The organism is Allobosea sp. OK403, assembly GCF_900113835.1.
In the GTDB taxonomy this organism is placed as follows: Bacteria; Pseudomonadota; Alphaproteobacteria; order Rhizobiales; family Beijerinckiaceae; genus Allobosea.
This window is the reverse complement of the sequence record NZ_FOQV01000003.1, coordinates 1-56,733: the sequence shown is the minus strand read 5'-3', so window position 1 is coordinate 56,733 and position 56,733 is coordinate 1. Positions and strand designations below refer to the sequence as shown.

The window sequence follows — 56,733 nt, the reverse complement described above, 5'->3', positions numbered from 1 at the left end:
CGCAGCGAGGCGTGGAACTGCTCGCGGCCGACATCGACGGCGGTGACATGGGCGGCGCCGCGCTTCAGCAGGACGTCGGTGAAGCCGCCGGTCGAGGCGCCGACATCGAGGCAGATGCGGCCTTCGGGATCGAAGCCGAAGGCGTCGAGCGCGGCTGCGAGCTTGAGGCCGCCACGCGAGACGTAAGGGTGGGGTGCCTCCGCCGTAACCTGCGCATCGGCGGCCAGCATCACTGATGCCTTGCGGACGACCGCGCCATCCGCCGTGACGAGCCCTGCCGTGATGGCGGCCTGCGCCCGCGCCCGGCTCTCGAAGATGCCGCGCTCGACGAGGAACTGGTCGGCCCGGGTCTTCATGACGGCGCGCGAAACGCGCTCAGGCCCGCTTGATCGCGCTCGGGACGCCGAGCGCGCCTTCGACGGTGCGCACGATGCCCGCCGCGTCGAGCCCGGCCTGGGCGTACATCGCCTCGGGCTTGTTCTGATCCTGGAAGATGTCGGGCAGGGTCAGGGTCCGGACCTTGAGTCCGCCATCGAGCATGCCGCTGCGCGCCAAGAGATGCAGCACATGGCTGCCGAAACCACCGACCGAGCCTTCCTCGACCGTGACCAGGATCTCGTGCTCGCGGGCGAGCCGCAGGATCAGCGCCTCGTCGAGCGGTTTTGCGAAGCGCGCATCGACGACGCTGGTCGAAAGACCGCGCTGGCCGAGCTGCTCGGCCGCGATCAGACATTCCGCCAGCCTTGTGCCGAGCGAGAGCAGCGCGACGCGCGTACCCTCGCGGACCACGCGGCTCCGGCCGATCTCCAGGGGTACGCCGATCTGCGGAATCTCGACGCCGACGCCTTCGCCGCGCGGATAGCGCAGGGCGATCGGCCCCTCATCGAAGGCGGCCGCTGTCGCGACCATATGGGTCAGTTCGGCCTCGTCTGCGGCGGCCATCACCACCATGTCGGGCAGGCAGGCGAGATAGGCGATGTCGAAAGCGCCTGCATGGGTCGCGCCGTCCGCGCCGACGAGGCCGGCACGGTCGAGCGCGAAGCGAACCGGCAGCTTCTGGATCGCGACGTCATGCACGACCTGGTCATAGGCGCGCTGCAGGAAGGTCGAATAGATCGCGCAGAACGGCTTGAAGCCTTCCGTGGCGAGCCCGGCCGCGAAGGTGACCGCATGCTGCTCGGCGATGCCGACATCGAAGGTCCGGCCCGGGAATTCCTTGCCGAAGGCGTCGAGCCCGGTGCCCGAAGGCATGGCGGCGGTCACGGCGACGATCTTGTCGTCCTCGCGCGCGGCCTTGATCAGCGCGTTGCCGAAGACGGAGGTGTAGCTCGGCGCATTGGCCGGGGCCTTAGCCTGCAGGCCGGTGACCGGATCGAACTTGACCACTGCATGATACTTGTCAGGCGTGGCCTCGGCCGGAGCGTAGCCCTTGCCCTTCTGGGTCACGACATGGACGAGGATCGGGCCGTTGCCGGCATCGCGCACATTGCGCAGCACGGGCAGGAGATGGTCGAGATTATGCCCGTCGATCGGCCCGACATAGTAGAAGCCGAGTTCCTCGAACAGCGTGCCGCCGGTCCAGAACCCGCGCGCATATTCTTCCGTGCGCTTGGCCTTGTCGTGGAAGAAGCGCGGCAGCCGCTCGGCCAGATGCTTGGCGACCTCGCGCAGCGAGCGATAGGTCCGGCCCGAGACGAGCCTGGCGAGATAGGCCGACATCGCCCCCACTGGCGGGGCGATCGACATGTCGTTGTCGTTCAGGATGACGACGAGGCGCGAGCCGAGCGCGCCGGCATTGTTCATCGCCTCATAGGCCATGCCGGCCGACATCGCGCCGTCGCCGATCACGGCGATGACATTGTTGGGCTTGCCCGCGAGATCGCGCGCGACCGCCATGCCGAGCCCGGCGGAGATCGAGGTCGAGGAATGCGCCGCGCCGAAGGGATCGTATTTACTCTCGGAGCGCTTGGTGAAGCCGGACAGGCCGCCAGGCTGGCGCAGCGTGCGAATGCGCTCGCGCCGGCCGGTCAGGATCTTGTGCGGATAGGCCTGATGGCCGACATCCCAGATCAGCCGGTCGTCCGGCGTATTGAAGACGTGATGCAGCGCGACCGTGAGCTCGACCACGCCGAGCCCCGCGCCGAGATGGCCGCCGGTGACGGAGACCGCGTCGATCGTCTCCAGCCGCAATTCGTCGGCGAGCTGGCGCAATTCGCTCTCGGGGAGCTTGCGCAGATCCTGAGGCGTCTGAACGCGGTCGAGCAGCGGGGTGAAGGGGCGCTTGGTCACGGGTCCCGGTCTATCGCATCGGCATGGACCGACACAAGGGCGTCAAGGCGCGACGGATATGCACTTGCAGAGGCAGGCCACCCGGGTCTTGTCCGAATGGCGCTGGCCTGCAAATTGCGATCAGTGCGTTCGAGCTTCGGGTTCGAGCTTCCCTTGCGAGAGCCGCCACTCAAGGAGACGACATGCCGGAAAGCCGTTTTCGTTGGTCATTGATCGCAGCCTTTGCCCGTTTGAAACCGGCCTTGCTCGGCGCGCTCGCCGGCATCGGCTGCGCTTTGCTCGTTCCGCAAGCGGCTACGGCCCAGACTTTGCGCATCGCGATGACCGCCTCGGACATCCCGACCACGACCGGCATGCCCAATAACGGCTTCGAGGGCATGCGCTTTCTCGGCTACCCCGTCTTCGAGAGTCTGGTGCTCTGGGACCTGACGACGACAGATCGGCTGGCGCCGCTGCGTCCGGGCCTGGCCGAGCGCTGGGAGCAGTCGCCCGACGACCCCAAGACATGGATCTTCCATCTGCGCCGTGGCGTGACCTTCCATGACGGCACCGCCTTCGACGCCGATGCGGTGATCTGGAACCTGGAGCGCTATTTCAACAAGGACGCCCCGCAATTCGAGCCGCCGGCGGCCGGCATTGTGCGGGCGCGCGCGCCGATCACGACCGGCTATCGCAAGCTCGACGCCATGACGGTGGCGATCACCACCGCCAGCCCAGCCTCCTATTATCCTTATATGGCGGCCCTGATCCTGTTCTCCTCGCCGGCCTCCTTCGAAAAGGCAGGGCGCGACTGGGCCAAGGTCGGGCTCGTCGGGTCGGCTGGAACCGGGCCTTTCCGGATCGGCAGTGTCGCCCCGCGCGAGCGGGTCGAGCTGATCCGCAATGACGGCTATTGGGACGCAGCCAAGAAGGCCAAGCTCGAGAAGGTCGTGCTGCAGCCGATCCCGGAGGCGAATGCCCGGCTCGCCGCCCTGCGCACCGGCCAGGTCGACTGGATCGAGGTGCCGCCCGCCGACGGCATCCCCTCGCTGAAGCAGGCCGGCTTCTCGATCGTCACCGGCTCCTACCCGCATGTCTGGCCGTGGTTCTACAGCATCGGGGCGACCAACAGCCCCTTCAAGGACGTCAAGGTCCGCCAGGCGCTGAACTATTGCATCGACCGCGCCGGCATCGTCGAGCTGCTCAACGGCACGGCCGAGCCTGCGGTCGGCTGGCTCAAGGCGAGCGATCCCGATTTCGGCAAGCCAGTGAACCGTTACGGATTCGACCCCGCCAAGGGCAAGGCCCTGCTGGCGGAGGCCGGCTACTCCGCGCAGAAGCCGCTCGCCTTCAAGGTGATGATCTCGACCTCGGGCTCCGGCCAGATGTCGCCGCTGCCGATGAACGAGTTCCTGCAGGCCAATCTCAAGGAGGCCTGCGGCGTCAATGTCGAGTTCGTCGTCTCGGAATGGCAGGTGCTATTGAACAATATGCGCGCCCTGCCGGACGCGCCGGCCCTGAACGGTTCGCTGAGCCTGAACATCAGCTCGCCCTCCTCGGATGTCGCGGTGATGGCGCGCTATTTTGCGGCTGCCGGCGCGCCGCCCAACGGCTTCAACTTCGCGCAGTGGAAGGACGACGCTTTTGAGGCGGCCTTCGCGAAGCTGGCGGCCACGACCGATCCGAAGGTGGTGGCCGAGCAGACCGCCATCGCCCATGAGCGGCTCGTCGATAATCCGCCCTGGCTCTATATCGTCCACGACCTCAACCCGCGTGCGATGTCGGGCAAGGTCAAGGGCTTCGTCTCCCCGCAATCCTGGTTCGTCGACCTGACCCTCGTGAGCATGCAGTGATCCCATGAACGACGTCTCGCGCCACGTCACCGACCTCGCCTTCCTGCCGGCCCATGTGCTGGCCCGCGAGATCGCCGCCAAAAGAGTGTCGCCCGTCGATGTCGTCGATGCGTTCCTGAAGCGCATCGACAGATTCGAACCGAAACTCCAATCCTTCGTCACCGTCTACGGCATGGACGCCAGGCTTGCGGCCGAGGGCGCCGACAAGGCGATCCGCTCCGGCCATGCCGTCGGCCCGCTCCATGGCGTGCCGGTGGCGCTGAAGGATCTGATCGAGCTGGAGGGCCGCATCACCACCGGCGGCTCGGCGCACTGGCGCACGCGCCGCTCGACCGTGACCGCGACGATTGCCAGGCGCATGATCGCGCAGGGCATGATCGTGCTCGGCAAGACCCATACCGTCGAGTTCGCCTTCGGCGGCTGGGGCACCAACCAGCATATGGGCACGCCCTGGAACCCCTGGGACCCCGAGCATGCGCGCACGCCCGGCGGCTCCAGCAACGGCTCGGGCGTGGCGGTGGCGGCCCGCCTCGCGCCCTGGGCGATCGGCACCGATACCGGCGGCTCGGTCCGCCTGCCGGCCTCCTTCTGCGGCCTGACCGGCCTCAAGCTCACCATCGGCCGGGCCTCGACCCATGGCATCCTGCCGCTCTCGACCTCGCTCGACACGCCGGGCCCGATGGCGCGCGACGTCGAGGATGCGGCCCTGCTCTACAATGTGCTGCAGGGGCCCGATCCGCTCGATCCCAACACGCGCGGCATCGCGCCCGTTGATCCGCTGCCGACCCTGAAGCGCGGCGTGCGGGGCCTGCGGCTCGGGCGCATGCCGGCCTCCGAGCGCGAGGGCTGCGCGCAGGAGGTGCTGGCGGCCTATGACCGCTCGCTCGAGACCCTGGCCGGGCTCGGCGCCGAGATCGTCGATGTCGTGCTGCCCTTCGCCTTCAGCGATTTCACCAGGGCGCAGGCGATCCTGGAGGCGGAGGCCTATTTCAACGACGGCGCGATGGCCGAGGACGCCGCCGTGACGATGGACGATGCCGTCAGGGCGCGCGTGCTCGTCGGGGCCAGGGTCTCGGCCCAGGACTATCTCGCCACCAAGCGCCAGCAGGTCGAGTGCAGGGCGCTGATGGCGGCGGCGATGGCGGGCGTCGATGCGCTGCTGACGCCGAGCACAGCGATGGCGGCGATCAGGCTCGACGAGGTCGACCAGGCCCTGATGCCTTCGCGCTTCACCCGCTTCGGCAATTTCATGGAGATGTGCGCGCTTTCGCTGCCCAACGGCTTCACGACTGGAGGTCTGCCGCTTTCCCTGCAGATCTGCTGCCCGGGCTATGAGGAAGCGATGGCGCTGCGCATCGGCTACGCGCTGCAGCAGGCGACGGACTACCACGAGCGCGTGCCGGCGATGGTGGCGTAGGGTTTACCGACCTAGCTCTGAAACGCGCCGTCATCCTGGGTTTCGCGCAGCGAAATCCCGGGATCCATCGGAGGGCTCGGCGCTCTCCGATGGATCCCGGATCTGCGCCGCTGCGCGGCTTGTCCAGGATGACGCGGTGGTCCCGAGGGCGTTCTGCTCCCTAGCATGAGCAACCCTCCCCAAAGACAGGAAACGGGTGGGTTCGGCTCCGGCGATGGGCGAGTTTGCGGTCTCCCGCAAGCAGGAAACGCCCCGATGTCGTCGCCCGTCCCGATTGCTCTTCTCCTCGCCGGCGTCTCCTCGCAATTTGCCGACAAGCTGGCGCTCGACACGATCTCGCTGGCCGCCACGCAAGGCGGGGCGAGCCCGCGCCTTGTCGGCCTGCTGGTCGCGGCGCAATCGGCGGCCTGGCTCCTGGTCTCGCTGCCGGCCGGCGTCTTCGCCGATCGGATCGCACCGCGCAGCCTTGTCATGCTCGGCGGCGGGCTGATGCTGGCGGGCTCGCTGATGGGAGCGGGGCTGCTGGCGCTGGGCCTGGTCGGATGGCCCCTGGGCCTCTCGACCTTCATCGCCGCTTCGGGGCCGGTGGTGATCGCGCTGTCGATCTTCGTGTTGCTGCCGCGCATGGTCGCGGTGTCGACATTGCCGCGCGCCAATGGCCGGCTCGAACTCGGCCGCGCCTGCTTCAGTTTGGCCGCCCCGCTGCTCGCCGGCTGGGCGGTGGCGCATGGCATGGGCGCGCTCGGCCTCATCATATGCGCGCTGGCAGGTCTCGTCGTGCTCGCCGCCGCCACGCGCCTGCCGGGAGACCGCCCGCCCGCCCAGCCGCGCCTCCCGCTGCATCGCGCCATCACTGAGGGCGCCGCCTTCGTCGCGCGCCACCCTTACCTCAGGCCGATCGCGCTCTGCGCCATCGGCTGGAACATGGCCTTCTTCGCCTTCCTCGCGATCGTCACGCCTTATGCAGCCCGCGTCCTGCTGCTGGCGCCTGAGACGATCGGCCTTGCCTCCTCCGTCTATGGCGCGGGCCTGATCGTGGGGGCTCTCAGCGGCCCCGTTCTGATCGCAAGACTGCCGACCGGCCTCCTGCTCGTCTTCGGTCCGGCTTCGTCGTTGCTCGGAGCGGGGGTGCTCGCGCTCGCCCCGGCCTCGCTCGGCTGGCCGGCGCTGGCGCTTGCCTTCTTCCTGTTCGGCTTCGGGCCGATCCTCTGGTTCATCACCCAGACCAGCCTGCGCCAGGCGGTGACGCCGCAGGCCCTGCTCGGCCGCGTCAGCGCCACGCTCACCACGGCGATGTACGGCATGCGGCCGGTGGGCGCGCTGGCGGGAGGCCTCGCTGGCGAGGCGTTCGGCCTGCAGACGGCGATGCTGCTGCCGGTCGGGCTTTTCGCGCTCTCGACGCTGGCGATCCTGGCGTCGCGGATGCCCGGGCTCAGGACCATGCCGGAGGGCGAAGTCGCCCCCGCCGCAAACAAGGCCTGGCTTGCGGCCCGCTCATGACCGGGCGGGGCGCGCCGCCAGCAGCACGCCCGCGACGATGATCGCGATCGAAACCCCTTCCGCCACCGCTGGAACCTCGCCAAGAAAGACGATGCCGAGGAGCGAGGCGGCGACCGGCACCAGCGCGATCATCGCAGCCGCAGCTGAGGAGCCTAGCAAGGCCACGCCGCGATTGAAGCTGATCAGCGCGATGCTGCTCATCAGCACGCCCTGATAGAAGCCCTGGACCGCGATTTCTGCGGTCGGGGCCTGTCCGAGACGGCTGATGCCGAGGGCAAGATAGACCGGCACGAAGATCACGGCCGACCAGAAGCAGATCAGCGCCGCCGACTGGATCGCGCTCAGGCCGCTGCGGCGCAGGAGCAGCGTGTAGCTCGCCCACATCGCCGCCGCGAGTGCGAGCAGGCCGAGCCCGAGCAGGCTCGGCGCGGCCTGCCCGCCATTCGCGGTCAGGACGAGGCCGCCAAGCCCGGCGGCGATGGCGGCATAGCCGGCGAGCCGGACCGCGCCTGGGCGCTGGCGCAGCAGCGCCCAGCCCAGCAAGCCGGCAAAGACCGGCATCAATGTCGGCGTCACCGAGGCTGCGCGCGCGGCCGAGGTCATCTGCACGCCGAGCGCGACCAGGATCGCGAAGGGCGCCCCCCAGAGCAGCGCGAAGACGAAGCCATTGCGCCAGGCCCGGGGCGGCAAGCCGCGCAGCAGCACCGGCGCGAGCAGGATTCCGCCGATGCCGTAGCGCAGCGCGGTCAGGTCCCAGACGCTGAGGATGCGGGTGACGCTGAAGCGCGTGACGACGAACCAGCCGGAAAAGATCAAGACGCTGAGCCCGGCCCAGAGAAAGCCGCGCAGCCTCAATGAGCCCGGATCGGGCGTGAGCAAATCCCGTTGCATGGGCATGCTGGCTTTCGAGGGGCGGGGGTGGTGGCAGCCTGAGTTTCTCTCAGCTCTCAGGCAGCGGAATGAACTCGGTCTCGTCTCCGGGCACGGTGTCGAAGCGGCCGGCCTTCCACTCCGCCTTGGCCTGGTCGATGCGCTCCTTCGAGGAGGAGACGAAGTTCCACCAGATATGGCGCGGCCCATCCATCGGCTCGCCACCGACGATCATCAGGCGGGTCTGGTCGACGGCGAGGATCGAGATGCGGTCGCCGGGCTTGAAGATCAGCAACTGGCCGGCGCCGAACTCGTCGCCGGCGATGTCGACCTTGCCCGTCACGATATAGATCGCGCGCTCGTCATAATCGGGGTCGAGCGGCAGGATCGCGCCGGGCGAGAGCACGGCCTCGGCATAGAGCGCCTCCCAGGGGAATTTCACCGGCGAGCTCTGGCCATAGGCGGAGCCCATGATCAGGCTGATGCGCTTTCCGCCCTCGACGATGCGCGGCAATTCGGGCGCGGCGTGATGGATGAACTCCGGCGCGTTCTCCTCATGCGTCCTCGGCAAGGCGAGCCAGGCCTGGATGCCGTAGAGGCGCGGGCCGCTGGCGCGCGCCTCGAGGCCGGTGCGCTCGGAATGGACGATGCCGCGCCCGGCGGTCATCAGGTTGACGGCGCCGGGCTTGATGGCGAGCGCGGTGCCGAGCGAGTCGCGATGCATGATCTCGCCGTCGAAGAGATAAGTCACCGTGGACAGCCCGATATGCGGGTGCGGGCGCACGTCGAGCCCCTCGCCGAGATGGAACTCGGCCGGCCCCATCTGGTCGAAGAAAATGAAAGGGCCGACCATCTTGCGCCCGATCGAGGGCAGGGCCCGCCTGACCGAGAAGCCGCCGAGATCGCGTGCGCGCGGCACGATCACCTGCTCGATCGCCTGGCAGGAGCGGGCATCGCCGAGGACGGGGTCTTCGTCAGGTAGCTGGGACATGAGCTTGGCTCCTTGCTTTGCCTGAATCTGACGGGATTGATCGGCCCCGGCAAGAGTGCCCAGCGCTGGGCAGCCCGGCATGCTCAGGCGGCCTTGTCCCCTGACTCGGTGGCGGCAAGCCGTCCGAGCCGCACGACATAATGCTCGGCCGCTGCCTGCAGCGCCTCGTCATCGGCCTTGTGAGCGTTGTAGATCAGGAAGGGCTCGGCCCAGGCGAGGCCGCAGCGATGGGCGGTCGCCCGCAGCGGCTTCAGCAGATCGTGCAGCGGGAACAGGTTCGCGCCATCAGGCGCATAGGCGTCGGGCGCGTTGCCGGCCGTGGCTACGACGAGCAGCGGCTTGCCGGCGAGCTTCGCGCCTTCCGCCTCATAGGCGATGTAGAACATCCGCGTCAGCACCGCGTCCTGCCAGGACTTGAGCAGAGGCGGCGTCGAATACCACTGCAAGGGGAACTGGAAGACGATGCGGTCGGCGGCGATGAGCCTGTGGACTTCCGCGTCGGTGTCGATGCGGCCATCGGGATAGAGCGCCTGCATATCGACGATCTCGACATCAGGCAGGCCATGGGCGGCCTCGCACAGCGCTTTGTTGGCGCGCGAGCGCTCTAAATGCGGGTGGAACAGCAGGATCAGGGTCTTGGGCATGGCAACCTCCTTTGCGGTGACAGGAGGATGCTGCGCGCCAGAAAATCATTCCAATGGATGATTCATATATCGTATCATTCATTCCATGAATTTGCGCGCCGTCGATCTCAACCTGCTCGTCGTCCTCGACGCGTTGCTCGACGAGGCTCATGTCTCGCGGGCCGCGGAGCGTCTCGGCCTGTCGCAACCGGCGGCGTCGAGCGCGCTCGAGCGCTGCCGCCAGCTCTTCGGCGACAGGCTGCTGGAGCGCGGCACCGGGGGGATGGTGCTGACGCCGAAGGCCCAGGCGCTGGCGCTGCCGGTCAAGGACGTGCTGGCCGGCATGGCGGCGCTGTTGCGGCAGCAGGAGCCCGACCTGTCGGCGATCCGGCAGACGGTGCGGATCGTCATGGCCGATCATCCCGCCGTCGCGATCGCTCCCGCGCTACAGGCGCATCTGGTGAAGGCGGCGCCTGGCATCACGCTCGCCATCATGCCCTGGCATGGCGCAAGCGCCGCGCTCGAAGGGCTGGCGCGGGGATCGATCGATCTCGCGGTCTCGGTCTTTCCGACAGTCGAGGCCGATTTCACGCGCCAGGAGCTGCTGCGCGAGACCTATCTCGTCGCGATGCGCAAGGGTCACCCGGCGGCCGTCGATTTCGCTCTCGATCGCTGGCTGGCCTATCCGCATGTCCTGGTCTCGGGGCGCGGAGAGACCCATGGCGCGTTGGACGAAGCCCTGGCGCGGCTCGGCCGCACGCGCCATGTCGGCATGGTCGTGCCGAGCTTCCTGATGGTGCCGCCGTTGCTTGCGGGCTCGGACATGATCGCGTTGCTGCCGAGCCGGTGCCTGCCACTCTCCGGCCAGGAGAGCCTCATCGCATTGCCGCCGCCGATCGCGGTCGAGGGCTTCCCGCTGCACATCGCCTGGCACAGGCGGCGCGGCAGGGACGCCGGCGTTCAGCATGTCGCGCGATTGGTGGAGGAGCTGGTCGTTGGTCTGCCGACAGGGGCCGGCGCCGGCTAGATCATTGTCGAGTGCAGTAAAAGCGCTCCGGCGGGAGATTATTGCTCGACGTCGAGTGGCGCGGTCCCCGTGGGCTTGCCGTCGGCGCCCAGCGTGATCTTCTCGATGCGCGCCTCGGCCTGCTTCAGCAGCGCGTCGCAGCGCGCCTTCAGGGCTTCGCCGCGCGTGTAGATGTCGATCGATTCTTCAAGCGGCACGTCGCCGCGTTCGAGCTTGGCGACGATCGCCTCGAGTTCCTTGAGCGCCGCCTCGAAGGGCAGGGCGGCGATGTCTGAGTTCTGCTTGGCTTCAGTCACTGGCGCGATTCCCGTTTGACCAGAGCTTATCGGTCTCCGGGGCGCGTGCCGCAACCCCGCGCGTCACACCGGCAGCGCCGAACTCTTCTTGATGGTGCGCAGCGTCAGCGTCGATTGCACGCGGGTGACGCCCGGCAATTGCGTGATGATGTCGGTGTGGATGCGCTCGAAATCGGCGCTGTCGCGGTAGATCACGCGCATCAGATAATCATGCGCGCCGGCGAGCAGGTGGCATTCCAGGATCTCGGGCAGGTTCTGCACCGCCTGCTCGAAGCCTTCGAGCGAGGCGCGGCCCTGCTGGTCGAGCGTGACGAAGACGAAGGCGGTGCCCGGAAAGCCCGCGATCTTGTCATCGAGCAGCATCGCATAGCCACGGATCAGCCCGCTCTCCTCGAGCTGGCGGACCCGGCGGAGGCAGGCCGAGGGCGACAGATGCACCTTCTCGGCAAGGTCGGAATTGGTGATCCGCCCGTCCATCTGCAGGATGCGCAGGATGGAACGGTCGCGGGAATCGAGTTCGATCGTCATGGCGCTGGCAAAATCCCTCTTGCCGGATGCATTGTCGCAAAATCCGGCGGGCGCAAGCAATATTCTGCGTCGGAACGGAAAAATCGCGCCGTCTTCGACGCGAGCTGCGCCCATGCCCGCACGATGCTGCCGGGCTAGAGCCGGATGATTTCAGATGGGATCACAGAGTGATCTCATCTGAAATCTGAATCCGTCTCTCATCTAAAAGTGAGAGCAGGATCGATTGCGAAAAACCGGTGCCCACTTTTTCGCATCCTGCTCTCGAGGGCCGGATTCCACCCGCCTTTTAGGCCAGGGCGAGCTGAAACGGCGTGCCCTCGAAGGCATCCTCGCCCCGGCCGATCCGCTCGATCGCGGCGCTCATCCGGCCCTGCCTGCCGAGCATCCCATCGGCGATGGCGACGAGCCGCGCATTCGGTGTCGCTGAGGGCGAGGCGGCGCGCAAGGCGGTGGCGATGTCCGCCTCATTGCGTCCCGGCCCGAGCGCGCAGGCGGCGATGAAGGCTGCCGCCGTCGAGCGGCTGATGCCGGCCCAGCAATGGATCACCAGCGGCGCGGTGCGGTCCCATTCGCTGACGAAATGCAGGAAGCGTTCGACATGCGCCTCGGCCGGCACGACGTGCCCGTCCATGGGGGCGACGATGTCCGACATGCCGAGGAAGAGGTGGCGCTCCGGTGCGACGCCGGCGGGCCGCTCGACCACCGTGTTGACGTTGATCAGCGTCACCACATGGCTGGCGCGCACGGCCGCCACGGTCTCGTGGAGCCGCGACAGGGATGAGACGTGCAAGGTCGGCATGCCGAAGGTCCTGTCGGTCGCAAGAGCCGGATGATTTCAGATGAGATCATTGAGTGATCCCATCTGACATCTGAATCCGTCTCTCATCCAAGAGTTAGAGCAGGATCAATTGCGAAAAACCGGTTCCCACTTTTTCGCAATTGATCCTGCTCTAGGGGCGGGCCGAGCGCCCGCGAATGCGCAAGCATCCTGTCGGCTCGCAGCATGAGCCGATGTCGATGGTGTAGCCAAGCGGGATCTGGTCACATATGTGCAAATGTTTACAGGTAAACCATCGTTAATCGGGAAGCCGCGATGAATCTCTGGCTGCGCCTGCTCTGGCTGCTCCTGACCAGCCCGTTCCGTCCAAGGCTCAAGCCTCTGGAGGCGCCCTCGCTGCTGGCCTTCCGCGTCTGGCCGCATGATCTCGACACCAGCCTGCACATGAATAATGGCCGGTACTGGACGCTGATGGATCTCGGCCGCACCGACCTGATGCTCCGCACCGGGCTGTGGCGCGCCGTGCTGCGCCATCGCTGGGTGCCGGTGGTGAATGCGGGCACCATCCGGTTCCGCCGGGAATTGCGATCGTTCAGGCCCTTCCGGCTCGAGACGGCGATCCTGTGCTGGAGCGATAGCTGGCTGGTGATGCAGCATCGCGTGCTGAGCCGGGCGCGCGACGGCAGCGAGATCGTCGCGGCCGTCGCGCTCGTCCGCGCCGCGCTCTACGACCGTTCCGGCAAGAGCTATGTGCCCGTCGCGACATTGATGGCGGAGATCGGCGTCGGGGCGACGAGCCCGGAGCCGAGCCCTGAGGTCGCGGCCTTCCTGGTGTCGGAAGAGGCGATGCGGCAGGCGGGTTCGTCCGGGCGCTGAGTTCCGGGCCAGCCGGGGCTTCAACTACTCCGCAGCCAGCCGCGTCGCCCGCCACTGCGCCAGGAGCGCGCGCAAGGCGGCGGGCTTCAGCGGCTTGTTCAGCAGGTGGACGTCGAGCGCGGCGGCGGCCTCGCGCACCTGCGGCGTGCGGTCAGCCGTCAGCAGGATCGCCGGCAAGGCCGTACTGGTACGCTGGCGCAGCGTGCTGATCGCGGTCAGGCCGTTGCCATGGTCGAGATGGTAATCGGCGATCAGCACGTCGGGGTCGCCATGCGTACGCAGCGACAGCTGAGCCTCCTCGACGCTGGCCGCGATCGTGACCACGCAGCCCCAGCCGCCGAGCAACTGCTTCATGCCGTCGAGGATCGCCGGCTCATTGTCGAGCACCAGCAGCTTCAGCCCGGCGAGCTGGCCCGCCGGCGCATGGCGCGGCGCGGCGCTGGTCGACATCGCCGGCAGTGGCGAGGCGCGCGGCACCAGAACCGAGAAGCGCGTGCCGCGTCCCGGCGTCGAGACCAGGGTCAGCTTGTGGTCGAGCGTGCGCGCGATCCGCTGGACGATGGAGAGGCCGAGCCCCAGGCCGCGCGCCACCTTCGCCCCCTGGTCGAGCCGCTGGAACTCGCGGAACACCGTCTTCTGCTTGCTTTGCGGGATACCGAGCCCGGTATCGAGCACCTCGACCGAAACCTGCGCGCCGCGTCGGCGGCAGCCCACCACGATCTTGCCGCTGGGGGTGTATTTGATCGCGTTCGAGACGAGGTTCTGTAGCAGGCGGCGCAGCAGGCGCCGGTCCGAGCGCAGCGCCATCGCCGTTGGCATGAAGACGAGCTTCAAGCCCTTCTCCTGCGCGCTCGGCTCGAATTCGCGCTGGAGCTGGCGCATCAATTCATCGACGCGGAAGGCGGTGATCTCGGGCTTCAGCGCGCCGCCGTCGAGGCGCGAGATCTCGAGCAGCGCGGTCAGGATCTCCTCGACCGCGTCGAGCGAGGCGTCGATGTTCTCGGCGAGGTCGGGGCTGCCGGCGGCGCGGTCGCGCTCGACCAGCGAGGTGGCGTAGAGTCTCGCCGCATTCAGCGGCTGCAGGATGTCATGGCTGGCGGCGGCGAGGAAGCGGGTTTTCGAGGCGTTGGCCTCGTCGGCCTCGGCCTTGGCGCGCTGCAATTCGGTGTTGACCCGCAGGATCTCCTCGGTGCGCTCGGCGACGCGGCGCTCCAGGGTCTCGTTGGTGCGCTCGAGCTCCTCATGCGCCTGCACCTCCTGGGTGATGTCGGTATAGGTCGTGACCAGGCCGCCATCGGGCAGCGGGTTGGAGCGGATCTCGATGACCTTCTTGGACGGGTAGAGCTTGAGCCGCACCGGCTCACGATCCCTGACGAAGCTCTCCAGCCGCGCCGCCATCAATTCGTCCTGCTGGCCGTCGCCATAGGCGCCGCGCGCCGCATTGTAGCGCACGACCTCGTCGAGGCCGGTGCCGAAACGCACCAGCGAGGGCGGCAGGTCGTAGAGCTGGATGAAGGCCTGGTTCCAGGCGAGCAGGCGCAGGTTCCGGTCGAGCACGGTGATGCCCTGGCCGGCATGGTCGAGCCCGTGCTGGAGAATGTCGCGATTGTATTGCAGCGCGGCCGAAGCGTCGTCGAGCAGCTTGAAGGCGGCTTCGGTCGAGAGGTTGCGCCGCCGCAGCAGCAGCGACAGCACGAGGCGCGATGACGCTGCGCCGATCGCCGAGGAGAGCAGGTGCTCGCCGAAGCGCAGCATATGGATATCGGCCTCGCGATTGGCGTTGGGTTCCTCGCCGCGCCCGCTGGCGAAGCCCTCGAAGGCACGCTGCGTCCGCTCCTGACCGAGATAGCGGCCGATGGTCGATTGCAATTCGGCTTCAGTGACGCTGGAGCGCCAGAGCGAGAAGGATTGCGCCATCGTCGCCTTGTCGGATTCGACGAAGGCATTGGCCTGGAGCCGCTCCATCGCATTGGCGGGCCGCAGCAGGGAGAAGCCGATATAGGCGAGGATGTTGAGGCCCAGGCTCCAGACCACGCCATGTGGCAGAGCCGGCAGATCGAGCCCCAACAGCGCTTCCGGCCGCAGCGCCGCGATGCCGTATGGCCCTTCGTTGACCAGCGCCTCCCAGAGGCTGCCGGGACGGGCGAGGCTCGGCAGCAGGAGCGTATAGGTCCAGACCAGGATGCCGATGGTCAGGCCCGCCGCGGCGCCAAGCGCCGTGCCGCGCCGCCAGACCAGCCCGCAGAAGAAGGCCGGCGCGATCTGCGCCGTCGCGGCGAAGGAGAGCAGGCCGATCGAGACCAGGGCGGCCTCGCCGGCGACGCGGTAATAGGCATAGCCGAGCAGGATCACGAGCAGGATCGCGGCGCGGCGAATGATCACGACCTGCGAGCCGAGATCGCCGCCCGTCGTGCCGTTGCTGTTGCTGCTGCCGCCGCGCTGCGCGGTCAGCATCGCCATGGATCTCGCGGGGTCGCTCAGGCCGCCGCGCCCGCGCAGCAGCAGCGGCATGACGAGGTGGTTCGAGATCATGATGGCGAGCGCGACGGACGCGACGATCACCATCGCGGTCGCGGCCGAAAGCCCGCCGACGAAGACGACGAGCGCGAGCAGCCCGGCCTCGCTCTGCAGCGGCAGCAGCAGCACGGTCATGTCGCGGTCGATCTCGGCGCCCGGCATCAGCAATTCGCCGGCCATCGCCAAGGGCAGCACGAAGAGATTGATCAGGATGAGGTAGAGCGGAAACATCCAGGCCGCGCGGCGGACGTCGCGGGCGTCGCGATTTTCGACGATCGTCATGTGGAACTGCCGCGCCAGCAGCAGCGCGGCGCAGGAGGAAAGCAGGGTCAGGGTCAGGAAGGTCGGCCAGCTCGAGGTCCGCTCCCACAGCGGCGGCGCGCCGTTGGGCAATCGCGCCGCCTTGGCGAGGAGATCGCCGGCGCCGTCGAACAGGCCGTAGACGATGAAGACGCCGAGCACGAGGAAGGCGACGAGCTTGATCAGCGACTCGACCGCGATTGCGATGACGAGGCCGTCCTGGTGCTCGGTGGCATCGATATGGCGTGTGCCGAAGGCGCAGGCGAAGCCCGCCAGCACCATCGCCACCAGGAAGGCGAGGTCGTTCAGGACGGGAACCTCAGGCGTCAGGGCATGGCCGCCGGTGGCGATCAGGAAGACCGAGAGCGAGTTCGCCACCGCCTTGAGCTGGAGCGCGATATAGGGCAGCGCGCCGATGACCGCGACGATGCAGACCAGCGCCGCCACGCGCTCGCTCTTGCCGTAGCGCGCGCCGACGAAATCGGCGATCGAGGTGATGTTCTGCGATTTGGCGATCTCGACGATGCGGCCGACGAAGCGGTGGCCGAAGCCGATCACCAGGATCGGCCCGACATAGATGCCCAGGAAGTCGAAGCCGGCGCGGTTGGCGAAGCCGACAGAGCCGTAGAAGGTCCAGGAGGTGCAGTAGACGCCGAGCGCCAGCGCGTAGATCGTCGCGCGCGCCCGGCCGGTGATCAGCCTGTGCCCGGACGTGTCGGCGATATGGGCGACCGCGAACAGGCCGCACAGATAGGCCAGCGCCACCAGGACCACGGACCAAGCGGGGATCATTGCGCCTCCAGCGCCGCAATTCGGCGTTGCGCAACCTAGCTGCGTCGCGAGCCCCTCGCCATAGCGCTTTCGGCGCGACTGCCGGGCCGGAATAGCCAGGGGCGGATGATGTTAGCCTCCCACGCGACACGCATGAATAGGATGGTGTTCGTCATGGTCGAGCTTGTCCCACGGCTGTCCGGTTGAGGTTTTGGTCTCTGAGCGGATCATGCACGGCTCTCCCCTCGCGGGCGGAGGTGACGCGAAGCGCCGGATGAAGAGCGCGGGGAACCCTTCTCCCGCATCGAAGTCGGGTTTACCCGACTTCGACACTCTGAGTGCTGAACTCGGGCAAGCCCGAGTTCAGTGAGAAGGGCAGGGATGAGGGCCTGCCGCTGATTATTGAGGCGCGACCGCGCCGCAGCGCCGGCTCATCCTGAAAGCGCAGGAGACGATGCGGAGCGGCTTGCGCGATCTGGTTGTCTGGCCTGCCCTCATCCCTGCCCTTCTCCCACACGGGAGAAGGGTTCCCCGCGCCTGTCTCATTCGTCCCCGCCCGCTGGAAAAGCCTTCAATGAACGAAGCTTTTCGATCGGGCGCTCACGGCGAACCGGACAGCCGTGGACTTGTCCCGGCCACCCACGTCTTCGTCGGGCGAGGGCGATGTTCAAGACGTGGATGCTCGCCACAAGGGCGGGAGTTCACCACGACCGACACTCGATCTCAGCGATAATTGAGGTCCGTTCTTCAGGCGGGCGACATCGCCTGCTTTCGACCCATAGCGGGCAGTGAGGTGATCTTCAGACTCTCTGCGCAATTATATGTGTCACGCGGAAGGAAGGAGGTCGATGTCGGTTATTTGGTTGAATTACTTATATCTTTGGGGCGGTACAGCGTTATTTATTGGCGTGATTGTGGCGATATTGCCAAATAAATATCATGTATGGGCAGTTTTGATCTCGGCATTTATTCTAATTCAATTTGGCTCTAATTGGGTGGACGGCGACAATCATTCTCTGAAGCTCATGCTATGGTTCGCTGGTCCGCCAGTTGCATTTGCAATCTTCCTCCCTGTGGGGATCGTCCGCTTCATACGAAGGTGGAAAGAATCCTATTTTTTTTGTCAGCTTCCGACCCCGAGCTGACACCTGGAACGGCAGCTTTCCGGCTTTGCGTCGGTTACGGTGGAGATCTCGCCACGAGGGCGAGCCTGACGAGGTGGAGCGGCCTCCTGATCATGGGGCGGGCTCTAGCTATCTGTGCAGGCTGCAGCTTTGCGGCGAACAGGCTCTTCTAACGCCCGCGCGACTCCGTTAGCGTTTCAGCTTCGGCGCTGGGCTAACGCGTGCCGCGAGCAAGACAGCCGCAAGAAGGGGGCAGACCATGCTTGAGGAATTCAAGAAATTCGCACTGAAGGGCAATGTCGTCGATCTCGCCATCGGTGTGATCATCGGCGCAGCCTTCGGCAAGATCGTCGATTCGCTGGTCAGCGACGTGATCATGCCTTTCATCGGAGCGCTCGGCGGCGTCGATTTCTCGAACTACTTCATCGGCCTCAACAAGGCGGTGACCTCTCCCATCCTCGTCGAGGCCAAGAAGCAGGGCGCGGTCTTCGCTTATGGTTCATTCGTGACCGTGGCGATCAACTTCCTGATCATCGCCTTCGTGCTGTTCCTGGTCGTGCGCGGCATCAACAGGCTGCAGCGCACCAAGGCCGAGGCCCCGCCGCCGCCCGCTCCCCCGGCCGAGGACATCGTCCTGCTCGCCGAAATCCGCGACCTTCTGAAGAAGCAGTCGGCCTGAAGACCTTCGACCGGTCGCGGCGATTCATCACCGCGACCGATCGACCCGATCTCGCGATTTCATGCTTGCCCGCGCCGCTATCGGCTAAAGGAAGGCGGGTCACTTTCGCGAGGTTCAGTTCATGACCACCACGACGTTGCCGGGCGCCAGCCTGATCGCCGATCTGAGGCCCGAAGCCCGCAACGCGCCCGAGAGCGGTATCGTCGAGGTGGTCAATCACGGCCGCCTCAAGCAGGGCTTGATCCCGCTCTGGGTCGGCGAGGGCGACCTTCCGACGCCCGATTTCATCGCGCGCGCCGCCAACAAGTCGCTGGCCGATGGCGAGACATTCTACACCTGGCAGCGTGGCATCCCCGAATTGCGCGAGGCTCTCGCCCGCTACCACACCACGCTTTACGGCCAGCCCTTCTCCTCCGACCGCTTCTTCGTCACCGGCTCGGGCATGCAGTCGGTCCAGATCGCGGTCCGCATGATCGCCGGCCCCGGCGACGAACTGGTGATCCCGACCCCGGCCTGGCCGAACTTCGCCGCCGCGATCGGCATCGCCGGCGCCAAGGCCGTCTGCGTGCCGATGGATCTGGAGCATGGCCGCTTCAATCTCGATCTCGGCAAGCTCGCCGCCGCGATCACGCCCAGGACCCGCGCTTTGGTGATCAACTCGCCGGCCAACCCCACCGGCTGGACCGCGACGAAGGCGGAGATGGGCGCGCTGCTTGCTCTCGCCCGCAAGCACGGCATCTGGATCATCGCCGACGAGATCTATGCCCGCTTCGTCTATGACGGCTCCCCGCGCGCCGCTTCGTTCCATGACGTGATGGAGCCGGAGGACCGCGTCCTCTTCGTCCAGACCTTCTCGAAGAACTGGGCCATGACCGGCTGGCGCATCGGCTGGATCGAGGCGCCCGCTGCGCTCGGCCAGGTCATCGAGAACCTGATCCAGTATTCGACCTCGGGCTCGCCCGTTTTCGTCCAGCGCGCCGCCATCGCCGCGCTCGAGGAGGGCGAACCCTTCGTCGCGCAGCAGATCGCGCGTGCCGCCGAAGGCCGCAAGATCATCTCCGAGGGTCTGCTGGCGACCAACCGGGTCTCGCTCGCGGCACCTGATGGCGCCTTCTATCAGTTCTTCAGCGTCGACGGCCGCAGCGACTCGCGGGCGCTGGCGATCGAGCTGGTCGACAAGGCCAATGTCGGCCTCGCCCCGGGAACGGCCTTCGGCCCGGGTGGCGAGACCGGCTTGCGGCTCTGCTTCGCGCGCAAGGCGTCCGACCTCGTCGAGGTCGTGGCGCGTCTCCAGACGGCGCTCGCCGCGCGCTAGAGCCGGATGATTTCAGACGGGGTCGCTTCGTGATCCCGCCTGAAATCTGAATCCGTCTCTCATCAAGGAGTGCGAGCCGGCGCGCTTTCGCTGCAGGGTATCGTTGCGCTGCCGGCGCGGCGGCGAAATTGACCTCGCCGCGCCCCGCGTTCATGAGTGCGCCGGAGCCGCCCGCTTCTGGCGCGGTCGTGGATGCGATGGCGCTTTTCGGTTATCCCTCGACACGGCTGGCTGTTCTGGGTCGCGAGGCCGTGACCATCGGCATCGCCTGGCTTGGCGGCGCCGCCTTCGCCCTGCTGGGCGCGCCCGCGGCCTGGCTGTCAGGCTCGATGATACTGAGCGCGACGGTCGCCTTCCTGCGCCCGCTGCCTGCTCTGCGCCGGTCGTGGTTCGATTCGACGGTGCTCCTGTCCGGCACGATCATCGGCTCGGCGGCGACGCCCGAGGCGCTCGCAGCCGCTGCCCGCTACCCGGCCTCGCTCGTCGTGCTTCTGCTCGGCATGGCGGCGATCATGATCCTGACAGGGGCGTATCTGCGTTATGTCGCGCGCTGGTCCTGGATCGATGCCCTGCTCGCCTCGGCACCGGGCGCGCTCGCGACGGTGCTGGCCGTGGCGCAGGCGAAGGGCGCCAATATTGGCCGGATCTCGGTCGTTCAGCTCTTCCGCCTGCTCGTCCTGGTGGCGCTGCTCCCGGGCGCGATGCAGCTGAGCGGGGCCCATTCGGCGGTGCCGGTACCACAGGCCGATATCGTCGGGGCCGACACGATGCTGTTCGTGCTGCTCTGCGGCCTGGCGGTCGGGCTCGTCTTCGATCGGCTGCGCATGGCGGCGCCGATGATGTTCGGCGCAACCTTCGCCAGCGCCGTCCTGCATGGCACGGGCCTCGTCCACGGCACATTGCCACCCGAGATCCAGACCGCCGTGCTGGTGTTGCTGGGTTCCACCATGGGCGGGCGTATCGCGCATATCCCCCGGCCGGAGCTTCTGGGACTGTTCCCGCTTGCGGTCGGCGGCTTCTTCGTCTCGATCGCCGTTGCCTTCGCCTTCGCCTGGCCGGCGGCCCGGCTGGCTGGCGTGCCCTATGCCAGCGCGATGACCGCTTTTGCGCCGGGCGGGCTCGAGGCCATGGCGATGCTCGCCTTCGCCATGGGGCTCGACACGCTCTATGTCGGCTCCCACCACCTCACGCGCTTCCTGCTGATCGGCCTGGCGATGCCGTTCATCGTCGCCCGGATCAAGGACGCGCCGCCGGAGCGCTGAACCCAGCGGCGCGGCTTTTCCTCAATCCACCCCGATCGTGGTCAGGTCCTGGAACCAGTGCTGGGCCAGCACGAACTTCTTGATCTTCGGGGACAGCACATGCGGGTTGGTGTCGTGCACCACCCAGACCAGCACGGCGTCGTCGACGATCTGGGCATGGGCCTTGGCCAGCAATTCATCCTGCTTGGCGACGTCGAAGGTCTTGGTGGCCTCGTCCAGCAAGGCGTCGACCGCCGGGCTCGACCAGGTTCCCCAGTTCACGCCGACCGGCGCAACCTGGTTGGAGTGGAAGAAGCGGATGATCGCGTAGAGCGGGTCGGAGGTGACATAGGCGATGTTGTTCGCGGTCACATCGGCGTTCATCTCGTCCTTCGCGCCCTTGCGCCAGCGCGTATAGAGCACCTCGAGCTCGACGACTTTGAACTCGAGCTCGATGCCGACATCCCTGAGGTTCTGCTGGATGAACTCGTTCATCGGCAGCGACTGCATCTGTCCGGTGCCGCCCTGGGCGATGACGAAGGTCGCCTTCAGCGGCTTCTCCTTGGAATAGCCGGCCTCGGCCAGCAGCTTCCTGGCGGCATCGGGATCATATTTGATCTGGAAATTCGGCTTGCCGAACCAGGGGCTTGCCGGATCGACCTGGCCGACCGCCGGCTTGGCGAGGCCGTTGAGCAATTCGACGATGCCGTTGCGGTCGATGGCGAGGTTCATCGCCTTGCGCAGGCGCAGATCCGTCCAGGGCGAGCCCGGCGCCACGCTGAGATGGTAGTTCCAGACATGGGGCGTGACGTTCTCGACGATCCTCATGCCGGCCTGCTTGAGGCGCGGCACGGTGTCGGGAGCCGGCGTCTCGATCAGGTCGACTTGCCCGGTGATCAGCGCATTGGTGCGCGCCAGCACCTCTGGGATCGGCAGCAGGATCAGGCGGTCGACCTTGGCGAGGCGGTTCTTGTTCCAGTAATCCGGGTTCCTGACGAGCTCGGCGCGCTCGCGCGGTACGAATTTGTCGAGCTTGAACGGGCCGGTGCCCGAGGGCGTCAGCGCGAACTTGTCCCAGTCCTTGCCGAGCTTCTCATATTGCGCCGGGCTCGAAACCAGGAACCAGAGCATCTGATAGGGGAAGAACGAGTCGACCGCCTTGGTGGTGATCTCGACGGTCTTCGCATCGACCGCCCGGTAGCTCGCGACCGACGGCAGGCGCGGCTTCACCTGTGCGGCCTGGCGGCGGTCGTAATGCGGGGCTTTCTCGTCCAGGACCTTGTCGAGGTTCCAGACCACGGCGTTGGCGTCGAAGGCGCTGCCATCATGGAACGTCACGCCCTCGCGCAGGGTGAAGAGCCATTTCTTCTGGTCGGCGGCGTCGACCTTCCACTCGGTCGCGAGCCCGGGCACGAGCTTGCCCGGCCTGTCGGCGATGTCCATCTCCCAGGCGACCAGCGGGTCGTAGAGCGTATAGCCGGTGAACTTGTAGGCTCCGGCGCCGCGGTCGGGCTGGCCCGAGGTCAGCGGGATGTCGGCGAGCGAGATGCCGTAGCGGACGACCGATTCCGCCTGCGCCGCGCTGGCCATGGAAAGGGCGAGGGCGACCGAGACCACCAAGCGTTTAAATATTGGCAAGCGTTTGAACATGCATGCACCTCTATGGGGGAAGCTGCATGCCGTTCAGCAAGGCCTATGCCACGGGCGGGGTGGCTGTCCGGGCGCCATGTCGCGGGGGCCGGCAAGTGCGACGACTTGATCTGGAAACACCGCCGTCATTCCGGGGCGATCCGAAGGATCGAGCCCGGAACCCAGAACCGATGCGGATTCTCCATAACGCGCTCGCATGGCGAGCCTCAAACGTCGCGGGCATCGGTTCTGGGTTCCGGGCTCAGGCCTGCCGCCTGCCCCGGAATGACGGCGTGGTTCGGGCTGGAATCGTCGGCCCTGCGGCATCAGACCGAATGCGACGTGACCTGCCCCCCTCGCTCAGCGCGCGCCGTTGGTGTGCGTCATCACGGCGTAGAGCGAGGTCGTGCCGCAGATGAACAGGCGGTTGAGCTTGGGGCCGCCCCAGGCGACGTTGGCGACGGTCTCGGGGATCGCGACCTTGCCGATCAGCGTGCCGTCGGGGTGGTAGATGTGCACGCCATCGGCCGCACTGGTCCAGATCCGGCCGGTCACATCCAGCCGGAAGCCGTCGAACAGGCCAGCCGTGCAGGTCGCGAAGATCTCGGAGCGCCCGAGCGTCGCGCCGTCCGCGCCGAGCCGGCAGGCGCGGATATGGCGCGGGCCGTTGGCGGGGTCATGGCTCGCGCCGGTATCGGCAATGTAGAGGATGCTTTCGTCGAGGGAGAAGGCGAGGCCGTTGGGCTTGACGAAATCATCGGTGACGATGGTCACGGCGCCCGACTGCGGGTCTATTCTATAGACGTTGCAACGCCCGATCTCGCTGTCGGATGTGTTGCCCTCATAATCGGTGAGGATGCCGTAATCGGGGTCGGTGAACCAGATCGAGCCGTCCGACTTGACCACGACGTCATTGGGCGAGTTCAGCCGCTTGCCGTTGAAGTGGCTCGCCAGCACGGTGACGGAGCCGTCATGCTCGGTTCGTGTCACCTGACGCCCGCCATGTTCGCAGGTGACGAGTCTGCCCTGGCGATCGACCGTGTTGCCGTTGGAGTTCCGGGCCGGCTGGCGGAAGACGCCGACCTGGCCGCTCAGCGCGTCGTAGCGCAGCATCCGGTCATTGGGGATGTCCGACCAGACCAGCATGTGGTGGGCGGGAAACCAGGCAGGCCCTTCCGACCAGCGCGCGCCGGTCCAGAGGCGCTCGACGCGGGCGGAGCCGGGCACGATGCGATGGAAGCGCTGGTCGAGAACCTCGACGCCGGTGCCTTCGAGAACGCCGAACATGATTTCCAATCCCTGGGCCGTTTTGGTGTCGGGTTATCGGGAGCACAGATCGGCGGCTTCGCCAACTATGCGCCTCACAACCCCAGCCCCTCATCCCAGTATGGTGTCGCGCCATAGAGCTCGCCGAGATAGTCGACGAAGGCGCGCACCTTCTGCTCCATATGCCGGCGGCTGGGATAGACCGCGTAGACCGCGACGCGCTTGCCGACGGAATACTCCGGCAGGACGCGTTGCAAGGCGCCCGATTTCAGCTCCGGCCCGACATCCCAGGTCGAGCGCAGCGCGATGCCGAGGCCGGCCAGCAGCGCCTCGCGCACCACCTCGCTCGAATTGGTCCGTAAGGGTCCGTTGACGCGCACGCTGACTGGCCCGCCCGGCCCGTCCAATCGCCAATGGTCGGCGTTGTGCGCGATCAGCGTATGGCGCGCCAGATCCTCGATGCTGCCGGGCGTGCCGTTCGCGGCGAGATAGCCCGGCGTGGCGCAAAGCACGCGGTGATTCGGCGCGAGCCGCTTGGCGACGAGGCTCGAATCCTGGAGGTCGGCGATGCGCACCGCCAGGTCGAAGCCTTCGCCGACGATGTCGACGAAGGCGTCGCCCAGGATCAGGTCGACCGTCACCTGCGGATGCGCATCGAGGAAGGGCTTGAGATGCGGCGCGATATGCAGCCGCCCGAAGGAGGTCGGCGCCGAGACGCGCAGCGTGCCGCGCGCCTGGCCTGCGCCGCTGGCGACCCAGGACTCGGCATCCTCGATCGAGGACAGCACCGAGACCACGCGCTCATAAAAGCCCTGGCCGGCCTCGGTCAGCGAGAGTTGCCGTGTCGTGCGCTGCAGCAGGCGCACGCCGAGCCGCTCCTCCAGACGCCGGATGCGCTTGGAAATGACGGCCGGCGAGAGGTTGAGCTGGCGGCCCGCCGCCGACATGCTCTTGGCCGTGACGACATGGGCGAAGACGTCGAGATCGCCGAACCGGTCCATAGCGCCCTCATCTTTTCCGAATTGGAAATAATCATGGACGTTGGTTGCACTGCAAGCCAGTTGGAATTGGTCTAGGATTGCTGCGGCCATGCTCCACCTTGAGCGTGACTCGCCGCCATCGTCATTGCGAGGAGCGCAGCGACGAAGCAATCCAGGGCCACTGCGCTCTACGAGACTGGATTGCTTCGCTGCGCTCGCAATGACGGGGGGCCGGATGTCTGCAACGATAGAGGCTGTTCATGTCCGCCATCGCCTTTCCCGTGCCCGATGAGAGCATCCTCGCTCGCCGCGACGAGATCATCGCCGGCCTGAGCCGCCTGGTCGCGCCCGAGGCGCTGATCACCTCGGCCGATGAGCGCAGGCCTTACGAGACCGATGCGCTGACCGCCTATCGCCGCCTGCCGCTGGCCGTCGTGTTGCCCTCGACCACGCAGGAGGTCGCGGCGGTGCTGAAATTCTGCAGCGCCCAGGGCGTGCCGGTCGTGCCGCGTGGGGCGGGCACGTCGCTCGCCGGTGGCGCGATCCCGCAGGAGGACGCTGTCGTCATCGGCGTCTCCAAAATGAACCGTATCCTCGAGATCGATTACGCCAACCGCGTCGCCAAGGTGCAGGCCGGCGTCACCAATCTCGCCGTCACCGGCGAAGTCATGGCGGAAGGCTTCTTCTACGCGCCCGACCCGTCCTCGCAGCTCGCCTGCTCGATCGGCGGCAATATCGGCATGAACTCGGGCGGTGCGCATTGCCTGAAATACGGCGTCACCACCAACAACGTGCTCGGCGTCACGCTGGTGATGCTCGACGGCAGCGTCGTTGAAATCGGCGGTGCCCATCTCGATTCCGGCGGCCTCGACATCCTCGGCCTGATCGTCGGTTCGGAAGGCCAGCTCGGCATCGTCACGGAAGCGACCGTGCGCATCCTGCGCTCGGCCGAAGGCGCGCGCCCGGTGCTGTTCGGCTTCCCCACCAGCGAGCAGGCGGGCGAGGCGGTCGCCGCCATCATCGGCGCCGGCATCATTCCCGTCGCGATGGAGTTCATGGACAAGCCGGCGATCGAGATCTGCGAGGCCTTCGCCCATGCCGGCTATCCGATGGATGTCGAGGCGCTCCTGATCATCGAGGTCGAGGGCTCGGATGCCGAGATGGACGCCCAGCTTGCCCGCATCGTCACTATTGCCCGCGAGCATGGCGTCAAGACCGTCAAGGAGAGCAAGTCGGCGATGGAGACGGCGGCGATCTGGAAGGGCCGCAAATCCGCCTTCGGCGCGACCGGTCGCATCGCCGACTATATCTGCATGGACGGCACGATCCCGACCGGGCAATTGCCGCATGTGCTGCGGCGCATGGACGAGATCGTGAAGGGCTATGGGCTTCGCGTCGCCAATGTCTTCCATGCCGGGGACGGCAATCTCCACCCGCTGATCCTCTACAACTGCAACGACCCGATCGAGGCGCAGAAGGCCGAGGATGCCGGCATGGACATCCTCAAGCTCTGCGTCGAGGTCGGCGGCTGCCTGACCGGCGAGCACGGCGTCGGCATCGAGAAGCGCGACCTGATGACGGTGCAGTTCAATCCCGAGGATCTGCAGCAGCAGATGCGGGTGAGGGCGGTGTTCGATGGGCAGTGGCTGCTCAATCCCGCGAAGGTGTTTCCGCTGGAAGGGCGAGTTGCGGCATAAAACCTGTCATTCCGGAGCTCGCGAAGCGAGAACCCGGAACCCACGGCTGGGTGAGCGCGATGACCTGTTTCGTCTATCTCATGGCCAGCAAGCGGAGCGGTACACTTTATCTCGGCGTCACCAACAATGTTGCGAGGCGTACCTATGAACACAAGTCGAAGCAGAATGCAGGGTTCACGAGTCGCTATGGGGTTGATCGGCTGGTTTGGTACGAGCAGTTCGAGGACATCCGGGATGCCATTGACCGGGAAAAGATTCAGAAGAAGTGGCGCAGGGCTTGGAAGATCACACTGATCGAGGACATGAATCCCGAATGGAAAGACCTCTATGAAGGGCTCGCTTGACGTGTGTCGCCCCGTCGTGGGTTCCGGGTTCTTCGCTGCGCGAAGCCCCGGAAAGACAGGAGGTGGTGCGTGATCATCCACACACCCACCACCGAGGCGCAGGCCTGCGCCGTCGTCAAATCCGTGTTCGCCAGCGGCATACCGCTCGCCATTCGCGGTGGCGGCACGCGCAGCGGCCTCGGGCGGCCCTCGCAGGCGGCGAGCACGCTCTCCAGCGCCGGCCTCACCGGCATCACGCTCTATGAGCCCGCCGAGATGGTGATCGGCGCGCGCGCCGGCACGCCGCTTTCGCTTGTGCAGGAGACGCTGGCCGAACGCGGCCAGATGCTGCCCTTCGAGCCGATGGACCATCGCGCGCTGCTGGGCACAGAAGGAGCGCCGACGATCGGGGCGGTTGCGGCGGGCAATATTTCCGGCCCGCGCCGCATCAATGCTGGCGCGGCGCGCGATTCGCTCATCGGCATCAGGCTGATCAATGGCCGAGGCGAGGCGATCAAGTCCGGTGGGCGGGTGATGAAGAACGTCACCGGGCTTGATCTTGTGAAGCTCGTCGCCGGCAGCTTCGGGACGCTGGGCTTCCTCACCGAGGTCGTCTTCCGCGTGCTGCCGAAGCCGGAGCGCGTCGTCACGCTGGTCTGGCGCGGTTTGCCGGACGAGGCGGCGGTCGGGCTGCTCTCGACTGCGCTCGGCTCGCCCTTCGAGCCTTTCGCGGCGGCGCATCTGCCGGCTGGCATCGGCGCTAGAGCGTTTTCGAGCGAAGTGGACACCGGTTCGCGTGAAGAAAACGCGTCAAAACAAAGAGCTGGAGCTGTTGAACGATCCAATTGGATCGGAAACGGCTCGGGTGAGGCCCGCACGCTGCTGCGGCTGGAGAATTTCTCCGCCTCGATCGACTATCGCGCCGCCGAGCTCGCCACGCTCCTCACCGCCCATGGCACGCCGGAGATGCTGGAGGGAGCGGCCTCCGAGGCGCTGTGGCAGGATGTGCGCGACGCAGGCTTCTTCGCCGGCACGCAAGAGGCGGTCTGGCGCTTGTCGCTGGCGCCGACGAACGGACCCAGGGCGACGGCAGCCATAGCGAATGCGCTGCCACAGGCGCGCTGGTTCTATGATTGGGGCGGCGGGCTGGTCTGGCTCGCGGTGCCCGATGCGGATGATGCCGGCGCAGCCGCGATCCGCGCCGCGATCAAGCCGCTCGGCGGTCACGCCACGCTGGTGCGCGCGCCGGACGCGATCCGCGCCAGCGTGCCGGTGTTCGATCCGATGCCCGAACCGCTGCTGCGGGTCACGGCCGGCATCAAGACGAGTTTCGATCCGGCCGGCATTTTCGAGCCGGGCCGGATGTATGCGGGGATTTGAGAGAGGCGCGGGGAACCCTTCTCCCGGATGGGAGAAGGGCAGGGATGAGGGTGTGCCGCTGATTGTTGTGGTGGGACGGAGCCGCAGCACCTCCTATTGAGAGGGGACACCCTCATCCGGCGCTCCGCGCCACCTTCTCCCATCCGGGAGAAGGGAAGAGCCGTTGCGGGTGACAGGACGATCAGAGCGTAGCCATGCAGACCAACTTCTCCCCCGCCCATCTCGCCTCCGATCCGCGCCTGCCGGCGTCGGAGAAGATCTTGCGCACCTGCGTGCATTGCGGCTTCTGCACCGCGACCTGCCCGACCTATCTCTTGCTCGGCGACGAGCTCGATAGCCCGCGCGGGCGCATCTATCTGATCAAGGACATGCTGGAGAACGGCAAGCCCGCCACCGAAGAGGTGGTGAAGCATGTCGACCGCTGCCTCTCCTGCCTCTCCTGCATGACGACCTGCCCCTCGGGGGTGAACTACATGCACCTCGTCGACCATGCCCGCGCCCATATCGAGGAGACTTATGAGCGCGGCTTCGCCGACAAGGCGCTGCGCCGCCTGCTCTCAGTGATCCTGCCGCATCCCGGTCGCTTCAGGCTCGCCATGCTGGGCGCGATGCTGGCAAAGCCCTTTGCCGGCGTGCTCGGCAGCCTGCCGGGCGTCGGAGCGCGCCTGAAGGCGATGCTGGCGCTCGCGCCCGCCCGGCTGCCGTCGCGCTCGACGATGGAGGGGCCGCAAAGTTTTCCCGTCACCGGCGTGCGCCGCAAGCGCGTCGCGCTCCTGTCGGGTTGTGCCCAGCCGGTGCTCGATCCCGCGATCAACGAGGCGACGATCCGCCTGCTGACGCGCCATGGCGTCGAGGTTGTGCTGCCCAAGGGCGAGGGCTGCTGCGGCGCGCTCGTCCATCATATGGGCCGCGAGCACGACGCGCTCGCCTTCGCCCGCCGCAATATCGACGCCTGGATGACTGAGGTCACCGGCGAGGGGCTGGATGCGATCCTGATCACGGCCTCGGGCTGCGGCACCACGATCAAGGATTACGGCTTCATGTTCCGCAACGAGCCGGCCTACGCCAAGACGGCCGCCACGGTCTCAGGCCTGGCCAAGGATGTGACCGAGTTCCTCGAGACGATCGACCTGCGCCATGCGCGCGATCTCGCGATTCCGATCGCCTATCACTCCGCCTGCTCGATGCAGCATGGCCAGCAGCTCAAGGACGGCCCCAAGCGCCTGCTCTCGGCCGCCGGCTTCAAGGTCAAGGAGGTGCCGGAGGGGCATATCTGCTGCGGCTCGGCCGGCGTCTACAACATCCTCCAGCCGCAGATCGCGGGACAGCTGCGCGAGCGCAAGATCGGCAATATCGAGAAGACCCGGCCGGTGCTGGTCGCGACCGGCAATATCGGCTGCATGACCCAGCTCGCCAAGGGCTTTGCCGACAAGGGCGCGACGACGCCGGTCGTCCACACCGCCGAACTGTTGGACTGGGCGACGGGCGGCCCCTTGCCCGAGAAGCTGGCGGCAGCGGGGATCGCGGACGTGCCGGTCAGGGAGCCGGGGCGGCTGATTGCTGCGGAGTAGCGGGCTTCGTTCCTACTCGCGGAGTGCCTCTGCCTGAAATCGCGCAGGCGGGGGGAACCCTCTCCCGTAGGGAGAGGGTTCCCCCCGCCTTTCTCGTCTTCCGAACCCAAGCAGCCCGCCCTAATTCCCGAAAACCGCCCGGCGCAGCGTCTGCTGCGCCTCGGTCATGCCGCGCTGTTTGGCGTTCATCGCTTCGAGCGCAGCCTGCACTTTCGTTCGCAGCGCGGGATTGGAAATCTCCATCTGCGAGCCGTTGAGCTTGATCGCCTTCCGGTTGCTTTCGATCAGATCGGCAAGCGCGATGATCGCTGCGAAGGCGTCGTCGGCGGTCGGGAAGACCTGGCGGAATGCGGTGGCTGGCGCAGTGACGGCCTTGTCGTAGACAGCCGCGTAGACAGCAGCGAGATCCTCGGGCTGCTTCAGCGCCGCCTTCTCGCTTGCCGCCGTCGCGAGCGCCTGATCAAGCGCGTCGCGCATGCCGGCGAAGCCGCTGCGCACGGTGACGAGATCGGCCTTGCGCGCGACGATATCCTCGATCGAGCGCGGCATGCTCTTGGCCAGCGTCTCCTGCATAGGCTTGGCGACGGAGGCGTTCATGCGCTCATGGAAGCGGGTGATGACGGCATAGTGCTCGGCATAGGCGCCGAAGGATTTCTGCTTCTCGGCGTCGGGCTGCGGCAGGCGCAGACCCGTCTTGGCGAGCACGTCGTCCTTGAGGAAGGCGATGAAGGCCTTGCGCTGGTCGGCCTCGCTGGGGCTGCAGGCGGTCAGCAGGACGGCGGCGAAGAGGCAGGCGAAGACGCCCAGGAGCCGGCGGGTGATCATGTCTTCCCCCATGCTGCGCCGCGCGATGCTGCGGCGCTGTCATTGCCAAACCAGCGCGATGACGGCCGCTGCGCTTGCCCCTGGCGCGCCAGCGGGCTAACCCGACGCGGAAGAACCCAGCGGCGCCGGCCGCTGCCGCGCATGACCGAGAAGTAGATCCCATGTCGAAGCCCGACAAGCTCAAAGCCCGCCAGCCGCGTGGTTTCGTCGATCGCGGCCCCGCCGACGTCGCGGCAACCGAGCGCATGCTCGGGGTCATCCGCGAGAGCTTCTCGCGTTATGGCTTCGATCCGGTCGAGACGCCCTTCGTCGAGTTTTCCGATGCGCTCGGCAAATTCCTGCCCGATCAGGACCGGCCCAATGAGGGCGTCTTCTCCTTCCAGGACGATGACGAGCAGTGGCTCTCGCTGCGCTACGACCTGACCGCGCCGCTCGCCCGCTATGTCGCGGAGAATTACGACGCGCTGCCGAAGCCTTATCGCAGCTATCGCGCCGGCTATGTCTTCCGCAATGAGAAGCCGGGTCCTGGGCGTTTCCGCCAGTTCATGCAGTTCGACGCCGATATCGTCGGCGCGGGTTCGGTCGCGGCCGATGCCGAGATCTGCATGCTCGCCGCCGATACGATGGAGGCGCTGGGCATCAAGCGCGGCGACTATGTCGTCAAGGTCAACAACCGCAAGGTGCTCGACGGCGTGATGGAGGCGATCGGGCTGGGCGGCGAGGAACATGCCGGCCGCCGGCTGACCGTGCTGCGCGCGATCGACAAGCTCGACAAGTTCGGTCCGGAAGGCGTGAAGCTGCTGCTTGGCGACGGGCGCAAGGACGAGAGCGGGGATTTTACGAAGGGCGCGGGGCTGAGTGAGCCGCAGAGCAATGTTGTCTTGGCACTGCTTCGTGCCGATTTTTCAACTTACGCAGGCCGCACTGCCTTCCTCGACGTTTTGACCGGCATTGAAGACTGGGATGTCAGCAAGACAGCCTGGGATTCTCTCAGTAGCGAGAATCCGGTACTGTATGAAGGCGTCAATACGCTCGACGAGATGTCGAAATTGCTGGTTGCGTCGGGTTATGGCAACGACCGCATCCGCATCGACCCCTCAGTCGTCCGCGGCCTCGAATATTACACCGGCCCGGTCTACGAGGTCGAACTGACCTTCCCGGTCACCAATGACGACGGCCAGGTCGTGCGCTTCGGCTCTGTCGCGGGCGGCGGGCGCTATGACGGGCTCGTCGGGCGCTTCCGGCCCGAGCCGGTGCCGGCCACGGGCTTCTCGATCGGCGTGTCCAGGCTCTATTCGGCGTTGAAGGCGGTGAAATCGCCGATCGTCGACGCCAAGGCGGAGCTCCCGCTCGTCGTCGTCACCGCGATGGACAACAAGTCGCCCGAGCACATGCCGGGCTATCAGGCTTTCGTCTCTGAGCTGCGCCAGGCCAGGGATGAGGCCGGCAAGCCCTTGCTGCGGGCCGACCTCTATCTCGGCTCGTCGGGCTTCAACGCCCAGATGAAATATGCCGACAAGCGCGGCGCGGTCTGCGCGGTCATTCAAGGTTCTTCTGAACGGGACGCCGGCACCGTGATCATCAAGGATCTGATCCTGGGGGCCGAGCTCGCCGCCGCCGGGCGCGAGGTCAAGGATTCCGCCGAGCACAAGGAGCGGCAGGCGCAGGCGCAGTTTGCCGTGCCGGTGGCGGAGCTGGTCGAAGGGGTGAAGCGGGTGCTTGCCCGTCATGCTCGGGCTTGACCTGGGGCTCCAGCCGTCATGCTCGCCCTTGTGGCGAGCATCCACGTCTTGGTCGTAGCGCGCGACGGCGGAAGACGTGGATGGTCGGGACAAGCCCGACCATGACGGTGAGGCGCTCCGCCTGGGAATGACGCCTCTCCAAATCCCGTTCACCCAATTCCCTAAAAACCGTCGAAAATACCGCACGCCGCTGCTAGGACAGCGGCCGCAACAGGATCAACCGCCGTGCCCGCCATCCGTGCCAGCATCGAGACCGTGATCGCGCTTTTCGCGCGCGAAGGCTATGGCCGCGCCGAGCCGGCGATCCTGCAGCCTGCCGACGTCTTCCTCGACCTCTCCGGCGAGGATATCCGCCGCCGCATCTTCATGACGCAGGATGCCGAGGGGCGCGACTGGTGCCTGCGGCCCGAATACACCATTCCCGTCGCGCTCGATCACATCGCCGCACGCTCGACCGAGCCTGCGGCCTATGCCTATGCCGGCCCGGTCTTCCGCATGCGCTCGGGCGAACCCGGCGAGTTCTCGCAGGCCGGGCTTGAATCCTTCGGCCGCACCGATTTCGCCGCTGCCGACGCCGAGATCATGGCGCTGACGATCGAGGCCGCCGCCGCGCTCGGCCTCGCCGAGCCGAAGATCGTGATGGGCGATGTCGCCTTGCTCAATGCCTTGCTCGACGGGCTCGCCGTGCCCCAGGGCGCCCGCCGCCGCTTCATGCGCGCGGCCGTGCAGGGCAAGGGCGCAGAGGCCACCGCCGCGCTCGACGCCCCGCAGCCTGAGGGCGATGCCGCTCATGCCGGCCTGCTCAAGGCGCTGGAAGGCCAGGATCCCAAGGCGGCAAAAGCCTTCGTCGAGGATGTCTTGTCGATCGCCGGCATCTCGACGGTGGGTGGCCGGACGGCCGGCGACATCGCCGAGCGCTTCCTGGCGCGGGCGGCCGAGCGTGAGAACCCGGTCAATGCCGACGTCAAGGCGCTGCTCGGCCAGGTGCTCGCCATCTCCGGCGATCCCGACACGGCGTCGGCCTCCCTGCGCGCTCTGGCCGAGCGCGCCTCGCTCGATCTCGGCCGCCAGCTCGACGCGTTCGACGAGCGCACCGGCTTCCTTGCCGTGCGCGGGGTCGATGTGACGCAGATCGCCTTCGCCGCCGGTTTCGCCCGCAATCTCGACTACTACACCGGCTTCATCTTCGAATTGCATGATGCCGCCCGCGCTGACGGCAAGCCGGTCGCCGGCGGCGGGCGCTACGACCATGTGCTGGGGCGGCTCGGGGCGCCCGGTTCCATTCCGGCGGTGGGCGCTTCGCTCTGGCTCGACCGGCTGGCGGGAGACAAGTCATGAGCGATCCGGCCCTCGTCCTCGCCGTTCCCTCCAAGGGCCGGCTGCAGGAGAACGCCACCGCCTTCTTCGGCCGCGCCGGGCTGAAATTCGTGCAGTCGCGCGGCGCGCGCGATTATCGCGGCACCATCGCCGGGCTGGAGGGGGCGGAGGTCGCTTTCCTCTCGGCTTACGAGATCGTCGCCCAGCTGGCTTCGGGCGCGGTCCATCTCGGCGTCACCGGCGAGGATCTGGTGCGCGAGCAGGTTCCCGATGCGGATGCCGCCGTCGCGATGCTGACCCCGCTCGGCTTCGGCCACGCCAATGTCGTCGTCGCAGTGCCCCAGGCCTGGATCGATGTGCGCAGCATGGCCGATCTCGACGATGTCGCTTCGACCATGCGCGTCCGCCAGGGCCGCAAGCTGCGCGTCGCCACGAAATATGTGAACCTGACCCGCCGCTTCTTCGCCCAGCACGGCCTTGCCGATTACCGCATCGTCGAGAGCCTGGGCGCGACCGAGGGAGCGCCCGCCGCCGGCACGGCCGAGATCGTGGTCGACATCACCACGACCGGCAGCACCTTGGCGGCCAACGCCCTGAAGGTGCTCGACGATGGCGTGATGTTGGCGTCGGAAGCCAATCTCGTCGCTTCCGTGCGGGCGCCTTGGGGCGCGCGGGCGCGCGCTGCTGCGACCGCCATCCTGTCGCGAATCGCCGCTGAGGAAGAGGCGCGCACCGTGCGCGAGATCCGCGCCCGCGATATCGGCGTGACGTCGGAAGCGCTCGAGGCGATCACCACCCAGTTCGGCGCGAGGCTGCCTTTCGGCCTGGCCGGGCAGGGCGGCGTGCAGGTGCTGCACTGCCCGGAGAAGTCGGTTTTCGCGCTGGTCGAGCATCTCGCGCGGTCGGGCGCGGACGAAATCACGGTGAGCGCGCCCGATTACGTCTTCCGCAAGGCCAATCCGCTGATCGAGCGGCTGCTGGCGCGCATCTGATCGCTGCGCCGGACAGGGGGCGGCGGAGATTGCTGATGTCGGTGGGCGCAGGCCCCATAAATCCCGCAATTCGGGTCCATGGCTCACCTTCCTGATTGATCCCGGAACAATACGCCGTTACGCGCTTTCAACAGGGAGAGCTCGCGCGCTATCGTCGCGGGCATGACTGCGGGTGATAGAATGACGAACCGACGCTTTGGCTATGCCGCCCTTCTCGCCGCGCTTGTGCCGATGGCTTCGCTCATGGCTGGTTCCGCCGAGGCCCAAAGCCGGCGCGGCCGGCAGGCGCCGCAGGAGCAACAGCAGCAGATTCCGCCAGCCGAGCAGGAGAAGTCCTTCCCGACCGGCGCCTCCTGGGCCGCGAGTTCGCTGAACGGCAAGCCGATCTCCGATCGCCGCGCCACCTTCCTGATCGACGCCAATCTGCGCGGCACCGGCTTTGGCGGCTGCAACACCTTCTCGGCTACCGCCTATCCGCTGCGCCAGCAGGGCCTCGCGGTCGGGCCGATCGCGCTGACCAAGCGGACCTGCGACAAGGGCCTGCTCGATTTCGAGCGCGCCTATCTCACCGCGCTGCGCGCCGCCCGCAATTGGGACATCGTCGACGGCAAGCTGGTCGTCAAGGGCGCGGCCGGCGAGGTGCGCTTCGAGCGCGGTCTCTGAGCGCGGGAACCGCCATCGTCATTTCGGGGCGCGGGGAACCCCTCTCCTGCATCGAAGTCGGGTCTACCCGACTTCGACACTCTGAGTGCTGAACCCGGGTATACCCGGGTTCAGTGAGAGGGGCAGGGGTGAGGTGTCGGCCCCTGGACCAGTGGCGTTGAAACCTTGCCGTCATTGCGAGCGTAGCGAAGCAATCCAGGAGGGCTCGCTCTACGTCCCCTGGATTGCTTCGCTACGCTCGCAATGACGATGGAGCAGCGGTGAGACCACGGCCAAAGCATCAAACGGCCGACACCTCACCTGCCCTCTCCTTATAGGAGAGGGTTCCCCGCGCTCCTCCGGAAGCGGGGGTAACTAACCGACCATCTCCCGGCTTTCCGCCTTGGGGCTGAAGGTGCCGTCGTCGTTCGGCTGCATGATCACGATCGAATCATGCATCGCCCGCAGCGTCGAGCGGTGGCCGATCGAGACGATCTTGGTCTGCGGCAGCGCCTGCTCGATCGCGGCATAGATCTCGCCCTCCAGCTTCTCGTCGAGCGAGGCTGTCGCTTCATCCAGGAAGAGCCAGTCGGGCTTCGTCAGCAGGGCGCGTGCCACGGCCAGGCGCTGCTGCTCGCCGCCGGAAAGACGCTGGCCCCAGAGATCGACCTCGTCGAGCCGCTCGGAAAGATGGTCGAGCTTGGTCAGATGCATTGCTGCCTTGATCTCGGCCTCGCCATAGGCATCCACCGGCGCGGGATAGGCAAGCGCCGCGCGCAGGCTGCCCTGGGGTAGATAGGGGCGCTGTGGCAGCAGCATGATCTCGGCTCCGGTGGGGATGCCGACTTTGCCCTGGCCGAAGGGCCAGATCCCGGCAATGGCGCGAAACAGCGTCGACTTGCCCGAGCCCGACGGGCCGATGACCAGTGTCCGCTGGCCTGTGCCGAGGTCGAGATCGCGGACCCGCACGATCGGCTGGCCGTTGGGCAGGCTGAGCGTGGCCTCGTCGACATGCACCGCGTCGCCCTTGGCGGGCACCTCATGGATGCCTTTGTCGCTGGCGCTTGCCGCCTGCGCGATCGCGGCCTCGAAGGTGGTGAGGCGGTTGATCGAGGCGACATATTGGGCGATCGTCTGGTAACGATCGATGAAGAAGGACATCGCGGTCTGGACCCGGTCGAAGGCCGAGGCGACCTGCGTCATGATGCCGAGTGTAATCGTACCGGCGAAGTAATGCGGAGCTAACAGGATATAGGGGACGACGACGTTAGCCTGGCCGAATGAGTAGATGAAGCTGTTCAGTTTCAGTCGCGCCCAGACCAGTCGGTAGAAATTGGATACGATATCGCCGAAGCGCTGGCTAAGGTGGCGCTGCTCCGAGCCCTCGCCGCGCATCAGCGCGATCTGTTCGGAGTATTCGCGCAGCCGCGCCAGCGAGAAGCGGAAAGTCGCCTCGCGCCGTTCCTGCTCGAACTCCAGCCCGATCATGGGCCGCCCGATCATGTGGGCGAGCCAGGTTGCCGCGACCGAGTAGATCAGCGCCATCCAGAAGATGAAGCCGGGAACGGTGATATCGGTGCCAGGCACCTTGCTCGCCACTGGGATGGACCAGAGGATGATCGAGAACGAGACCAGTGTCGACACCTGCGTCAACAGCGGCAGCGCGAAGCCGTAGGTCTGGTTGACGAAGGAGCGGGTATCTTCGGCGATGCGCTGGTCGGGGTTGTCGGCGCTGCCCGCAAGAGAGACGCGGTAGTGGGTACCGTTGCGCAGCCAGGCGGCGCTGAACTTCTCCGCCATCCAGCGCCGCCAGCGGATCAGCAGCGTGTAGTTGGCGAAGAGCTCAATCAGGTTGGAGATGACCGAGATCGCCGCCCAGACGCTGAACACATAGATGAGCTGGTACCAGAAGCTGGCGGCGTCCTTCTCCTGGATCGCGTTGTAGAAATCGCGGTTGAAGAAGGACAGCCTGAGCGAGATGCCGACCTGCAACTGGTTGAGCACGACCAGGAAGACCAGTAGCAGCACTCCCATCCGGCCCGTGCCGATCCTGAACGGTCCCGCCGGCCACATCTGAGCGGCCGTCGGCTCCTGAGCCTCGAAATAGGGGGAGGCCAGCCGCGCGATGCGCTGGATGCTCGGCACGAACGAGATCGCGTAGACCACCAGGCCGAAGACCGCGATCGTGATCGTCAGGCTGGCCGGCGGCACGAGCGCCTGCCAGGCCTGGGGCCAGGCGCCGGATTGGGCGACCAGGAAGGCGGCGCCGGTGAGCACATACTCGACGCCGAAGATGACCGAGAAGATCCTGAGAAACGTCGCGATCGCGGCGGCCTGCCATGTCGCGGCGGCAAGCAGCAGGCCGATGACGCCCATCCCGATGGCTCCGGCGCTGCCGCTTTGCTGGCCGACGATGAGGGCGATCACGGCAAGCACGGCGACGGCGATGCTCAAAGGGCGCATGGGCAAGGATCCTGCGGAAATGGCTGGGGATGACGAGATGCCATCGCGATTCTGACCATGTCGCAGAGGATGCGGCCATTCAATGGCGGCACCGGAAGATCAGCAAATTGTCATCTGCCGGACATGAAAAAGGCCCGGCTTGCGCCGGGCCTTCCACAGTCTTCGCAAGGAGCGAGGTGGCTTGGATCAGAAATCCATACCGCCCATGCCGCCGCCGCCCATCGGGGGCATCGGGGAGTCCTTCTTCGGCAGCTCGGCGATCATCGCTTCCGTGGTGATCAGCAGGCCAGCGATCGAAGCCGCGTCCTGGATCGCCGTGCGGACGACCTTGGTCGGGTCGATGATGCCGGCCTTGACCAGATCGCCATAGACGCCGGTCTGGGCGTTGTAGCCGAAGGCGTATTCCTTGGACTCGAGCAGCTTGCCGACCACGACAGCGCCGTCATCGCCAGCGTTGTCGACGATCTGCTTGGCCGGGGCCATGATCGCCTTGCGGACGATTTCGACGCCGGTCTTCTGGTCGTCATTGGCGGTCTTGATCGCCTTGACGGTCGAGAGCGCGCGCAGGAGGGCGACGCCGCCGCCCGGCAGGATGCCTTCTTCGACCGCAGCGCGGGTCGCGTTCAGGGCATCGTCGACGCGGTCCTTCTTCTCCTTGACTTCGACTTCGGTCGCGCCGCCGACGCGGATCACCGCGACGCCGCCAGCGAGCTTGGCGAGACGCTCCTGGAGCTTCTCACGGTCGTAGTCCGAGGTGGTCTCCTCGATCTGCGCCTTGATCTGCGCGACGCGGCCCTCGATGTCCTTCTTCTTGCCGGCGCCGTCGATGATCGTGGTGTTCTCCTTCTCGATGCGCACCTTCTTGGCGCGTCCGAGCATGGCGAGCGTCACGGTCTCGAGCTTGATGCCGAGGTCTTCCGAGATCATCTGACCGGCGGTCAGGATCGAGAGATCCTCGAGCATCGCCTTGCGGCGATCGCCGAAGCCCGGAGCCTTGACGGCCGCGACCTTCAGGCCGCCACGGAGCTTGTTGACGACGAGCGTGGCAAGAGCCTCGCCCTCGACGTCCTCGGCGATGATCAGCAGCGGCTTGCCGGTCTGAACGACGGCCTCGAGGATCGGCAGCATCGCCTGGAGCGAAGACAGCTTCTTCTCGAAGATGAGGATGTAGGGATCCTCGAGCTCAGCGACCATCTTCTCGGCGTTGGTGATGAAGTAGGGCGAGAGATAGCCACGGTCGAACTGCATGCCCTCGACGACGTCGAGCTCGGTCTCGGCGGTCTTGGCTTCCTCGACGGTGATGACACCCTCGTTGCCGACCTTCTGCATGGCGGTCGCGATCATCTTGCCGACCGACTCGTCGCCGTTCGCCGAGATGGTGCCGACCTGCGCGACTTCCGCGTTGGACGTGACCTTCTTGGAGTTCTTCTTGAGGTCGGCGACGATGGCTTCGACAGCCAGATCGATGCCGCGCTTCAGATCCATCGGGTTCATGCCGGCGGCAACCGACTTCAGGCCTTCGCGCATGATGGCGGCGGCCAGAACGGTGGCGGTCGTGGTGCCGTCGCCGGCGGCGTCGTTCTGCTTCGAGGCCACTTCGCGCACCATCTGGGCGCCCATGTTCTCGAACTTGTCGGCGAGCTCGATCTCCTTGGCGACGGTGACGCCGTCCTTGGTGATGCGCGGGGCGCCGAACGACTTGTCGATCACGACGTTACGGCCCTTGGGACCGAGCGTGACCTTGACGGCGTTGTTGAGGATTTCGACGCCGCGCAGCATGCGGTCGCGTGCGTCGGTGGAGAACTTGACGTCTTTGGCAGCCATAAGAGCTACTCCTTACATGAAAACGGGGATGGGCGGTCGCTTGGCGTTCAGCCGATGACGCCCATGACGTCGGATTCCTTCATGATCAGGAGATCCTGGCCATCGATCTTGACCTCGGTGCCCGACCACTTGCCGAACAGGACGCGATCGCCCTTCTTGACGTCCAGCGGGGTCAGCTTGCCGGCTTCGTCGCGGCCGCCCGGGCCGACGGCGATGACTTCACCCTCTTGGGGCTTTTCCTTGGCGGTATCGGGGATGATGATGCCACCCTTGGTCTTCTCTTCGCCATCAAGGCGACGGACCACAACGCGGTCATGCAGCGGACGGAACTTCATGGTTCTGTCTTCCTCTTGGATCTAATTCGATGCGGGCGCTCGATGGCGAACCCGCGACGGGCACCTGTTAGCAGTCTCGGGTATCGAGTGCTAACCGATGGCGGGGAGATAGGCGCGTCACCCCGGAGAGTCAAGAAATCATCCGGCGATAAAGTGAATGCGAAGGTGGCGCCGGGGGCTTGCTGGCAAAGCGGGTTGAACACCTAGAGCCGGATGATGTCAGATGGATCACAAAGTGATCCGATCTGGCATCTGAATCCGTCTCTCATCAAAAAGTTAGAGCAGGATCGATGCGAAAAACCGGTGCCCACTTTTTCGTATCCTGCTCTAGCATGGCGAAATGACGACATCTGCGCCCGATCCCCGGCTCGACGATATCGCCCGCTCCTGCGTGGCGCTGCATGTGCGCATGACGGCGCGGGCGGTGACGCGAGCCTATGACGAGGCGATGCGCCCGAGCGGGTTGAAGATCACGCAGTTCGTGCTGCTCTCGGCGCTCAGCACCGGCGCCTGGCGCTCCGTCACCGAACTGGCCGAGCGTTTCGCCCTGGAGCGCACCTCGCTGACCCGCAATCTGCAATTGCTGGCGGCCGAGGCGCTGATCGTTCCCGTGGAGGGCAAGGGCCGCGCCTCGGTCTATGCGGTCACCGAAAAGGGCAGGGCGGCGATCGAGGCCGCGATCCCCTATTGGCATCAGGCTCAGGAGCGGATCGAGGGCGGATTCGGCAAGGAACGCTGGAACGAAACCCGCGAGGGGCTGAAGGCGCTGCGCCGCGTGGCACGCCTGGCGGACTGAGACGCGGCTTGACCGGCGATCCTTAAGCCACTTAACGTGTAGGTACACAATAGGTGAGAGACAGCGATGGCGCGCAAGTTCGGGGTGGTGACGCGGGACGTGCTGCTCGCCGAGGACGGGCTCGGTTTCCTGCGCGGCATAGTCGAGGGCCGCCATCCCGGCCCGCCTATCGCGGAGGCGATGGATCTCGATCTCGTCGAGGTCGAGGAGGGGCGCGTCGTCTTCGTCGGCAAGCCCTCAGTGCGCTTCTTCAATCCGCTCGGCACGATCCATGGCGGCTGGACCGCGACGATCCTCGATTCCGCCATGGCCTGCGCCGCGCACACCACGCTCAAGCTGGGCGAGGGCTACACGACGCTGGAGATGAAGCTCAACTATGTCCGCCCGGTCATGCCCGATAGCGGCACGCTGCGCTGCGAGGGCAAGCTGATCCATCGCGGCGGCACGGTCGCGACGACCGAGGGCCGCCTCGTCGACGAGCGCGGCAAGCTGCTCGCGCACGGCACCGAGACCTGCCTGATCTTTCCGGCGAAGGCGAAGGCCTGATTAAACTCGGAACCGTGTCAGGTCGGCATATCCATGCGGTGGGCGGTCCCGGCTCGCGCGATAGGCGCTGGGGCTTGTGCCCATTGCCAGGCGGAAGTGGCGGTTGAAGGTCGAGAGATCGCCAAACCCGCAATCGAAGGCGATCTGCGCGACCCCATGCTCCGAGCCGCGCAGCAGGAGCGCCGAGCGATGCAGGCGCGTCCTGAGCAGGAACTGATGCGGCGTCATGCCGATCAGCGCCTTGAACGTCCGCAGGAAATGATAGCGGCTCATCGCGGCTTCCCGGGCAAGCTCGGTCAAGCTCAGCGTCTCCTGGGAGCACGCCTCGATCCATCGCAGGGCCCGGGTGATGCGGCAGGCGTCGCGCGCCGTCGGCGCGGCGGTTGCCGGCGGCTCGTCTGCAAGCCTTGCCGCCACCGCGCCGGCCAGCCGGACGGCGAGCTCCTCATAGGCGGCGCCGCCGTCGCTGGTTACGATCTCGGCCATCAGGCCGGCGAGCGCCTGTGAGGGCGGCAGATGGGCGCGGGCGAAAGCGAGCTGCCGCACGCCGGGGACGCCGGCAAGGATGTCTTCCAGATAGGCCGGGTCGAACTGGAAGGCGAGGCAGCGGTCGCCGGCCGCATGGTCGTGGCCGCATTCGAAGCAGGCCCCCTGATTGCCGAGCAGGAGCGCGCCCGGCGCGAGCAGCGCGGCGCCCTGGCTGGAGCGGTAGCTGAAGCTGCCGCTCGTCACCGCCGCGATGCAGCAATGCGCGTGCTGTTCCTCAAAGGCGCGGTCGCCGGGCCCAGCGGTGCAGATGATGTCCTGCACGCGCCAGCCGGGGCCCGAGGCCAGAAGATGCGAGGTCGCAGTCATCGCCGCAGTTTAGCAATTTTCCCCAAGCGCCGGGAGGGGCGGGGGCTCTAGATCGAGGGATATGCCCTCAGCGGGAGCCCGAACATGGCAGCAGCGTCAGCACCCTTCCTCGACATGCTTCACGCGGATGCGCCCGCGCCTGACAGGGTCGGCGGGATGGCGCTCTATGGTTGGCTCATCGGTGCCTGGACGATGGATGCCGTCATTCATGCCGATGATGGCGCCCGGCACGAGGCCAAGGGAAGTATCGGCTTCGGTTGGGTTCTGGAGGGACGCGCGATCCAGGATGTCTGGATCCTGCCCGGCTTCTTCCACGGTACGACGCTGCGGATCTACGACCCTGCGCTCGATGCCTGGCACATCCTTTGGAGCGACCCGCTGAAGCAATATTACACGCGCCAGATCGGCCGTGCCGAAGGCCGCGACATCGTCCAGCACGGCAAGACCGGGGACGGTGTCGCGATACGCTGGCGCTTTACCGAGATCACACGCGATTCCTTTCGTTGGCTTGGCGAAACTTCGCCCGATGACGGTGTGAGCTGGAGGCTGCAGGCCGATTTTCAGGCGCGCCGTACGACACCCTGACCCACTCTGAAAGGGAGACGACCATGCTCGATCATGTTTCCATCGGCGTCGGCGAGATCGCCCGCTCGAAGCGCTTCTACGATGCCGCGCTCGGTGCGCTCGGCTATCGCTGCCTGAGCGAGGACGAGGCCTCGCTGGGTTATGGCCGGGACGCCGTCGCCTTCTGGCTCGGAGCGGTCGCGAAGCCGGTGCCGCCCGATCCCGGCTCGAACCTGCATTTCTGCTTCGTCGCGCCGACGCGGCAGAGCGTGGATGCGTTCCATGCCGCCGCGATCGCTCAGGGCGGAGCCGATAACGGCCGGCCCGGCCTGCGGGAAGCCTATGGTCCCGATTACTATGCGGCTTTCGTGGTCGACCCGGATGGCTATCGCATCGAGGCCTATTGCGGCGCCGCCTGAGATCGAGGCCGTCGGCGTCAGCGCCGGCTGGTCGAGATCGCGTCCGCTGCGGTCATGATCAATGAGCGTTCGAGACGCGAGCGATATGGTTTCAACCCGCCCTCGCATGAGATCGACGCCGGTCATGAGCGTGCCGGACGCATCGAAGGCGCATGGATTCAACGCGATCGTCACCGATGACGATTCCGAAGAACTTGCTCGCAACGCGCTGGAGCGGCGAAGACACTAAGGTTTAGAGCACTTCGAAGACCTGGTATTCGACGCCGCCCGGACATCGTCCGCCCATCGCGACCGCGACAATCCCGTTGAGCCATGCGTGCGCAGGCGCGGCGGTCTCGAAGTACGGCGTCGTGCGCAGATAATACTCGGAAGCGTCGACCGTTTCACCGCGACCCAGACGTTCGTCGACGGCCTGCGGCGCGCGCCTGACGCCGCGATAGGTCATGAGGATGAGACCCCCGTCATCGGCGACCAGCAGAAGCCTGACGTCTTGCTGAAATGTGCCATCGGCGCGAGCAAGCAGGAGATCGGAGCCGATCATCGGTGATACCGCGCCGTTCAGGCGCTCTCCGCGGAAGTGTCCACCCGAGACGGGAAAGATGCGTCGGTCGCCGGCCGGCGTCCGGCCTAGATCCAGCGGCGGGTGCAGGGTGATCAGGAGTGTAAACAGGTGTCGAGATTGCAGGGACATGACCAAGCTCCTATTCTTGCCCCCCACCCTGAGCCAAGGCGTCCTGCCTCGAAAACGAGCTTTGCTTGTCGTCGTCACAAGGGAAACTGATCAGTAGAGATCCTGGTCATGTGAAGAAGCTGATCATGCGGCCCTCCCTGGAATCTCTGCGAGTATTGGAAGCCTGTGTCTCCGCCCGGAGCTTCGCGCGCGCGGCCGAGCGCCTGTATCTGACGCCGGCGGCGGTCAGCCTGCGCATGCGTACGCTGGAGTCCGAACTCGGCCAGCCGCTTTTCACGCGTGCTGGGCGGCGGGTGGTCCCGACGGTCGCCGCCTCTGTGCTGGCAAGCCACGTCCGCAAGGCGCTGGATGGAATTGCCGGCGCGCTCGATGAATTTCAGGCGGCGACGCCACCGCTCAGACTCACAGCGCCGCCGACATTCGCATCACGTTGGCTTGCGCCGCGTCTGGCGCGCCATCCAGTGCCGGGAGCGCCTGTAATCGAGGTCGACGTTTCCGCGGATATTCGCGACGCTGGCGCGTTCGACGTCGCCATAAGAACTGGCCGCGGCGGATGGGCGGGGCTTGAAGAATATCGGCTCGCGCCGGTTGAAGTGACGCCGATGCTGGCGCCGTCCCTGCTCGGGGCGCGGACGCTCGGTGCACCGGAGGCGCTGGCTGACTTCGACCTTTTGCCGCATCCCGACTGGGATCAATGGTTCAAGGGTGCGCAATGCGGGATCCCGCAGGGCCTGCGCTTTGCGGCGGTCGATTACCCGACGCACGAGCTGGACGCCAGCGCGGCGCTGGCGGGCGTGGGCGTGGCGCTGTTGTCGCCCTTGCTGTTCCGGCCGCTTTTGACTGAGGGCGTGTTGATCGCGCCGTTTCAATACGTGCTGAGCGGGCCGGCCTGGCATTTTGCGCTGATGCGCAACGACGACCCCCGCCTGGCGCCCCGGCAGTTTTGCGCCTGGCTTTGCGAGCAGGCCGGGGAGGCGGCATGATCGCGGCCAGAGAGATGAGGCGGCCTGCCCGTAGTTGCGGCCATGGCCGCCGACCTCAGCGGAAATCGGGTAGCTTCGCATCGACCCTGTTGAGGTGCGGATCGCTGATATAGACGTCGAGCGTCCACAGCCCTTTCGGCGGCGAAGCGCGCTCCGCGCCTACCTCCGGCTCACCGCGATCGCGCCCGCGACGATCAGCAAGGCGCCGGCGAAGGTCGTGAACAGCGGCACCTCGCCGAACATCAGGTAGCCGAGCAGGCTCGCCCAGATCAGCGCGGTGTATTCGAGCGGCGCGAGACGTGACGCCTCGGCGCGGGCATAGGCTGAAACCAGCATCAAATGCCCGCCGACGCCCAGTGCGCCGGCCAGGGCATAGCTCCCGATGTCGGCCCAATTCATCGGCACGAAGGCGAGCGCGGCGGGAATGGCGAGGCACAAGGCCGGCCCGCCGTTCTGGAACAGCACGATGATCGCCGGATGCTCCTTCTGCGCGATGCGCCGGAGCAGGACCAGGTTGAAGGCATAGGCCACGGCCGAGAACAGGGCGGCCGCGACACCGAGTTCGGCGTTGGTGACATGGCCCTGCAGGCGCGGCCAGACCATGATGAGCATCCCGGCGAGGCCGAAGCCGAGTGCCTGGAAGACCCGTCCGCTGAGCTTTTCCTTGAGCAGGAGTGCGCCCAGCAGCGCGACGAAGACAGGCGCCAGGAAGGCGAGCGTCAGCGCCTCCGCCAGCGGCAGCAGCGAGACCGAATAGAAGAAGCTGCCGGCGGTGAGCACGACGACCGGAACGCGGATCGTATTGCCGATCACGCTTGCCCGCGTTGGGCGCGGCGGGCGGGCGATCGCGACGAAGATGAGCGCAAACAGGCTGCCCATGGCGAAGCGCATGAACAGGGCTGGGAAGAAGGGGTGCTCGCGCATCTGCCCTTTGACCACCGCATCCATGGCGGTGAGCAGCGCGATGCCGAGAATGCCGCGGAGCGCCGTCGGAAGCGTCATGCCGAGACGCCGGTCAGGCGCTTGCGGAAATGGTATTCCCAGGTCTCGGAGACGTCGGCGAGATAGCGCGCCGCCGGCCAGCGCACGAAACCCAGCTTCTCGTAGAAGCGGTGGCCGCGCGCGAAGCGCGTATCGGACCACAGCATCATCTCATCATAGCCGCCGGCCTCCGCGAAGCGCAGCGCCTCGGTGAACAGCACCTGCGCCAGGCCGGAGCCGCGAAAAGCCGGGTCAGCATAGACCTTGGTGATCTCGACCGCGTTCTGCTCCGGCACGGGCGTGACGCCGAGCGAGCCGGCGATAGCGCCGCCGGGCGCATCGGCGATCCAGAGCCGGCCGCCTTTCCCAGCGAAATGGCTGGCGGGCGCACGCAGTTCGGGGAATTCCGACCATTCGAAAAAGCAGTTCGGATATTCCGCGAAGCTCGCGGCGATGAGGGCGGCGAGCGGCTCGGAGTCGGAATCGCGGGCGTCGCGGATGGGCGGGAGCAGGGCGGTCATGGCGATCGCTTACGGCTTATGCGGCTGCACGAATAGAGCATTGCGCGAAAAAGTGGGTACCGGTTTTTCGCTGAAGCAATGCTCTAAACTTTTAGAATCGATCACGTTTTTCGCATTCGGACGCTATCGTCCGAATCCGACGTGATCGAGTGTGCAGTTCCGCAAGTCCGCATTCCCTCAGCGCAACAGCGCGAGCGCCGCGTCGACCGAGAGCTTCGCGGCGGCGACCGCCAGCAGGCCATAGCACCAGATGAACAGCGTCTTCTGGTCGAGCTTGCGATGCACGACATGCCCGAGCCAGATGCCGACCGGCACGGCCGGCGCGAGTGCGAGCGCCCCCCACAAGGCCTCAGTATGCTTCAGCCCGAGCGCGAAATAGGGCGGCAGCTTCAGCCAGTTGCCGAGCGTGAAGAGCGCGATGGTCGTGCCCACCAGCGTGCTCTTGGGCAGGCCACGCCCGAGCAGATACATCGCGACCGGCGGCCCGCCCGCATGCGCGACGAAGGTGGTGAAGCCCGAGGCCGTGCCGGCGAGCAAAGCGAGCTTGCCCGAGACCGGACGGGAGCCAGGAGCCGCAAGCCGCCCCTTCAGGAACCATTGCGCAGTGAAGGCGAGCGTCGTCAGCCCGATTACAAGCGTGACGATGCGCGGATCGATCCGGACGAAGACGAGATAGCCGATGCCGATCCCGACAACGAGGCCGGGCAGGAGCCAGGCGAGATCGGGCTTCGACCAGGTCGAGGCGCCGAAGCTGCGCAGCGCCATCATGTCCATTAGCGAGACCAGCATGGCGACCATGATCGCGGCATCGAGCGGCTCGGTAACGATCGCCAGCAACGGAATGCCGAGAATGGCGAGCCCGCCGCCAAAGGCGCTCTTGCCGATGGCGATGACGAGCGTCGTCGCCCAGCCGACGAGATAAAACAGCGGTTCGCTCGGCATCAGGCGGACTCGAGGTCTCGCTGCGCTGCTCCCGCTTGGAAAACCGCACCCAGCCAGTTAGGCCAGTGAGACGGCACGATTCCGGTTTTCGCCTGAGTCGAGGGACCCTTGCCGCATTGGCGCCGAGACCGAGACGACATGACCGTCCTGCTGCCCTTCGTCATCAATGCCGGGCTGAACTTCGTCCTCGGTCTGCTCATCGCCTTCTTCCTCGGCCCGGCCGAGTTCGGCCGTTACGCCATAGGCGCGGCCATCATCGTGCTGGTCAATACGGCGCTGCTCGACTGGCTGAGGATATCGGCCCTGCGTTTCTATTCGCTGACGACGCGCGAGACCCAGCCCGAGATCCGCGCGACGCTCGACCTCCTGGTCGCGGGCATCTGCATCTCGCTTTGTGGCCTGCTCGTCGTCGCCGTCGCCGTCGGCATCGACTTCAAATTGCCCGCGATGCTGCTCTCGGCCGCTGTGCTGGCCGGAATCGGGGCGGGGCTGTTCGACTATCACGGGGCGATCGCCCGGGCCCGCTTCCTCGACGCCGCCTATGCCCGGTTGATCATCGTCAAGAACATCATGGCGCTGATCCTGATGGTCGGCGGGGCCTGGCTGACGCGGGATCCGACGGTCGTGCTGCTCGGCGGCCTATTCAGCGCCGCGGTCTCGCTCCTGGCGGTGCGGCGCGCGCTTGCCGATGCGCCGCTCTCGCTGGCTGCCGCGCGCAAGGACGTCGCCTGGAGCTTCTTCGTCTACGCGCTGCCGCTCGTGGCGGGCAATGCGATCTATTCCTTGATCCCGCTGCTCAACCGCTCGCTGCTGGCCGATGCGCAGGGCTATGCCGAGGCCGGCTATTTCTCGCTCGCCTCCGATATGGGCTTGCGCTTGTTCGGGACGCTGGGGGCGACGCTCGAAATCGTACTGCTGCGCGAGATCATCCGCCTCGACGAGACGCGCGGCCGGATCGCTGCGCAAAAGCGCATCGCCAAGAACATCCTGCTCGTGCTGATGGTCGCCTTGCCCATCGCTGTCGGGCTATGGATGGTGCTGCCGGCCTTCGACCGCTTGATCGTGCCGCCGAGCTTCCAGGGCCGTTTCGCCAACTATATGGCGATCCTGATCCCGGGCTTCGCGGCGATCACGATCTTCCAGGCCGCCCTCTATCCGGTCTTCCTGATCGGCAAGCGCACCGGCATCGCAACGCTTGCCGCGCTGCTCGGGCTTGGCGTCAATCTCGCGCTCGGGCTCGGCCTGGCGTCGACGCTGGGGCCCGCGGCCTACGCCTTCGGCCAGACGGCGGCCTTCCTGGTCGTGCTCGCGGTGATGGCGACGGCGGCCTTGCGTGCGCTGCCGGTTTTGCCGCCTCTGCGCGATTGCGCCCTGGTCGTGCTGGCGGCTGCTGTGATGGCGGCCGTGATCTGGCCGTTGCGACGGCAATTCTCCGCTCCGGTCGAGCTGGCCTTGCAGATCTCCATCGGCGTCGCGGTCTATGGCGCGCTCATCCTGACCTGCGATGTCGCGCGCTGCCGCACGACGGCGCGGCTCTGGTGGATGACCCGGCGAATCGGGCGCAGCTGAGACACCTCGTAGCCGCTTGAGGCGAGAGCGAAGCGGGCAGCGCAACGTGGCGTTGTACGTTGCAATCCAGAGAAGATTTCGACTAATTTCAATGACTTTTCGGTTAACGCGAAAATTTTATGTAATTAACGAGCTACAATAGGCATTTGTTTTTAGAAAGTATACTTAGTCCGACAAAAATCAGGATAATTTCGCCTTATCGCGGCGAGTGTAATGGATTCATTTCTGAGAAAACCTTACGGTACTCGCGGAAATTTGGAATCAAACTAGACGTCGATGCTAATCTCAGTAACATTGAGAAACAATAAGCTGTCGACCTTCATCCCGTGGTCCCGACATCTGGTGCGGCACGTCGAGGTGCCGAGGGGCTCAATTCGCGCGGCTGCAACAGGGCAAGCGAGACTACGGAACGATCGGAGGACGACGGAATAATCGTTAGGGAGATGGTACTGCCATGGGCTGGCGCCACCGCGATTGGATCCTGTCGACAACCTCCGCTCTCGGCCTTTTCATGGCGACCGATACCGTCTGGGCCGGATGCGGACCGACCTCCGCCGGCAACGATGTCGTCGTCTGCGACGCGACGCCGCCCGACCCGACGGTTGCGCCGCTCAATCTCCAGGCCGGCAACGATAGCCTGACCGTCACTGCCGGCACCCTCAGCGGTGGCATCACCGGCGGGGCGGGAACCAAGACGGTGACGCTGCTCGGCGGCACCATCGCGAGCTACACCAACACCGACCCGGCTGGCATCTCCAACATCACCCTCTCGCTGGGCAGCACTGTCCTGATCACCGGAGGCGTGACGACAGGGCCGGGCGCCGATCGGTTCGAGATCAATGCGGGCACGGTCAACGGCGCGGTCCAGCAAGGCGCCGGTATCGACACCTTCATCATGACCGGCGGTCAGATCCAGTCGCTGCAGCAGGGCGACGGGCGCGATATCTTCGTCATGTCGGGAGGAACGATCGTCGGCGCCTTCGAGGATGGCGACGTCGCCACCATGACCGGCGGCAGCATCGGGCGCGTCGACATGAAGCTCGACAACAACATCTTCAACATGTCGGGCGGAACGATCATCGGCAATCTGGTGACCGGCTTCGGCAACGACACCATCACGATTTCCGGCGGCAGCATTGGCGGCAATATCAGCGTCAGCGGCGGAACCGACAGCGTCACCGTGACCGGCGGCGCGATCGGCGGTAATATTCTGATGAGCACCGGCGACGATGTCTTCATCTGGGCCGGCGGCGGCACGATCGGCGGCTTCGTCGATATGGGGCCCGGCAATGACAGCGCGACGCTGCGCGACCTGAACCTGCCGGCCACGCAGCGCATCATGGGTGGCGACGGCATCGACACGATCACGCTTGGCGGGGCTGGCCTGTCCTCGCTCAATGCCAGCCTCGTCACCGGCTTCGAATTCCTGACCAAGACCGACGCCGGAACCTGGACCCTGAGCGGGTCGCTTACCGATATTCAGGTCGCAACCGTGCAGCAGGGCACCTTGCGGCTCACCGGCGACAATTCGGCCTATGCCGGCCAGATGATCGTCGACCCTGCCGGCACGCTCGAAGGCCGGGCCCAGAGCATGACGCCGACCGTGACCAATAACGGCCTGGTGCGCTTCTCCCAGCCGGATGCGGGAACCTATGCGGGCGTCATTTCGGGAACGGGTGCGCTCGAGAAGACCGAGGCCGGCACGCTGAGCCTGAGCAATACGAACAGCTATACCGGCGGCACGACCATCACGCAGGGCACGCTGCAGCTCGGCATCGGCGGCACCACGGGCAGCATTTTGGGCGATGTCGTCAACAACGGTACATTGGCCTTCAATCGGTCCGACATCGTGACCTTCCCCGGAACCGTCTCCGGCACAGGCGCGCTCACCCAGCTCGGCACGGGCACGACCGTGCTGACGGCGAACAACAGCTATAGCGGTGGGACCACGGTCGGCGCGGGCACGCTGGCTGTCGGCAATGCAGGCAGCCCGCTGGCGGCGCTCTCCGGCGGTGGTCCGGTCGCGGTGGCGGCAGGGGCGACGCTGGGCGGCTATGGCACGGTCACGGGCGCCGTCACGAACGCCGGCACGATTGCGGTCGCCGATACGGTCGCCGCTTTCGCCGGCGGTGCGAAGGGCGATTTCACCATTGTCGGCACCTTGACCAATGCAGGGCTCGCGCAGCTCGGTGGAACCGGCATCGGCAACAGGCTGGTCGTCTCCAGCTATGTCGGTCAGAACGGCCAGCTCGCCCTCAACACCTTCCTCGGCAGCGACGGCTCGCCCTCGGACAGGCTTGTGATCAACGGCGGAACCGCGAGCGGCAGCTCCGCCTTGCAGATCAGCAATGTCGGCGGGCCCGGCGCCCTGACGGCGGGCAGCGGCATCCTGGTCGTCGATGCCGTCAATGGCGGCACGACGGGCGCGGGCGCCTTCTCGCTCGCCGGGCCGGTGGCGGCAGGTGCCTATGAGTACCTGCTGTTCCATGGCGGCACGGCTCCAGGCACCGCCAATAACTGGTATCTGCGAAACGCCGTCGTCGCAGCCTCCGCCGGCGAGCCGCCGCCGGTTGCGGCATCGGGCTCCCCGCCGCTTCCGCCTGCTCCTCCGGCGGGTTCGGCGCCCGTGCCGCTCTACCGTGTCGAGGTTCCAATCTATGCCGCCATGCCGGCCATGGTGCGCCAGCTCGGGCTGGCGACTTTGGGCACCTTCCACAAGCGCCAGGGCGAGCAGGGGCTGCTCTCGGGCGAGGGCAGCATGCCGGCGGGCTGGGGCCGCGTTTTCGGCGAGCGCACGAACCAGCGCTGGTCCGGCACGGTCGATCCGGAGTTCGATGGCCGGATCTGGGGCTTGCAGGCCGGGCTCGACCTCTACGGCATCGATCGGCCGAGCGGCCATCGCGACAGGTTCGGCCTGTTCTACGGCTATGGCCGCACTGACGGCGATGTGCGTGGCTTCGCGCTTGGCCAGTTGCGCAATCCGGTCGGCAAGCTCGTTCTCGACGCCAACAGCCTGGGCGCCTACTGGACGCATCTGGGCCCCTCCGGCTGGTATCTGGACGCGGTGCTGATGCATAGCTGGGTCGATGGCGACGGGCGCTCGAACCGCGGCGTTGTTGGGAAACTCGACGGCAGCGCCGTGACGGCCTCCCTGGAGGGCGGCTATCCGATCGGGCTTTGGACGGGCTGGACGCTGGAGCCGCAGGCGCAACTGATCTGGCAGCATCTCTCGCTGGGGACGGTGCAGGACCGCTTCGCTAGCCTGGCCCTCAGTGCCAGCGACGCCGTCACCGGCCGGGTCGGGGCGCGCCTGCAGGGCGCGTTCCAGGCCGGCTCCGTGCAGTGGCAGCCCTATCTCAACCTCAATCTCTGGCACAATTTCGAGAGGACCGACAAAATCACCTTCGATACGGCCGACGTCATCCCGACCAAATTCGGCGGCACCTCGCTCGAGATCGGCGGCGGTGTCATCGCCAAATTGTCGTCGGCGGTGAGCCTTTACGCCGCGGGCGGCTACACCATCGCGCTGGGCGGCAAGGACCGGCGCTCGGTGCAGGGCAATCTCGGTCTGCGCGTGACCTGGTGAGCAACGCTTCGTTCACCCTGTCCCTTGCCGGATCGCTAAGGTTAATTCGTTGAATTGGCGGGATTAACCGCCTGTCGCGCGCCGCAGAGTCAACGATTCACCATTCCTTCTCCTGCCGCTCGGCAGGCTCTCCGGCAGATTGATGTCGAGAGAGTTGCGTCATGCGTCCAGTCCTTCTCCTGCCGCTCGCCGCCCTTGTGCTGAGCGGGCCGGCCCTGGCCCAGAACTATGCCCAGCCGCTGCCGGGCGATCCGATGGCGACCGCCTCCTCGGGGCGGAGCAGTTACGGCGGCGGTTTCATCGAGATGCTGATGACCGGCCGCGACCCGACGCCGATGGCCCGGGGCGGGGCGGTCTATAATCGCCCAGGCGCCTACGCCACCTATGGGCGCAGCGCCGAGCCTGCGGCCGATCCCTTCGAGCCTGCGGCCCAGCCGCGCGCGCCCGGCCGCCGCATGGCCGCGCTCGGCGAGCCCGTCGAGGTGGAGCGCCCGATCGAGCGCGTCATCGATCCGCGCTTCCGCAAGCAGGAGGTCGCCTATGACGGCCCGCAGAAGCCCGGCACGATCATCATCGACACGCCGCAGCGCTTCCTCTTCCTGGTCCAGCCGGGTGGGCGCGCCTTACGCTACGGCATCGGCGTCGGCCGCCCCGGCTTTTCCTGGGCGGGCATGAAGACGGTCAGCCGCAAGGCGGAATGGCCGAGCTGGACGCCGCCGGCCGAGATGCTGAAGCGCCGCCCCGACCTGCCGCGCTTCATGCAAGGCGGGCCTGAGAACCCGCTGGGCGCGCGCGCCATGTATCTCGGCTCCTCGCTCTACCGCATCCACGGCACCAACGAGCCGTATACGATCGGCCAGGCGGTCTCCTCGGGCTGCATCCGCATGACCAATGACGATGTCACCGACCTCTATGAGCGCGTCCGCGTCGGCGCGAAGGTGCTGGTGATCTGAGGCGCGCTGCCTTCGAGGGCTAGGAAAACGCAGAAGCCCGCCCGGAGCGAACCGGGCGGGTTTCGTGTTTGTCGGCGCTGCTGAAGAGCGGCGCGCGATCAGGTCCAGCTATCGTCGTCGTCCCCGGCGGAGCTGGAGCCGTCGTCATAGCCATCATCGGCCGGCGCGTCGGCGTTGGCGTTCTGGTAGTTCGCCGGGTCGGACGAGCCGTCATTGTAGTTCGCGTTGTCGCCGGCATTCTGGGTGCTGGCGGCGTCGTTGTTCTTGGTGGCGTCGGGCGTCGGCGGGTTGAACTTGGCGCTGTCCGAGATCGAGCCCAGATCGGCCGCCTTGGCCGCTCCCGCGCCGCCGCCATGACCGCCGAAGGCATTGGTCAGGACATTGCCGAGCACCATGCCGCCGGCGACGCCGGCTGCAGTCGTGAGCGCGCTGGCCATGAAGCCGCCGCCGGCTGGCGCCTGGGGCGCAGCCGCCTGGCCGGCCCAGGGGCCCGGCTGGGGCGCCTGCATCGGAGCAGCCTGCATCGCGCCGGGCTGGGGGCTGTTCCAGGCCGGGGAGGGTTGCCCCATCGAGCGTTGCGGGAAGGCAGGCACCGAGCCCGGGCGCTGCGGCTCGGGAGCGCGTGGCGCGCCGCCGAAGATGCCTGACAGGAAGCCGCCGGATTGGGGGGCGGGCTCGGCCGGCCGGCTCTGCAGATCGCGGATTTGTGCCTGCAGATCCTCGACCTGCGCCTGCAGGTTGGTCAGCGCTTGTTCCTGCACATAGACCGCTTGCGCCATGGCGTAGGGCGCATAGGGCTGCTCGCGCAGGCGCTCTGAGATGAAGCGCTCAGCCTCGGGGTCGCGGGGCTGGTTGGCCGCCTGTTTCAGGCGGTCGAAAATCCCGGCGATCACGTCGCGTTCTTGCGGCGTCATCGTCATCTCCTCTCGTTCTGGGCGGCGCGGTCGCGCCGCCGCATCAAGAGGTGGTGGGTGCGTGTGACGGTATCAAGGCGGTGCCCCTGAACCGTCAGCTAATGCGCTTTCGAGCGACGTGGATACCGGTTCACGTGAAGAAAGCGCGTCGAAGCGAAGTCCGAGGGTACTGTCCGATCCGGTTGGATCGGACAGTACCCTGGCCTCACATCGTGTCGGAGGTGAACTCGTCGAAGTTCTCGCCCGGAGCCGGCGTCAGTAAGGTGCCGCGGTTCAGCACGACGACGGTCGTCCCGGTCGGCACCCGGCTGTGCAGGTCGATGATGTCCTGGTTGAACATCCGGATGCAGCCGCTGGAGACCGACTGGCCGATCGACCAGGGCTCCGAGGTGCCGTGGATGCGGTACATCGTGTCGCGGTCGCCCTGGTAGAGATAGAGCGCGCGTGCGCCGAGCGGGTTGTCGAGGCCGGCCTGCATGCCGCCGGCCCAGGGGCCGTTCTTCTGGGGATCGCGCGCGATCATCGCAGGCGTCGGGGTCCAGCGCGGCCATGTTCCCTTGCGGCCGACGGTGGCGCGCCCGCGCCAGGACATGCCCTGCTTGCCGACGCCGATGCCGTAGCGGATGGCGCGGCCGTTCTCGCGGACGAGATAGAGGAAGCGGTTGTCGGTATCGACGACGATGGTGCCGGGCCGCTCGCGTGTCGGGTAGGACACTTCCTGGCGCAGGAACTTCGGGTCGACCTCCGAAACATCGGTCGCCGGCAGCGGATAGGTCTCATCGGGCTGTTCGCCATACATGGCGAGGTATTCGGGGCTGACGCCAGGTGCGTGCGCCGCCTCGAAGGGCTCTTGCCGCGTGCTCACGCAGGCCGCGAGCAGAAGAGGCATCAGCAGCGCCGCAAGGCGCTTCAGGGGGAGGCTGGCAAAGGCGGAGGGCGCGGAGGACATGGATGGGGGCTCGATGCGTGAAGCTGGCGGGCGGCGGCGGAAACCTAGAGCATTGCGCGAAAAAGTGGGTACCGGTTTTCCGCGTGAGCAATGCTCTAAACTTTTAGAATCGATCACGTTTTTCCGCATTCGGACGGAGCCGTCCGAATGCGACGTGATCTAGGAGCGACGCGCAAGTTCCACGCCATACCCCGATGCCTCTTTCAAGGTGTGCGAGATGGCCGTGGGGTGAACAGTGCGTGGCGAAATTGTGGCAGACACAAGCTGTGACGAATCGGCAACAATTGCAATCTCTATGCGTGTTATTCAAAGCAATATACAACCATAGCGAGAAAACACGGTCCGCAAATTAGCTCATCAGGTTTCGAACAGGCCGAGAAGCTTGAATTTTAAGCATTTGTTTAGCGATTTCATCGCGAATCAGGATGTCGCAACGTCACGGCGACGATCGATGCTCCGGCTTCCGCCACAGAGGCGGCGGGTCGCGCATGGCTCGGATCTCCTGGACGCATTGCGGCAGCGACCATGCCGATGCCTAACCATCTCAAAAACCCGGCTGGGTCAGATGCGCCAGAGATGCGCCCCGATTCAGCGGGACAACAGGCCGGGGAGGCCGGGTCCTTGAAGTCCATTCGCATCAAGATCGTCGCGATGCTGGCGATCGTCGCCGCGGGCGCCATCGTCTCGGCCGGGCTCAGCCTCTACGCATTGTCGCGGGCCAATGATCTCAACCAGCGCTCGAGCGTGCAGGGCGACATCGCGCTGCTGACCGAGCGGCTCAACGGCCTCGTCACCGGTGTGGTGATGGAGTCACGCGGCATCTACATGTCGAAGACGGCGGCGGAGGCTGAGCCTTACGCCAAGGGCATCGAGAGCCGCTTTGAGCAGTTGCGTAGGATGACTGTCGATCTGAGGAGGCTTGCTCCCGCAGATGCGCGTGTGGCGCAGATCGAAAAGGCGATCAGCGAATTCATCACCTTCCGCTCGGAGACCGTCCGCCTTGGCCGAGAGGTCTCGACGACGGCGGCGAATGCCCAGGGCAATAACGAACTCAACCGCGCCAACCGCAAGGCGCTGAACGATGTTCTCGTCGCCTTCGGCACGCAGAATGAGACAGCCGGCAATGCGCTCGGACAAGAGGCCGATGCCTTTACGAAGCAGGTGCAATGGATCCTGCCGACCGTGCTGCTGTCGGCGCTGCTGGCCTCACTGGCCGCGGCATTGCTCTTCGCGCAACGCTCGATCACACGGCCGCTGGTTGACCTAAGCGGTGTCATGCAGCGCCTGACCGCTGGCGACACCAAGGTCGATGTGCCGCATGTTGTGCGCCAGGACGAGATCGGGGCGATGGCGCGCGCGGTTTCAGTGCTGCGCGAGAGCACCGAGCAGGTCGCGATGCTTCAGGAGCAGGAACGCGCAGCTTCGGCCGCTCGCCTGGCGCGGGCGCAGTCGATGGAAGCTGTGGTGACGGATGTCGGCGAGGTCGTCGCGGCTGCGGCGTCGG

At 66.4% G+C, this 56,733-nt stretch carries 48 protein-coding genes (1 of these 48 only partly in view); 25 read left to right on the top strand and 23 right to left on the bottom strand.

The genetic code is table 11. The annotated features are described in order from the left end of the window. Positions 1-356, bottom strand: partial view of a TlyA family RNA methyltransferase gene (locus BMZ97_RS11605; protein ID WP_092169179.1) — the start only. The gene continues 370 nt to the left of window position 1, outside the view; the window shows 356 of its 726 coding nt (coding positions 1-356); its start codon is at positions 354-356; the stop codon falls past the left edge of the window. Positions 357-375: 19 nt separating this feature from the next. After that, complete coding sequence (gene dxs, locus BMZ97_RS11600; RefSeq protein WP_092169176.1) at positions 376-2,289, bottom strand: 1-deoxy-D-xylulose-5-phosphate synthase; 1,914 nt, start codon at positions 2,287-2,289, stop codon at positions 376-378. 182 nt (positions 2,290-2,471) lie between these two features. Between dxs and BMZ97_RS11595 the strand changes: the two genes are divergently transcribed. From BMZ97_RS11595 to BMZ97_RS11585, 3 genes are all read left to right on the top strand, one after another. Beyond that, on the top strand, positions 2,472-4,121 hold the full coding sequence (locus BMZ97_RS11595; protein WP_092169173.1) for an ABC transporter substrate-binding protein: 1,650 nt from the start codon (positions 2,472-2,474) through the stop codon (positions 4,119-4,121). Positions 4,122-4,125: 4 nt separating this feature from the next. Further along, complete coding sequence (locus tag BMZ97_RS11590; RefSeq protein WP_092169170.1) at positions 4,126-5,538, top strand: amidase; 1,413 nt, start codon at positions 4,126-4,128, stop codon at positions 5,536-5,538. 255 nt (positions 5,539-5,793) lie between these two features. Then, a complete protein-coding gene (locus BMZ97_RS11585; RefSeq protein ID WP_175525526.1) occupies positions 5,794-7,038 on the top strand; it encodes an MFS transporter in 1,245 nt (414 codons plus the stop codon). Here BMZ97_RS11585 and BMZ97_RS11580 read toward each other — a convergent pair. The 3 genes from BMZ97_RS11580 to BMZ97_RS11570 form a co-directional block, all read right to left on the bottom strand. Next, positions 7,033-7,935 carry a DMT family transporter gene (locus tag BMZ97_RS11580; protein ID WP_092169164.1) on the bottom strand — a complete coding sequence of 301 codons (903 nt, stop codon included), beginning with the start codon at positions 7,933-7,935 and terminating at the stop codon, positions 7,033-7,035. The genes BMZ97_RS11585 and BMZ97_RS11580 overlap by 6 nt on opposite strands. A gap of 43 nt (positions 7,936-7,978) precedes the next feature. Beyond that, the gene (locus tag BMZ97_RS11575) at positions 7,979-8,899 is read right to left on the bottom strand and encodes a pirin family protein (RefSeq protein WP_092169161.1); all 921 of its coding nucleotides are present in this window, start codon (positions 8,897-8,899) and stop codon (positions 7,979-7,981) included. A gap of 83 nt (positions 8,900-8,982) precedes the next feature. Next, a complete protein-coding gene (locus tag BMZ97_RS11570; RefSeq protein ID WP_092169158.1) occupies positions 8,983-9,543 on the bottom strand; it encodes an NAD(P)H-dependent oxidoreductase in 561 nt (186 codons plus the stop codon). An 85-nt stretch (positions 9,544-9,628) separates the two neighbouring features. On the opposite strand from BMZ97_RS11570, the gene BMZ97_RS11565 reads away from it, so the two are divergent. Next, positions 9,629-10,549, top strand: a complete 921-nt coding sequence (locus BMZ97_RS11565; protein WP_092169155.1) for a LysR family transcriptional regulator — start codon at positions 9,629-9,631, stop codon at positions 10,547-10,549. 38 nt (positions 10,550-10,587) lie between these two features. Here BMZ97_RS11565 and BMZ97_RS11560 read toward each other — a convergent pair whose 3' ends face one another. The 3 genes from BMZ97_RS11560 to BMZ97_RS11550 form a co-directional block, all read right to left on the bottom strand. After that, on the bottom strand, positions 10,588-10,845 hold the full coding sequence (locus tag BMZ97_RS11560) for an exodeoxyribonuclease VII small subunit (protein ID WP_092169152.1): 258 nt from the start codon (positions 10,843-10,845) through the stop codon (positions 10,588-10,590). Between the two features lie 63 nt (positions 10,846-10,908). Further along, positions 10,909-11,373, bottom strand: a complete 465-nt coding sequence (locus BMZ97_RS11555) for an Lrp/AsnC family transcriptional regulator (RefSeq protein WP_069690296.1) — start codon at positions 11,371-11,373, stop codon at positions 10,909-10,911. Positions 11,374-11,659: 286 nt separating this feature from the next. Beyond that, positions 11,660-12,172, bottom strand: coding sequence for a tyrosine phosphatase family protein (locus tag BMZ97_RS11550; protein ID WP_092169149.1), 513 nt, complete (start codon positions 12,170-12,172; stop codon positions 11,660-11,662). A gap of 294 nt (positions 12,173-12,466) precedes the next feature. Here BMZ97_RS11550 and BMZ97_RS11545 point away from each other — a divergent pair, with 294 nt between their 5' ends. Next, entirely contained in the window at positions 12,467-13,027 is a 561-nt protein-coding gene (locus BMZ97_RS11545) for a thioesterase family protein (protein WP_092169146.1), read from the top strand. Between the two features lie 24 nt (positions 13,028-13,051). Here BMZ97_RS11545 and BMZ97_RS11540 read toward each other — a convergent pair whose 3' ends face one another. Continuing rightward, a complete protein-coding gene (locus BMZ97_RS11540) occupies positions 13,052-16,636 on the bottom strand; it encodes a hybrid sensor histidine kinase/response regulator (RefSeq protein WP_092169143.1) in 3,585 nt (1,194 codons plus the stop codon). Between the two features lie 1,362 nt (positions 16,637-17,998). Between BMZ97_RS11540 and mscL the strand changes: the two genes are divergently transcribed. The 3 genes from mscL to BMZ97_RS11520 all read left to right on the top strand — a co-directional run bounded on the left by mscL (position 17,999) and on the right by BMZ97_RS11520 (position 20,995). Further along, positions 17,999-18,418 (top strand): large conductance mechanosensitive channel protein MscL, encoded by a 420-nt coding sequence (mscL, locus tag BMZ97_RS11530; protein ID WP_092169136.1) that lies wholly within the window; start codon positions 17,999-18,001, stop codon positions 18,416-18,418. Between the two features lie 121 nt (positions 18,419-18,539). Continuing rightward, the gene (locus tag BMZ97_RS11525; RefSeq protein WP_092169133.1) at positions 18,540-19,733 is read left to right on the top strand and encodes a pyridoxal phosphate-dependent aminotransferase; all 1,194 of its coding nucleotides are present in this window, start codon (positions 18,540-18,542) and stop codon (positions 19,731-19,733) included. Between the two features lie 197 nt (positions 19,734-19,930). After that, positions 19,931-20,995, top strand: coding sequence for an AbrB family transcriptional regulator (locus BMZ97_RS11520; RefSeq protein ID WP_175525525.1), 1,065 nt, complete (start codon positions 19,931-19,933; stop codon positions 20,993-20,995). A 21-nt stretch (positions 20,996-21,016) separates the two neighbouring features. Here the strand turns inward: BMZ97_RS11520 and BMZ97_RS11515 are convergent, their stop codons facing one another. From BMZ97_RS11515 to BMZ97_RS11505, 3 genes are all read right to left on the bottom strand, one after another. Next, positions 21,017-22,624, bottom strand: a complete 1,608-nt coding sequence (locus BMZ97_RS11515; RefSeq protein ID WP_092169127.1) for an ABC transporter substrate-binding protein — start codon at positions 22,622-22,624, stop codon at positions 21,017-21,019. Positions 22,625-22,963: 339 nt separating this feature from the next. Next, a complete protein-coding gene (locus BMZ97_RS11510; RefSeq protein WP_092169124.1) occupies positions 22,964-23,890 on the bottom strand; it encodes an SMP-30/gluconolactonase/LRE family protein in 927 nt (308 codons plus the stop codon). 74 nt (positions 23,891-23,964) lie between these two features. Further along, on the bottom strand, positions 23,965-24,870 hold the full coding sequence (locus BMZ97_RS11505; protein ID WP_092169120.1) for a LysR family transcriptional regulator: 906 nt from the start codon (positions 24,868-24,870) through the stop codon (positions 23,965-23,967). A 239-nt stretch (positions 24,871-25,109) separates the two neighbouring features. Here BMZ97_RS11505 and BMZ97_RS11500 point away from each other — a divergent pair, with 239 nt between their 5' ends. From BMZ97_RS11500 to glcF, 4 genes are all read left to right on the top strand, one after another. Continuing rightward, a complete protein-coding gene (locus BMZ97_RS11500) occupies positions 25,110-26,546 on the top strand; it encodes an FAD-linked oxidase C-terminal domain-containing protein (RefSeq protein WP_092169117.1) in 1,437 nt (478 codons plus the stop codon). 59 nt (positions 26,547-26,605) lie between these two features. Further along, positions 26,606-26,890, top strand: a complete 285-nt coding sequence (locus BMZ97_RS11495) for a GIY-YIG nuclease family protein (protein WP_092169113.1) — start codon at positions 26,606-26,608, stop codon at positions 26,888-26,890. Positions 26,891-26,959: 69 nt separating this feature from the next. Next, entirely contained in the window at positions 26,960-28,249 is a 1,290-nt protein-coding gene (locus BMZ97_RS11490) for an FAD-binding protein (protein WP_092169111.1), read from the top strand. A 194-nt stretch (positions 28,250-28,443) separates the two neighbouring features. After that, positions 28,444-29,820, top strand: coding sequence for a glycolate oxidase subunit GlcF (glcF, locus tag BMZ97_RS11485; protein ID WP_092169108.1), 1,377 nt, complete (start codon positions 28,444-28,446; stop codon positions 29,818-29,820). Positions 29,821-29,940: 120 nt separating this feature from the next. Here glcF and BMZ97_RS11480 read toward each other — a convergent pair whose 3' ends face one another. Then, positions 29,941-30,645 carry a DUF3053 family protein gene (locus BMZ97_RS11480; RefSeq protein ID WP_175525524.1) on the bottom strand — a complete coding sequence of 235 codons (705 nt, stop codon included), beginning with the start codon at positions 30,643-30,645 and terminating at the stop codon, positions 29,941-29,943. Positions 30,646-30,806: 161 nt separating this feature from the next. On the opposite strand from BMZ97_RS11480, the gene hisS reads away from it, so the two are divergent. From hisS to BMZ97_RS11460, 4 genes are all read left to right on the top strand, one after another. Beyond that, positions 30,807-32,387, top strand: a complete 1,581-nt coding sequence (gene hisS / locus BMZ97_RS11475; RefSeq protein WP_092169102.1) for a histidine--tRNA ligase — start codon at positions 30,807-30,809, stop codon at positions 32,385-32,387. A gap of 225 nt (positions 32,388-32,612) precedes the next feature. Further along, positions 32,613-33,725: an ATP phosphoribosyltransferase regulatory subunit gene (locus BMZ97_RS11470; RefSeq protein ID WP_092169099.1), complete on the top strand. Its 1,113-nt coding sequence runs from the start codon at positions 32,613-32,615 to the stop codon at positions 33,723-33,725. Beyond that, positions 33,722-34,696, top strand: coding sequence for an ATP phosphoribosyltransferase (gene hisG / locus BMZ97_RS11465; protein WP_092169096.1), 975 nt, complete (start codon positions 33,722-33,724; stop codon positions 34,694-34,696). The genes BMZ97_RS11470 and hisG overlap by 4 nt, the downstream gene beginning before the upstream one ends. Before the next feature lie 180 nt (positions 34,697-34,876). Then, complete coding sequence (locus tag BMZ97_RS11460; RefSeq protein ID WP_092169093.1) at positions 34,877-35,359, top strand: META domain-containing protein; 483 nt, start codon at positions 34,877-34,879, stop codon at positions 35,357-35,359. Positions 35,360-35,713: 354 nt separating this feature from the next. Here BMZ97_RS11460 and BMZ97_RS11455 read toward each other — a convergent pair whose 3' ends face one another. From BMZ97_RS11455 to groES, 3 genes are all read right to left on the bottom strand, one after another. After that, positions 35,714-37,801: an ABC transporter ATP-binding protein/permease gene (locus BMZ97_RS11455; RefSeq protein ID WP_092169090.1), complete on the bottom strand. Its 2,088-nt coding sequence runs from the start codon at positions 37,799-37,801 to the stop codon at positions 35,714-35,716. Positions 37,802-37,987: 186 nt separating this feature from the next. Beyond that, positions 37,988-39,625 carry a chaperonin GroEL gene (groL, locus tag BMZ97_RS11450; protein WP_092169087.1) on the bottom strand — a complete coding sequence of 546 codons (1,638 nt, stop codon included), beginning with the start codon at positions 39,623-39,625 and terminating at the stop codon, positions 37,988-37,990. 47 nt (positions 39,626-39,672) lie between these two features. Continuing rightward, positions 39,673-39,960 (bottom strand): co-chaperone GroES, encoded by a 288-nt coding sequence (gene groES, locus BMZ97_RS11445; protein ID WP_069690314.1) that lies wholly within the window; start codon positions 39,958-39,960, stop codon positions 39,673-39,675. 340 nt (positions 39,961-40,300) lie between these two features. Between groES and BMZ97_RS11440 the strand changes: the two genes are divergently transcribed. Further along, positions 40,301-40,756 carry a MarR family winged helix-turn-helix transcriptional regulator gene (locus BMZ97_RS11440; RefSeq protein WP_092169084.1) on the top strand — a complete coding sequence of 152 codons (456 nt, stop codon included), beginning with the start codon at positions 40,301-40,303 and terminating at the stop codon, positions 40,754-40,756. Between the two features lie 66 nt (positions 40,757-40,822). Further along, entirely contained in the window at positions 40,823-41,302 is a 480-nt protein-coding gene (locus tag BMZ97_RS11435) for a PaaI family thioesterase (RefSeq protein WP_092169081.1), read from the top strand. Here the strand turns inward: BMZ97_RS11435 and BMZ97_RS11430 are convergent, their stop codons facing one another. Continuing rightward, entirely contained in the window at positions 41,303-42,157 is an 855-nt protein-coding gene (locus tag BMZ97_RS11430) for a helix-turn-helix domain-containing protein (RefSeq protein ID WP_092169078.1), read from the bottom strand. A gap of 84 nt (positions 42,158-42,241) precedes the next feature. On the opposite strand from BMZ97_RS11430, the gene BMZ97_RS11425 reads away from it, so the two are divergent. Further along, positions 42,242-42,742: a hypothetical protein gene (locus BMZ97_RS11425; protein ID WP_244546363.1), complete on the top strand. Its 501-nt coding sequence runs from the start codon at positions 42,242-42,244 to the stop codon at positions 42,740-42,742. A 23-nt stretch (positions 42,743-42,765) separates the two neighbouring features. Beyond that, on the top strand, positions 42,766-43,140 hold the full coding sequence (locus BMZ97_RS11420; protein WP_092169075.1) for a VOC family protein: 375 nt from the start codon (positions 42,766-42,768) through the stop codon (positions 43,138-43,140). Between the two features lie 232 nt (positions 43,141-43,372). Here the strand turns inward: BMZ97_RS11420 and BMZ97_RS11415 are convergent, their stop codons facing one another. After that, positions 43,373-43,831, bottom strand: coding sequence for a DUF3237 domain-containing protein (locus tag BMZ97_RS11415; protein WP_092169072.1), 459 nt, complete (start codon positions 43,829-43,831; stop codon positions 43,373-43,375). A 125-nt stretch (positions 43,832-43,956) separates the two neighbouring features. Here BMZ97_RS11415 and BMZ97_RS11410 point away from each other — a divergent pair, with 125 nt between their 5' ends. Continuing rightward, on the top strand, positions 43,957-44,814 hold the full coding sequence (locus tag BMZ97_RS11410) for a LysR family transcriptional regulator (RefSeq protein ID WP_092171262.1): 858 nt from the start codon (positions 43,957-43,959) through the stop codon (positions 44,812-44,814). Between the two features lie 159 nt (positions 44,815-44,973). On the opposite strand, the gene BMZ97_RS11405 is transcribed toward BMZ97_RS11410, so the two are convergent. The 3 genes from BMZ97_RS11405 to BMZ97_RS11395 form a co-directional block, all read right to left on the bottom strand. Beyond that, the gene (locus BMZ97_RS11405; RefSeq protein WP_092169069.1) at positions 44,974-45,816 is read right to left on the bottom strand and encodes a DMT family transporter; all 843 of its coding nucleotides are present in this window, start codon (positions 45,814-45,816) and stop codon (positions 44,974-44,976) included. Next, positions 45,813-46,316 carry a GNAT family N-acetyltransferase gene (locus BMZ97_RS11400; protein ID WP_092169066.1) on the bottom strand — a complete coding sequence of 168 codons (504 nt, stop codon included), beginning with the start codon at positions 46,314-46,316 and terminating at the stop codon, positions 45,813-45,815. The genes BMZ97_RS11405 and BMZ97_RS11400 overlap by 4 nt, the downstream gene beginning before the upstream one ends. A 177-nt stretch (positions 46,317-46,493) precedes the next feature. Then, positions 46,494-47,258, bottom strand: a complete 765-nt coding sequence (locus tag BMZ97_RS11395) for a sulfite exporter TauE/SafE family protein (RefSeq protein ID WP_092169063.1) — start codon at positions 47,256-47,258, stop codon at positions 46,494-46,496. A gap of 138 nt (positions 47,259-47,396) precedes the next feature. Here BMZ97_RS11395 and BMZ97_RS11390 point away from each other — a divergent pair, with 138 nt between their 5' ends. The 3 genes from BMZ97_RS11390 (at position 47,397) to BMZ97_RS11380 (ending at position 53,366) form a co-directional block, all read left to right on the top strand. Next, on the top strand, positions 47,397-48,827 hold the full coding sequence (locus tag BMZ97_RS11390; RefSeq protein WP_092169060.1) for a lipopolysaccharide biosynthesis protein: 1,431 nt from the start codon (positions 47,397-47,399) through the stop codon (positions 48,825-48,827). A 511-nt stretch (positions 48,828-49,338) separates the two neighbouring features. Then, a complete protein-coding gene (locus BMZ97_RS11385; protein WP_210188245.1) occupies positions 49,339-52,413 on the top strand; it encodes an autotransporter family protein in 3,075 nt (1,024 codons plus the stop codon). A 161-nt stretch (positions 52,414-52,574) separates the two neighbouring features. After that, the gene (locus BMZ97_RS11380) at positions 52,575-53,366 is read left to right on the top strand and encodes a L,D-transpeptidase (RefSeq protein WP_092169054.1); all 792 of its coding nucleotides are present in this window, start codon (positions 52,575-52,577) and stop codon (positions 53,364-53,366) included. Between the two features lie 98 nt (positions 53,367-53,464). On the opposite strand, the gene BMZ97_RS11375 is transcribed toward BMZ97_RS11380, so the two are convergent. Together BMZ97_RS11375 and BMZ97_RS11370 are read right to left on the bottom strand one after the other, a co-directional pair. Beyond that, positions 53,465-54,280 (bottom strand): DUF2076 domain-containing protein, encoded by an 816-nt coding sequence (locus tag BMZ97_RS11375; protein WP_092171259.1) that lies wholly within the window; start codon positions 54,278-54,280, stop codon positions 53,465-53,467. Between the two features lie 205 nt (positions 54,281-54,485). Then, a complete protein-coding gene (locus BMZ97_RS11370) occupies positions 54,486-55,229 on the bottom strand; it encodes a L,D-transpeptidase (protein ID WP_092169051.1) in 744 nt (247 codons plus the stop codon). 621 nt (positions 55,230-55,850) lie between these two features. Between BMZ97_RS11370 and BMZ97_RS11365 the strand changes: the two genes are divergently transcribed. Next, on the top strand, positions 55,851-56,733 hold an 883-nt coding region (locus tag BMZ97_RS11365), incomplete at its 3' end, for a HAMP domain-containing protein (RefSeq protein WP_175525523.1).

Bases quoted from the DNA above. Each gene is read 5' to 3' on its own strand.
- BMZ97_RS11595 (WP_092169173.1), top strand. From the start codon at position 2,472: ATGCCGGAAAGCCGTTTTCGTTGGTCATTGATCGCAGCCTTTGCCCGT.
- BMZ97_RS11590 (WP_092169170.1), top strand. From the start codon at position 4,126: ATGAACGACGTCTCGCGCCACGTCACCGACCTCGCCTTCCTGCCGGCC.
- BMZ97_RS11585 (WP_175525526.1), top strand. From the start codon at position 5,794: ATGTCGTCGCCCGTCCCGATTGCTCTTCTCCTCGCCGGCGTCTCCTCG.
- BMZ97_RS11580 (WP_092169164.1), bottom strand. From the start codon at position 7,935: ATGCCCATGCAACGGGATTTGCTCACGCCCGATCCGGGCTCATTGAGG.
- BMZ97_RS11575 (WP_092169161.1), bottom strand. From the start codon at position 8,899: ATGTCCCAGCTACCTGACGAAGACCCCGTCCTCGGCGATGCCCGCTCC.
- BMZ97_RS11570 (WP_092169158.1), bottom strand. From the start codon at position 9,543: ATGCCCAAGACCCTGATCCTGCTGTTCCACCCGCATTTAGAGCGCTCG.
- BMZ97_RS11565 (WP_092169155.1), top strand. From the start codon at position 9,629: ATGAATTTGCGCGCCGTCGATCTCAACCTGCTCGTCGTCCTCGACGCG.
- BMZ97_RS11555 (WP_069690296.1), bottom strand. From the start codon at position 11,373: ATGACGATCGAACTCGATTCCCGCGACCGTTCCATCCTGCGCATCCTG.
- BMZ97_RS11550 (WP_092169149.1), bottom strand. From the start codon at position 12,172: ATGCCGACCTTGCACGTCTCATCCCTGTCGCGGCTCCACGAGACCGTG.
- BMZ97_RS11545 (WP_092169146.1), top strand. From the start codon at position 12,467: ATGAATCTCTGGCTGCGCCTGCTCTGGCTGCTCCTGACCAGCCCGTTC.
- BMZ97_RS11540 (WP_092169143.1), bottom strand. From the start codon at position 16,636: ATGATCCCCGCTTGGTCCGTGGTCCTGGTGGCGCTGGCCTATCTGTGC.
- mscL (WP_092169136.1), top strand. From the start codon at position 17,999: ATGCTTGAGGAATTCAAGAAATTCGCACTGAAGGGCAATGTCGTCGAT.
- BMZ97_RS11525 (WP_092169133.1), top strand. From the start codon at position 18,540: ATGACCACCACGACGTTGCCGGGCGCCAGCCTGATCGCCGATCTGAGG.
- BMZ97_RS11520 (WP_175525525.1), top strand. From the start codon at position 19,931: ATGGCGCTTTTCGGTTATCCCTCGACACGGCTGGCTGTTCTGGGTCGC.
- BMZ97_RS11515 (WP_092169127.1), bottom strand. From the start codon at position 22,624: ATGTTCAAACGCTTGCCAATATTTAAACGCTTGGTGGTCTCGGTCGCC.
- BMZ97_RS11510 (WP_092169124.1), bottom strand. From the start codon at position 23,890: ATGTTCGGCGTTCTCGAAGGCACCGGCGTCGAGGTTCTCGACCAGCGC.
- BMZ97_RS11505 (WP_092169120.1), bottom strand. From the start codon at position 24,870: ATGGACCGGTTCGGCGATCTCGACGTCTTCGCCCATGTCGTCACGGCC.
- BMZ97_RS11500 (WP_092169117.1), top strand. From the start codon at position 25,110: ATGTCCGCCATCGCCTTTCCCGTGCCCGATGAGAGCATCCTCGCTCGC.
- BMZ97_RS11495 (WP_092169113.1), top strand. From the start codon at position 26,606: ATGACCTGTTTCGTCTATCTCATGGCCAGCAAGCGGAGCGGTACACTT.
- glcF (WP_092169108.1), top strand. From the start codon at position 28,444: ATGCAGACCAACTTCTCCCCCGCCCATCTCGCCTCCGATCCGCGCCTG.
- BMZ97_RS11480 (WP_175525524.1), bottom strand. From the start codon at position 30,645: ATGATCACCCGCCGGCTCCTGGGCGTCTTCGCCTGCCTCTTCGCCGCC.
- hisS (WP_092169102.1), top strand. From the start codon at position 30,807: ATGTCGAAGCCCGACAAGCTCAAAGCCCGCCAGCCGCGTGGTTTCGTC.
- hisG (WP_092169096.1), top strand. From the start codon at position 33,722: ATGAGCGATCCGGCCCTCGTCCTCGCCGTTCCCTCCAAGGGCCGGCTG.
- BMZ97_RS11460 (WP_092169093.1), top strand. From the start codon at position 34,877: ATGACGAACCGACGCTTTGGCTATGCCGCCCTTCTCGCCGCGCTTGTG.
- BMZ97_RS11455 (WP_092169090.1), bottom strand. From the start codon at position 37,801: ATGCGCCCTTTGAGCATCGCCGTCGCCGTGCTTGCCGTGATCGCCCTC.
- groL (WP_092169087.1), bottom strand. From the start codon at position 39,625: ATGGCTGCCAAAGACGTCAAGTTCTCCACCGACGCACGCGACCGCATG.
- groES (WP_069690314.1), bottom strand. From the start codon at position 39,960: ATGAAGTTCCGTCCGCTGCATGACCGCGTTGTGGTCCGTCGCCTTGAT.
- BMZ97_RS11440 (WP_092169084.1), top strand. From the start codon at position 40,301: ATGACGACATCTGCGCCCGATCCCCGGCTCGACGATATCGCCCGCTCC.
- BMZ97_RS11435 (WP_092169081.1), top strand. From the start codon at position 40,823: ATGGCGCGCAAGTTCGGGGTGGTGACGCGGGACGTGCTGCTCGCCGAG.
- BMZ97_RS11430 (WP_092169078.1), bottom strand. From the start codon at position 42,157: ATGACTGCGACCTCGCATCTTCTGGCCTCGGGCCCCGGCTGGCGCGTG.
- BMZ97_RS11425 (WP_244546363.1), top strand. From the start codon at position 42,242: ATGGCAGCAGCGTCAGCACCCTTCCTCGACATGCTTCACGCGGATGCG.
- BMZ97_RS11420 (WP_092169075.1), top strand. From the start codon at position 42,766: ATGCTCGATCATGTTTCCATCGGCGTCGGCGAGATCGCCCGCTCGAAG.
- BMZ97_RS11415 (WP_092169072.1), bottom strand. From the start codon at position 43,831: ATGTCCCTGCAATCTCGACACCTGTTTACACTCCTGATCACCCTGCAC.
- BMZ97_RS11410 (WP_092171262.1), top strand. From the start codon at position 43,957: ATGCGGCCCTCCCTGGAATCTCTGCGAGTATTGGAAGCCTGTGTCTCC.
- BMZ97_RS11405 (WP_092169069.1), bottom strand. From the start codon at position 45,816: ATGACGCTTCCGACGGCGCTCCGCGGCATTCTCGGCATCGCGCTGCTC.
- BMZ97_RS11400 (WP_092169066.1), bottom strand. From the start codon at position 46,316: ATGACCGCCCTGCTCCCGCCCATCCGCGACGCCCGCGATTCCGACTCC.
- BMZ97_RS11395 (WP_092169063.1), bottom strand. From the start codon at position 47,258: ATGCCGAGCGAACCGCTGTTTTATCTCGTCGGCTGGGCGACGACGCTC.
- BMZ97_RS11390 (WP_092169060.1), top strand. From the start codon at position 47,397: ATGACCGTCCTGCTGCCCTTCGTCATCAATGCCGGGCTGAACTTCGTC.
- BMZ97_RS11385 (WP_210188245.1), top strand. From the start codon at position 49,339: ATGGCGACCGATACCGTCTGGGCCGGATGCGGACCGACCTCCGCCGGC.
- BMZ97_RS11380 (WP_092169054.1), top strand. From the start codon at position 52,575: ATGCGTCCAGTCCTTCTCCTGCCGCTCGCCGCCCTTGTGCTGAGCGGG.
- BMZ97_RS11375 (WP_092171259.1), bottom strand. From the start codon at position 54,280: ATGACGCCGCAAGAACGCGACGTGATCGCCGGGATTTTCGACCGCCTG.
- BMZ97_RS11370 (WP_092169051.1), bottom strand. From the start codon at position 55,229: ATGTCCTCCGCGCCCTCCGCCTTTGCCAGCCTCCCCCTGAAGCGCCTT.